Origin of the sequence: Frankia sp. ACN1ag (assembly GCF_001414035.1) — a bacterium.
GTDB lineage: Bacteria > Actinomycetota > Actinomycetes > Frankiales > Frankiaceae > Frankia > Frankia torreyi.
This window is the reverse complement of record NZ_LJPA01000005.1, coordinates 173015-228998: the sequence shown is the minus strand read 5'-3', so window position 1 is coordinate 228998 and position 55984 is coordinate 173015. Positions and strand designations below refer to the sequence as shown.

The following is a 55984-nucleotide window of genomic DNA, read 5'->3' as shown; positions in this document are numbered from 1 at the left end:
CCGACGTCCGGCTCCCCCGGGCCCATCGGGGCCGCCGAGCTCGGCCCGCTCTGATCGCCGCCCGCCGCCGGCCCGGCCTGCGGCGCGGCCCACGCCTGCTCCGCAGTCCGCCCCGCCGCGCGCGCGCCAGACCGGGCCCCATTAGCCCCATCAGCCCCGGCACCGCTCGCCGGCGACCCACCTGCCTGCGTCCCGGCTCCCGCGGTCCCCGTCGCCACGACGGTCCCGTCCGGGCCGGGCAGGGCCGCCGCGTCAACCGGACAGGGCCCTGCGGTCGAGGTGCCCTCGCCCGGGCGGCCCGTCGGGCCTGGCGCCGGCTCCGCCCCGCCGGGGTGATCCCGGCCGGCCGTGAGCTCTGGACCGGCCGAACCCTCCCAACCGGCCGGGCCTCGCCAGACGAAGGAACCGTCCGAACCGGGCGGGGCAGGCGTCTGCGCGGGGAAACCGGCCCTGTTCGTCGCCGGCAGGTGACCCACGGCCCCGGCGGCGACGCCCGCCGGCGAGGACGCCGCGCCCGCGGGCGTCGGTGGGCTGGACCTCGCTCGGCGCCCCGCGCCCAACCGCGCCGGCCGGCCCGCGCGGCCAGACCTCCCGGAACCGGGGAGCTCGCCCGCACCGCCGGGCCCGCCCGAGCCGGCCGGGCGAGCCACCGGTCCCGATCCCTCCCACGCCTCGGCGCCCATCAGGTTCTCGGCGCCGGCGGTCCGCGCGCCGGCCGGCACCGGCGCCCCCGGCGACGACTCCCCCGCTTCCGTCGTGCAGCGCGGCGGCATCGGCATCGGCATCGGCGCACGTGGGTCGGCATGGTCCGGCCCACGCCCGAGCGCGGCGGCAGCCGGCGGCGCGGCGTCGCCGGACGCCGCCGCGGTCCGGTCCGGGACGCCCGGATCCGGCACCCGCCACCAGGGGACGGCCACGGCCGCGGCAGCCGCATCGGCGGGGGCCCCGCCGGATGAGTTCGGGTCGAGTCCGGTGCCGGCCGCCGCCGGATCCAGCTCCTTACGGTCCGCCGGTGCGCCGATGGGCGCCCAGGGGGTCATCGCGTTGGCCGACCCGGGATCCCGGCCCGGGGTCGGCTCGGCGGCCGCGGCCTGACGCTGACCGCCGGGCGCCGGCCCGGAGCCGTCCGCGGCGCGGGCCGCCGCCGCACGCTCGTCGGCGCCCACCCGCCGGCCGACCCCGGCGCGCCGGCCGGCCGGCGATGCCGACGTTCCCGGGGTAACCGGCACCGGCGGCCGCGTGACCTCACCGAAGACATCGGACCGCGGGGAGCCGTCCGGCCGCAGGGAGCCGTCCGGCGGCGAGGCGGGGTCAGCTGGTGTGGGAGGGCCGTCGGGCACCGACGGGAGGGCGTCCCGGGACGGCCCGCGCGGGGCAGGCGGGACCGGCGCGGACGTTCCGGTCGGCGCGGCGAAGACACCCGGCGCCCAGCCACGCAACCGGCGCACCGCACGCGCCGTGGGGCGGCTGGGCTCGGGGGTGCGCTGGGCCGGAGCGATGAAGCTGACCGAAGGCCGCGGCGAGGGCAGCCCGGCCAGCGTCTGGCTGTCGTGGAAGTCGCCGTCGCGCAGCCGGTCACCGGCGCGCGACGAGGTGGGCGACGGGGTGAGCGTGGGCACGTGGACGAACGCCGCGGGGTCGATGGGCGGCGGGTTCCAGGCCTCGCGCAGCAGCCGGCGGGTACCCGTGGCCGGATCGTCGGTGGGCCCGATCAGTCCCCGCAGCAGATCGTCGGCGCTGGGCCGCCCGGCGGGCTCCTTCACCAGCGCCGCGGTCACCGCCGGCCGCAGCTCGGCGGGGACGTCGCCGGTGTCGGCCTCGCTGTGCACGACCCGGTAGAGCAGCGCGTCGGCGCGGCCGGTGCCGAACGGGGGCCGGCCGGTCGCCGCGTAGAGCACGGTCAGGCCCCAGGCGAAGACGTCGGCCGCGGGACCGACCTCGCCGTGCCCGGTGACCTGCTCGGGCGCCATGTAGCCGGGGCTGCCGAGCAGGACCCCGGTGCGGGTGGCGACCGTGGCGTCGACCGCCGCCGCGATGCCGAAGTCGATCACCTTGGGGCCGTCGCCGCCGAGGATGACGTTGCCGGGTTTGAGGTCACGGTGGACGATCCCGGCGCCGTGGATGGCGGTCAGCGCCTCCGCGAGGCCGGCGGCGAGCGCGACGACCTCCCGCGTGTCCATGGCGCCCCGGGTGGCGATCGTCTCGGCGAGGCTCTGCCCGGGGATGAGCTCGGTGGCCATCCACGGGTCCTCGGCGTCGGGGTCGGCGTCGACCAGCCGGGCCGTGCAGGCCCCGCCGACCGCCCTGGCCGCCTCGATCTCGCGGCGGAACCGCGAGCGGAACTCCGGCTCGGCGGCGAAATCCGACCGGATCACCTTCAGCGCGACCAACTGGCCGGTGTCGTCGTCCGCGCCGAGATACACGATGCCCATCCCGCCGGAGCCGAGCCGCGCGGTCAGCGCGAACCGGGCGACCCGCTCGGGGTCACCCGAGCGCAGCGGCCTCGGCGGCACCACGCCCTCCTTACGTCGTTCTTTCCACCATCGGCGATCGTCGGCCCACCCGCCGGACGGCTAAGGTGCCGCCCGGCGCCGGCCCGCTCCCGGCGGGGCCGAAGGTCCGGTCGCCGGCATCACCCCACCGTGCCCGCGGAACCTGTGACGCACATGTGCGCCGGTCGGGCCACGCCTCCCACGCCCTCATCAGACGACTCCGGGGGCCGGGGAAGTTCCGTCGCCGGACGCGGCGCGACCAGACGTGGCACGAATCTCCGCCGGGTGACGGGACCCTCGACGCCGCCGTTAGCGCAGCTCCGCTCCGCTGTCGGTGAAGGCNCGGGCCGGAAGTCCGACTGCTCACCACCGCCAAAGCAATGGACAAAGCGCGCCGGCAGGGGGTACCGGGCCTCGGTACCTTCGCCGGAAGCGGCGCGAGGTATGCCCCCGGAGGCGGGACGGTGCGCTGCGGTGTCACAAATCGGACTGTACCGATGGAACCGCAGCTACCCGGCCATTCGACTCCCTGGACACCCACCTATCGGTTACCCCAACCGGCCACCTCTGCCGGCGGCCCCCCCGCCCTTCGGCCGAAAACACCCCCAAACCGCGACGGAGAAGCCGGTGACGCCGCCCCGGAGGCTTCTCCGCCGCGGGATCGATCAGCTTTCGGGGATGTCCCGCCGAGCCCTCACGAGAATGACTCGATCAACGAGTTCGACCCGTTCCTCGGAGACGGCGGCCACACTCGGCGACAGGTCGCGACCGTCCTCGCCGCCGGCACCGCCGCGCACGACGATGATCCTTGCATTCCGGCCGGCGGCGGCGCCCGGGACGCCCGAACCGGTGATTCCCGCACATGCGGTCCGACCCAGTCGGCGAATGGCCCTCGTTTCTGCCATGAAACCTCCCAGATCAAAGTTGCTCGAAACATTACCCGACAACAGGAGAACGATGAACGCCCACCCGGTCGACTCCGGTGAATGTGAGGAAAACAATGATCCTCCGGCGCCGACCGCGTCCCCGCTTCCCGCCGGCAGAATTCCGCTGCCACGCTCGTGCCGGCGGTAAAACGCGAGGTCCAGGGGTGCTACGACGGGCCGGGCACCCGGCCCGCACCAGGGGTCGCAACCCGGCCGGGCAGGGCACCGACAGCACCGCGGGAGCCGTTCGGGCCCCCACCGCGGTGCGGCGCACACGCAGAGCCGTTCACAAGGGTCACCCACGAAACGGGCTTGTCCACCCCACCAGAACGCCCCAGGGCTACACCTACACCCCGCCCGCCCTAGCAGCGAACATCTTGTGCCGACGAGGCGGGTGGGCCTCCGGCATCCTGCACCGATGGCCCGTAAGGGTGATCCGTGGCCGGTCCCGCCGCCCGGCCCGGCGCCTCGCGGGCCGTTCGTCCTGCCGGGCCGGAGCCGGACGACCCGGGTCACCCCGGCCGGGGGGAGGGGCAGTGGCCGCGCTCCCCGGCGCGAACGCGCCCCGGCGCGGCCGGGCGGGGCGGGCATGGGCGACGGGACCGCGCGGAAAGTCGCCGGCCTGGATTGCCACTCGATGGTCGTGCACATGCGCGTGCCGCTGCCGAAACACGGCACGTCGATGACTCATCTGCAACAGGTGCGGCCGCGTTTCGTCGGCGGACAGGAGCGGGATCTTCATCGGGTTCTCACGCTCCGCCCGGGCCCCGGTTATGCAACCTCGCGGCCGGTTGGGCGGCGGCGAGGAGACGGCAGCCGACCGGATGCCGACCGGAAGTCGACCGGAAGGAAGCCCCGTTCTTCGGCCGCGGCGGGACGGACGGCTGAGCGAGATCGGTAACCTCGGCCGGTAAGCCGGCCATCGACCCGTCGTCCCGCACGCTGGTACTGCCGCCGACAGCGGGCTCGGAGCGAAGACGGATATACCAGCGCCGACGACGCGCGGAGTGCGCGTTTTCACCCCGTCGGAGTGCCGGAGAACTCCGCGGCGAACGCGACCCTGACGATCGGCGGCGCGCGCCGCCGATCGTCAGGAATACCCGCGCGACGCCCACCGCAGCACCGACCGCCGCGCGGGAGTTCGTTTCCCTTGTTCGGCGTCCTACCGGCCGCGAGCCGCCTTGCGTAGCTGACGCAGCTCGCGGCGCAGCCGGATCTGCGGAATCACCCCGATGAGCAGGCCGATGACGAGCCCCGCGGCGGCCGCGGCGGCAAGCGCCGCGGCAACCGACATCTGCTGGGTGGAGCCGAAGAGCCAGATGCTCACCCGCGCGTCGTTCTTGACCACAAACACGACGACGGCAATCGCGATGACCAGTACCAGCACCGTGATCGCGTAGGTGGTGTAGGCGACCCCACGCCGCCGCGGCGGCCCCTCGGCCGGCGCGCCGGGCGCCGGCGGCGTCCCCGGCGCCGCCGGACCGCCTGCTGTCCCCGCCACCCCGGGAGCCCCGGCAGCCCCGGTCGGGTAGGCGGTGCCCGCCGGGTAGGGCGCAGGCACCGTGCCCGGCGAGGTGCCGCCGACCGGCGCCGCGCCCAGCGCCGGGACCGCGGGGCCGCCGGGGGGCGGCGGCGGGCTCGTGGGGCGGGTGTGGTCGATCCTCTTGCCCGGCTCGTCGGATCCCGCCATCGTCGCCCCATCCATCATGATCGCCTGCACGGCCGTGCCCCGCGCCGTCCAGTTCCGTCCCCTGTGCCCAGGGATTCTAGGCGGGCGCGTGCCCTATGCTGAAGATGCGGACGAGGTGGCCGGGCGGCCGCGTCGGCACCGGTTCACGCCGGTGCCGCCGAGGAAAGTCCGGGCTCCACAGGGCAGGGCGGTGGGTAACACCCACCCGGGGCGACCCGCGGGACAGTGCCACAGAAAACAGACCGCCGGTGCCGGTCACGGCGCCGGTAAGGGTGAAACGGTGCGGTAAGAGCGCACCAGCGCCCAGGGTGACCTGGGCGGCTCGGTAAACCCCGCCCGGAGCAAGGTCAGAAGGCCCGCGGCCGTAACCGGTCGCGAGCCGCGCAGGCGTTCGAGGGCTGCCCGCCCGAGCCTGCGGGTAGACCGCTGGAGGCTGCCGGCAACGGCAGCCCGAGAGAGATGGCCGCCACCGGCGAGCCGCAAGGCGACCCGGCCACAGGACCCGGCTTACAGGCCACCTCGTCCGCACTACACCATCTGACCTGCGCAGACGGTGTCAGCCGAGGGCCGTGGGCCGTTCCTGGGCCGATTGCGTNCCGATCTTGCCGAGCGCGGCGCCGAGCACCGTATCGACGGCAACGCGGGTCGACTCGTCGCTGTCGGGCCACAGGTGCCCGTACGTGTCCAGAGTCTCAGTCGCGTTCTTGTGGCCGAGCCTGGCCTGAACGACCTTCACGTTGGCGCCCTGCGAGATCAACAGACTCGCGTAGTAGTGCCGGAGCTCATGGAAGTCGACCTTCCCCCGGAGCCGATCGGCCGCGGCATCGATCTTGTCCGCCGAGTCCTTCCGTCCCGCGCTCCGCTCCTTCGCCGCCCGCTCGCGCAGCGCCGCCTCTGCCCGCTTGACCGCCGGCTTCCACACGTTGTCGATGAACCGCCATCGCCGGATCAGGGTGCCGTCGTGCCCGGGGTAGAGCAGGCGGACAGCGACCCGCTTCGGTTTCGCTCCGGCCGCCCGCTCGGTGTAGACGTCGAGCTCGACGAGGTCGGGCGGGAAGAGTCGGACGTGCTCCGACAGGGCGTTGAGGACGACGTCCGGGTAGGGAATCGTCCGCTCGGATGCCTCGGTCTTCAGCGGACGGATGTACGGCTTCCCCTTGTTCGGTGTCTGGGCCTGGCGGTCGACCCGACCCTGTCGCGCCAGGAACTCGACCCGGTCCAGGGTGAGCCCGAGGATTTCCCCCTCACGCTGGCCCGTGCCGGCGCCGAGGATGAACGCGGAACGCCAGCGGGCCGGTGCCGCTTCGATGATCGCCTCCACGGCGAGCGTGGGCAGGGGGACGACCCTCGTCTTCGTGATCGGCGGAAGGTTGATCTCCACGCACGGCGTGCGGACGATGATCTCGTCCACCACGGCCGCCTTGAGGATCGTTGCCAGCAGGCCGTAGACCCGGTGCAGGGTGGTTGGTGCGAGCACCGCCGATCGCTCCGTGACCCACGCCTGAACCGCGGTCCGGCGGATACGCCCGATCGCCTTGTCCCCGAAGGGCGGGAGGACGTGGTTCCGCAGGTCCGAGTCGACGGTCGACACCGTGCTCGGCGCGTGCTGCACCTGGCCCTTCTGCCATTCCGCCACGTAGATCTTGAGTAGCTTCTTGCCCTTGTCCGGATCGACGTAGGCGCCGCGCAGCTTGTCCGCCTCGACGGTGGTCATGAACCGCTCGGCATCCACCCGGCGGGCGAACGTCGGGCCGCGCTCCCGCCCCTCGTCGTCGTCGTACACCACCTGCCAGCGATCGCCCTTGCCGTGCCGGGCCGACTTCACCCGCTCGCCGTCCGGGCCCTTGCGGGCGTTGAACCAGCGATCTTTGATGCGCGCCACGCATTCCCCCGAATCATCTGACGGTCGCCGAGTCCGGCGAGGTCATCCGTGAGGATCAGACCTTATGTCCCGCGGCCGGTAGGGACGCACCGGGACGAAGCCGGCCGGCCGGACCAGCGACGACCACGAAGAGTAGTCGCACATCGAGTCATTCTGTGAAATTCGTCACAGCATCTTCCCGCCGACCGCGAGTAGGTATCTGCCGGTACGTAAAGGTATTCACGGGTAAATGATATGCAGATGAGCTAAGATGATCTAATCCGATCTAAAATGAACTAGTCCGGTCAAGATACGATGGTGCGCCATAGGAATACCGCTACATGCCAGGACATCCCGGATGGCCCGTCACGGTCGGCTATGGAGTTGCCAACTTTTCGCTCTAATAGGTATTTCTGGTGCATGCCCAGAGGTAGCGCCCATCCTGCCTATTACGTGCTTCAGGACCGAGGCATCCCACAGAGCCGCATGGCAGCCGATCTCGGATACGGCGTCCAACACGTCTGCACCATGCTCGCCGGTCGGTCGCGGACGTCGGTGCCGTTCCGGCGGGCCGTCGCCGAGTACCTCGGCATGCCCGAAGCGGAGTTGTTCCACGACGACGTCACGCAGTGGAGAGAGAGCCTGGCCGCGGTACTCGCCGCCGCGCCGCCGGCTGCCCGCCGGCACGCGGCCCGAGTGTCCGCCCTGCTCGACGTCGAGCAGGGCGCGGCCTGATGGCTCGCCGAGGCGCCGCGTCGGCATCAGCGGGACGCAAGGCCGCGCCGAGGACGGGCCCGTTCCTGACCGTCGACGAGGTAGCCGAGCGTCTGCGGACGACGGCACAGGCGCTCTACATGATGCGGCACCGCGGCGGGGGACCGCCCGCGGTGCAGATCGGACGGAAGCTGCTGTACGCGGAGTCTGATCTTGCTGCCTACATCGAACGGATGTACGCCGAGCAGGACGGCACCGCGTGATCGCCCCGAACGACAGAGGCCGCCCTGGCGGGGGCGGCCTCCAGAGTCAGCATCCGGGCGACGGCGCGGCTCACGGCCAGGGTAACCCGCCCGAGCGGCTCGACATCGTCGGGCATCGGCCGGTCGCCCGCCTCTGGCGCTCCAAGCTCACCGAGGCTCAGGCCGCGTGCGCGCAGCGCCGCGCCCGGGTCCTCGCGCATCCCGACCTCGCCGCGCGGTTGTGCGCGCCGCCGCTGGGCTACCGGTCGCCCGAAGGGTGGAACGGCTTCGTGCCGCCCCGTCTGTGTGGCGAGCAGCTCAACGCGAGCGTGGTCCGCCGGGCGCTGGTCGACCTCGCCACCGAAGCCATGCGCCGCGCCGCGGTGCCCGAAGGAGTCGCCGATGGCGACGCGCTGGGAGGTTGAGCGCGCCGTGGTGGGCTCCGAACTCCCGCCGCCGGCTCGACACGTGATGCACGCCCTGTGCGTGGTCACTGAAGCCGGCACGCCGGTCATCCCGGCCGCCTACACCCCGTCCCTGACCGCGCTGGCCACCATGACCGGGCTCGACCGGTCGACCATCCGCCGCCAGCTCAACCGGCTGGAGCGGGACGGGTGGGTGATCCGGCGCCGGCCGGACGTCGCCGATGCCCGGTCGAAGAAGTCGCGGACGCAGTACGTGTTGACCATCCCGGTTGGTCTCTCACTGAGACCACCGGCTAGGGGCACGGTGCCCCCAACCAAGGGAGCAGCTAGGGGCACGGTGCCCCCAGAGCTAGGGGCAGAGAACACCATGACTAGGGGCACAGTGCCCCCCAATCAGAACTCTCAGAACAGGTCAGAACAGATCGATCCGGCGAGCCTCGAACAGAGGCGGGCCGCGCGGGTCGACGAGACGGTCATCAACACCATCCGGGAACGGACCGGGGTCACGGTCGGGCCGGTCTGGGCCGGCACGGTGCGCGCGTCGATCCTCGCCGGCCGGACGGTGGCGAACCCGGCCGCATACATCGCCCGCGCCATCCGCGACGAGCAGGACCCGCGCGGGCGGTTTCTGCCGCCGAGCAGCAACGGGCACGCACCCGCGAACCTGCGGGACATGTGCCGGCTGCACACGCAACAGCAGCCGTGCCCGGTGTGCGCCGATCTGGCGCGCGACGCCGGGATGGAGGCGTCATGACCGCCTCGGCCGGACCCCATCGCCACCACTGCCCACGCTGCGGCCGGCCGGCCACCCGGAAGCGACTCGTCGAGACCGCCGACGGTCTGCGGTGCGTCCGGTGCCGGGACCGCATGCCGCGGTCACGACGGCAGCCACGGACCGCAGCGTGACCGCCGGGCGCTCGGCGCGCGGACCGCCGCCGGCCGAGCAGGACCGGACATCAACCACGACGGAAGGAAAGATCATGACTCAGGTCACCTACACCGACGGCCTGGCGGACGGGTCCCTGGTCGACATGGACGGCTGGGGCGTCATCGACTTCCGCGGCCTGCCGCTCAACCGAGTCAGCGGCACCCTGTACCGCGCGCTCAAGGGCGCGTTCGGGCGGGCCGCCACCCTCGGCGCACCCGCCGAGGAGTGCCGGCGCAGCTTCCCGGACTGGACTCCGGCGGATGCCGTGGTGCCGTTCTGGGCGAACCTCGGCGAGCTGCTGGCCGCCTACCTGCGGGACGCCAGCGACGACGAGGAGGGTCCGGGCTCCCTCTTCACGACCGCGCCCGTGGCTGCGCTCGGCGGCCGGCCGCTGTGGGTCCAGCCCAACGGAACCGGCTACACCGCGTTCTTCCCCGAGGACTACTGACCTGACCGGGTGGGCGCCGTGGTGACCGCCACGGCGCCGCCTACCGGCACATCCACCAGCAAGGAGTGTGACATGAGCAGTCCACGGTTCCGCCCGTTCGACCGGGTGCGGCTCCCGATCGACGCCGGCCTGTCCTGGCCGGGCGTCGTCCGCCGCCGCACTGACGCCGAATTCTGCGGTGCGCTGGAGGTGGCCGACGCGTGCCCTGTCGGTGGCGATCGCTGCCCCGGCCCCTGGTACGACGTGATCGGGATCGACCCGTCCGGGACGTCGTACGACGCCGGCGCCTTCGCCGAGCACGAGCTGGAGGCCGACACCGATCCGGTGTCTGGTCACCCCGGCGCGGGAGCCCTGGCCACCACCTGACCGTCCGCCGGGCGCGGCCGTCACCGCGCCCGGCCTGACCATCTGGAGGCCACGTGACCTTCGACTTCACGCCCGACGAGTCCGCCATCCTCGCCCGCCTGGACCGTGGCGAGTCCGTGGTCATCCGCCTGCCGGGCTTCAAACAGCCCTACGGGCCGTTCCTGCGGCACCTGAGGGACGTCGACCGCCTTGAGCGCATCGGGCGCGGCAATCCGTGGGGGAACCCGTACGCCCTACCGAAGCGGCACACCGACGACGAACGGGCCGCCGTGATCGAGGCGTACGAGCGGTACCTACTCGACGACCGCCCCGACCTGGTGTCACGCCTGCCGGAGCTGGCCGGCAAGGCGCTCGGGTGCTGGTGCCACCCGAAGGCCTGCCACGGCGACGTGCTCGCCCGGCTGGTCGCCGAGCTGGTGACGTCGTGACCGACCTTCCGACCTGCGGCGAACCCGTCCGGCCGGTCGCCGATGTCGTGGCCGCCCGCGCGGCCGCCACGGTCGCCCGGCACGCCCGCAACGACGACGACCGGCGGGAGCTGCTCGACGCGCTCGGCCTGCCCGACGAGGACGACGACGGGGGCCTGGCCCACGTTGTGAACGAGGGGGGCGGGTCGGTCGACAACGTGGACCAGGGCGACGTCGTCGAGCAGGACCCGCGCGCGCTCGGATACCGCGCGCTGGTGGCCGCTGTGCTGGCCGCTGACGGCCTCGGAATCGAGGGGGGTGGGTCTGGTGGGTAGGCGGGTGCCGTCGTCAGAGCGGCTGGTGGTGGAGCAACTGCGGCATGGCGAGATGGACCGGTGCCCGCGGTGCCGAGGCGGGATCGGTGCGCGGCCTCGGCCGACCGTGATGGCCGTGACGCGCAGGCTGCTGGTGTGCGCCCGGTGTTTCGTGGCCGAGCGGTGGGACGCGCAGCTCATCCCCATCCGTGACTGGCCGGTGCAGCGCCGCGCGTGGCTGCGGCCCGAGGCGCCGTGGGTCAACCTCGCGGCCAGCGTCGAGGCGGTGGTGGGTCCCGGTGGGTGGCAGGGATCGGGCGTCCGGGTGGCCGGGTCGGGTGGGCCGGCCGGTGGGTGACGGATGGTGATGGTCGACCGATCGTGGCGTCGATGCATCGACGCCACTTGTCACCGATCGCAACGAGCGAAGATCAGCGCTCATCACGATCTGTGTGTGGTGGCCGGGTGGTCCCGGTGGCCGTCGCCGCCCGTCGGTACGGATGGTGACGGGATGGGCGCAGGGGTAGGGGGGAGGGCTCACCACATGGGGCCTGGACCTCCCGTGACCCACTCCATGGTTCTTCGGGGCGCGGTACCTCAGCGTAGTGTTTTCCGGCCAAATCGTTACCGAGAGTGCCGACACCCAGAGTGGCGCGCGGCCACTCTCGACGCATACCGCCTATCTCAAGATCCTTTCGGGCTGCGGCCGCCACCCTTGATCGTTTATCGTCGCTCTCCGTCATGATCGTGATTGTCACCCAAGGTAACAAAATTCGATCTTCCGAAAGGTGTCATCTCTTGATCGTTTGGGCTACACGGGCCCGGAGGGGGACGCCCGGTGGTTGTGGGGTCACGGGCGGTCCCGCCCGCCCGTGGCGACCCTGCCCCCCGGTCCCCGCACCGCCCGCGGCCGCCGCCGACCGGTCGCCGTGACCGAACGCAACCGGCCCCACCTCACCCATCGTGACGATCGTCGATCGTCGCCGAACGCACCACGAAAGGATCATCATGGCCATGCCAACACCGGAGAGCCTCCGAGACGCTGCGGGCGTCGTGGACGCGATGCTTGGAGGGTTCCTAGCCGACGACGAGGCCGGGGTGGGCGCGATCGTCGAGGGCCTGGACCACGACGCCGCGCGGGACGCGCTGTGCCTGCTGGCCGGGCGGATGGTGGCGGTCGGCACGCTGCTCTGTGGCTCGCGGGAGGCGTTCGCCGCGGTGGTGGCGCAGTGGGACCCGCCGGGCCCTGCCGACCTGCCGTAGCATCGATCACGGCACGTCAACGGGACGGGCGGGTACGCCACCGGCACCCGCCCGCCGTCGACCGGCCGCCGGTGCAACTCCGGGCAGCGACCTCCCCGAGGCGCGCCCGTCGAGACCGGCCTGGCCCGCCGATCCCCGTAGGCACGCCCTTTCCTGGAGACCACCGTGTCCGAGCACATCCCCACCCTCACCGAGCTACGCGAGTCGATCAGCGACGACGCCGAGCTCTACGACGCCGCCTGTCGCGCCCGTGACCTTCACGTCGCCGCGATGGAGCAGGTTCACCGCGACGCCAACGGCGAGGCACTGACCGCCTCGGCGCAACGCCGCTGGGACGTCCACGACGGCGCGTTGCGCGCGCTGGACGGCTTCGTCCGCGAACGGCAGCGCCAGGCCCTCGCCGAGGTCGTGGCCCGCCGCACGGGCACCCGCAGCATCGAAACCGCGTTCGGCGCCTACGGTGGCGCGACGGCCGACGTCGACCCGGTGCGCGGCGAGGCCCGCGCCGTCGTCGACCACGCCCGCCGGCTACTCGAGGACCGGACCGCGGCCCGGCACCTTCGTGACGAGCAGCGCGAGTACGTCGAGCGGTCGTTGCGCACCACGAACGGCGACACCGACGGCACCAGCATCGCCCGGCTGATCGCGGCTACCGAGCGGCCGGCGTACCGCAGCGCGTTCATGAAGTACGCCGCCGGCGGGTTCGCGTTCACCGCCGAGGAGACCGCGGCCATCGCCGAGGTCCGGTCGCTGTCCATCGGCACGCCGTCCGCCGGCGGCCTGGCCGTGCCGGCGCTGATTGACCCGACGATCGTGTGGACCGCACAGGGCAGCAGCAACCCGATTCTCGGCCGCGCCCGGGTGGAGACCATCACGGGCAACAAGTGGCTCGGGATCAGCAGCGCGGGGATGACCTGGACGTTCGCGACCGAGGGCGCCGAGGTGGCCGACAACTCCCCGTCGATCGCGCAGCCCGAGATCGACACCCACAAGGCGCAAGGGTTCATCAAGTACTCGATCGAGGTCGAGCAGGACTGGCCCGGGTTCGCCGCGGCGATGTCCGAAACGTTCACCCGCGGCTATGACGAGCTGCTCGCGCAGGTCTTCGTGACCGGCACGACCGGGTCGAACCAGCCGGACGGCATCGTCTCCCAGCTCACCGCCACGACCACGTCGCAGGTCACCCTGACGACCGCCGGCACGCTCGGCAAGGTCGACGTCTACCGCATGTGGGCCGCCCTGCCCGAGCGGGCCCGGATGGCACCGGCAGCCACCTGGATGTCGAGCACCGACGTGCAGAACAAGGTCCGCGCGCTCGGCGACAACCCCGGCGACGCCTTCACCGTGAACCTCACCGCCGACGGCATCCCCGCGCTGTTCGGCCGGCCATATCCCATTAACGACTACTTTCCGGCGTTCCCCACCGGGACCACCACGTCAGCGATCGCCGTCGTCGGGGACTTCTCCCAATACCTGATCGCGATGCGTGCGGGCATGAGCGTCGAGCAGGTCCCGCTGACGCTCGGGTCGAACCGGCGTCCGGACGGCAACCGCGGCCTGTACGGCTGGACCCGCGTCGGTGCCGGAGTCGTCGACCCCGGCGGCTTCCGGATGCTCGTCAACAAGACGAGCTAACCCGGGTGGCGTCAGGTGATGCAAATGCATCACCTGACGCCACTACGGTAATCACCCATACACGGGGTGCCATCCACACCCCGCGCTTTCCGGCGTGGAGTGTGGATATGGCCAGTTCATCAACGAGTCTCGCGTTCCGCCTTTTCGGCGTCGATGTCACCGCGTCGCGAACGTTGCGTGACGTCGGTGACGAGGCCGACCGGACCGGCCGGCGGCTGAATGACGTCTCTGATTCCGGCCGCGGTTTCCCGGAGCTGAACGCCCGTCTCGCGGGCATGGCCGAGGGAATGCGCAGCGCCGCCGAGCGTTCGGCCGGCCTCGCCGTGACCATGGGTACGACCGCGGTCAAGCTGCTCGCCGGCGCCCAGGCCGCCGCGCAGATCGGCTCGACGCTCGCGCAGGCCGGCGCCGGCGCGGGTGTGCTGGCACCGGCGCTGCTCACCGGCGCCCAGGCCCTCGGCACGCTGAAGCTCGTCAGCGATGAGGCGGGCCGCCAGCTCAAGCAGCTACAGCCCCAGTTCGACGGCATCAAGAAGGCCGCAGAGGGTGCGTTCGGCCCTCAGTTCAACGTCGCGGTGAAGACGTTCGCGTCCAACCTGCCCGTCGTGCGGGAGGGTGTGCGGCAGACGGCGAAGGTGTTCGGGGATCTGTCGGTCACCGCGGCCAAGGTGTTCTCCGGTCCGGCGTTCCGTAAGGACCTTGCCGACATCATGACCGCCAACGCAGCCGCGACCGCGAACCTCGGGTTCGCCGGACTCGACATGGCCGAGGCGTTCTTCGACGTCGCGGTGGCAGCGAAGGCCGTGTGGGTCGGGCTGACGCGGAACCTGAACGTCGGGGCCGACAGCATCGCGCAGTGGGTCGCGGCAAAAAGGGCGTCGGGAGAACTCACCGCGGCCATTCAGAACGGCGCGAACACCATCGGGAACATCGTCACATCCCTGTGGAACTTCGGGGTCGGAGTGAAGGCGTTGTTCTCCGCCATCTCCGCGGACGGGGTGAACCTCTCCGACAACCTTCTGACCATGTCGCAGCGGTTCCGGGACTGGGCCACCAGCGCCCAGGTGACCGGCACCGTCACCGCGCTGTTCCAGGGGCTCCGCACGGCCGCGAGCCTGGCCAGGACCGCCATCAGCGACGCTGCCACCGAGGTGGCTACCGGCTTCGCCAACGGCGAGGTCGCGCCCGGGTTGACCGGTCTCGCCGGCGGCTTCCAGGAGCTCGGCGTGCGCGCCCGCGCCCTGGTCGACCTCGCCCGCAACGACCTGTGGCCGACGCTGGTCAGCGTCGCCCAGGTCGTCAACGATCAGTTGCTTCCCGCGTTCCAGGGCATCAGCTCGACGGTCTTCCAGGTCACCACCGGCGCCCTGGCCTCCCTGCTGCGCATCGCTCGCGACGACCTCGTGCCGGTCTTCCGCGACCAGGTCGCGCCGATCCTGCGCGAGGATGTCGTACCCGCCGTGCAGGCGCTCGGCAACTGGATCACAACCACGCTGCTGCCCGCGGTCGAAAGCCTCGCCGCCGCCCTGGCCGGCCGCCTCGGCCAGGCCCTGTCCGGCGTGCTCGACGCGCTACGGCAGAACGAGCCGCAACTGAAGGTCTTCGGCCAGGCCCTGCTCGACATCGCCACCGTGATCGTGAAGGTCGTCGAGTTCGCCCTGAAGAACAACCTCGGCGGGGCAATGATCGCCGTCGGGCTGGCCATCCGGGCCACCATCGACATCATCGGCGCGTACGTCACCGCCTCGCTGCGCCTGGCCGCCGTCGCCCTGGAGGTCGCCGGCACCGTTATCACCGCGTTCCGCGGCATCTTCGACGGCGTCCTGACCTCGGTGACCGGGATCATCTCCACCATGGCCCGACTCCCCGGGCCGCTGGGCGCACCCTGGCGTTCCGCGCAGGACGCCGTCACCGGCTTCCGCACCCGAGTCGACGCCGACCTGACCACCGCCGAGAACCGCGTCAACACCGCCAAGAGCAACATCAACAACTGGCTTGCCGGGATCAACGACAAGACCGTGACGATCACCGTCAAGGAACGGCGAGAACTGGATTACTACTCGAACACCTCGCCCAACGCGCCGGGCCTGACCTACTACGCCTCGGGCGGGCGGCCGCGGCCCGGGGAGTGGTCCGTGGTCGGCGAGAACGGCCCGGAGCTCGTCCGCTGGGCCGCGTCCGCGCAGGTCTTCTCCAACGCCGCCAGCGCCCGCATGCTCAGCGCCGGGCGGACCCTGCCCACCTACAACCCCGCCCCCCAGCTTTCCGACCGTTACGGCGCCGGCGCGACCATCGTCAACGTCACGGTCAACGCGCCGGTGTCCGGCAGCGTCACCACGGAGCGGGACCTTGCCGAGTCGATCGCCGGCCGCGTCCGCGACACCATCGCCACCAGAATCAGCGGCAGCAACGGACGGCGGTCTGGTCTGTGACCGACATCGAGGAGTGGATGGTCCGGGTCGTGGAGGCCATCAGCGAGCCGGTGGCGTACGCCGTGTTCCGCACGCCCGACCCCGACGAACGCGCGCATCTCGCCCGCATCCTGCCCGCCGGTCAGGGATGGGTCATCCGCTTCGACGCGACCCCGGACGGGGCGGTCGTCGTCGTTGACGTCGACCTGGGCGACGCCGGCCGCGGCGGCGTCGTGCCGTTCGCCCGCGTCGCCATCGGCGACGAACCGGGCGACATCCCGCGGGAGTGGCTGCCCGACGGCCTACGCGCCCAGCTCGACGCCGAGTGCGCCGCCGCCGCCGCGGATCTACCCGACGTGCCCGACACCGCCGCCGAACTGCTGGGGTAGCTCAGACCCCGCCGCCGGCCGCAGCCGGAGCACCCTCAAACACCAGCATGACCGTGCCCGCATGCAGCGACGCCTCGACGAGACGGACGCCGGCCGGCAGGAACCGCGCCAACGCCGACGTCAGGTCGGCCGCCCGGATGCCCTGATCGGCAAGCACCGTCGCCTGCCCGATCAGCGGACTGTGGTGGACGGACGCCCCCGGCTGCGGCGGGAACTGCGCACCGGCACCCGGCTCGGCCTGGCCCTGCTCGTCGTCCACCTCGACGTCGTCGATGACGTCGGTAGGTTCGTCGGTCATAGCGGTCGGCTCCCTCCGGCCGTAGCCCCGTCCCGGTTGGCAGACCGGACGGGGCTTTTCATGTCCACGCGACCGGGACGGCGCGCGACGGTTCGGGCACGGTAGCGCGTCTACGGACCCGGGTACAGATGTGCAGTCCCGGACCCGGGTACTCGCCTGAGCATCCGCACCGTGAACCCCGTCGACGAGCCAGCGCGACCGAGTGAGCTGGTCACCTTCACGGAGATCCGCGAAGCGCTCGGCGTCGGCAAGAGCCGGGCCCACACGATCACGACGCACTTCGCGTTCCCGCGTCCGTGGTTCACCGACCGAGACGGCCGCATCCGTCTGTGGCGCCGCGCCGACGTCGAGCGATGGTTGGACGCCAACCGACCCGGTTGGCGGGAGACCACGCCGTAGCCTCCGTTTTGCTCGCAGCCAGTGACCGTGTCCGACTAGCGTCCGATGGGGTATCGGGTCAACACGGGGCGTGAGCATGGACGAGAACCTGGTCATCCGCCGTCCACGGACGGATCATCGACTCGGGAGGCGGGCGACCTTCCGGGTAGTAGGTGGTCCATGGGCGACGGCATCGGTATCAACCGGCGGCATCTGGTCCTTCTCGCGGGCATCGGGCTCGTGCCCGCGGCGGACCTCGTGAGCGCGCGGCACTTCTCCGATCATGCGTCCGTGGTGATCGACAACCTGTATGCGGAGTACCCGCGCCGGGACCTCGCCGCAACGGCCCGGACCGCCGGCGCGCACCTTCGTAGCCTCGCCGCGGTCGGTGGCCAGCGGATGCGGTCCCAGGTGGCGCGAGAGGTCATGATGTTGCAGGGTCGGGCCGGCGCGCTGCGGGCCCGCGCCCTGGTGGACGCCGGCGACACCGAGGCCGCGTGGCGCGTGCTGGGCACGGCGATCGCCCGCGCGTCCCGCGCCGGGGACCGGCGGACCGTGGCGTTCGGGTTCGCCACGAAGAGCGCCGCCGACCTCGCGGACGGCCGGCCAGGCGACGCCCTACGCATCGCCGAGCGGGGGTTGCACGTCAGCGGCGACGACCCGCGGCTGTACCTCGCGGCCGCCCGCGCACACGCCGCCCGGCTCGACGTCGACGCCGCGGACGCCGACATCCGGATCGCAGAACGGCTCCTCGACGAGCAGGACGCCCCGATGATCGGCGGGCCGATGCCCGGGGTCACGTCCCGGCTGGAGTGGAGCCGCGCCGCGGTCGACGTCTACGCCCGCGGCGGCCGCAGCGACCGCGCCCGCGAGGTCCTGGAGACCACCGTGGCCGCCGTGCCCGCGAGCCTGACCGAGGACACCCGCCAGGCGCTCGGCGCATCCTTCGCCCTGGTGCAGGCGCGCGCCGAACCCGACGCCGGCGCCGACATCCTGCACCGGACGCTGACCGCCTCGGCCGCCATGGGCCGCCCGGCGCGCACGGTCACGGCACGGGTCGACGCGTTCCTGGCCGCCGTGCCAGACCAGCGTCACCCCGCCGTGCGCGAGCTGGTCGACCTCCGGCGCTCCCTGGACGTCTGACCCGCGCACAGCGCCGTGTGAGGGCCTGGCCGGCGCCGGAGTCCCGGGGTGGTGAGAACACCCCGGGGCCCGGTTTTCACCAGCGGTTCCCCGACCGGCCGCGACGGGTCCGACGAGGCAGAGCCCCCGGGTGGGTGCCCGGGGGCTCTGCCCCCGGCGGACTGGTCAGTCCCCGCCGGCGCCGGCGCGCAGCTCGGCGATGAGCGCCAGGACCAGCTTTCCGACCGCGATGCCGCCGGCGCGGTAGCTGTCCGGGCGGCCGCCGGCCGAGGCCATCACCGCCCGCAACGGCTCCTCGTCGCCGCTGGCGAGGTACGCCGCCAGGGCGTCGACCACGTCGCCGGCGCCGGCAGCGAACGCCGCGTGGTCGTCGTCGAGCAGGAAGGCGAGGGCAGCGTCGGCGCGGCGGACCGCGGCGACGAGGTCGTCAGCGTCGCCCGTCATCGGCTCGCCCCCGCATCGGCGAGCCGGATCTCTCGGTCCCGCGCGGCGACGAGGTCGCGCCGCTCGGCCGCCGCCAGATCGACCGCGGCGAGCCAGCGCAGACCGCGCGCCGCCTCGACGAGGTCGCCCTGGCGCAGCGCCCGGATGACCTCGCCGGGCCGGCCGGCGGACTGCACCGCGGCCGCCACGTACGCGCCGCCGACCGTGTCGCCAGCGATCCGGGCGACAGCCGCGCGGGCGTTGGCCAGCTCGGTCCGGGTCGGGGTGAGCAGGTGTGTCGGGATGCCGCCGGTCATCGGGCCACCTCCGTCGTGGCCGCGTCCAGCTCGACGAACCGGGCGCGGCTGGCGCGGCCGTCGGCGACGAGCATGCGCAGCGCGGCCGCGGCCATCACCGGGTCGCCACCGTCGAGCATGTCCACGACCACCTCGGCGTTGATCGAGCCGCTTGCCTGCGCCGCCCGCCGGAGGTCGTCGAGGCTGTCGTACCGGGCGTAGCGCCGCCCAGCACGTGCCAGCTCGGCAGCGTCGGGTTCCAGCTCGGACATGGGGATCATGCGGTCGTTCATCGTCCGGCCTCCAGCGCGACCAGGGACGCCCGGGAGACGCCGGTGCCGAGGCGGACGAGCTTGCCCGAGCTCGGCGCGGCGTAGCGGCGTGTGGTGGCCACGGACAAACCGAGGCGGACGGCCGCGTCCATGAAGGACACGACCTCGTCCATGGTGGCGTCGGGGGTGACGGGCTCCTCGTCGGGGGTGACGGGAGCGAGGAACACGACCGCGTTGGGCACCGAGAGCGGGGTGACCGGCTCCTCGGCGGGGGTGACGCCGGCCGGCACCGGGTGGGCGACCGCCGGCGGGAACAGGTCGCTGATGATCTGTGCGCGGGTGATCGGTCGGCCGGCTCCGAGCGCGTGGGCCAGGGCGATCCGGACGGCCGCGCGCTGGGTGGGCGTGAGGGTCGCCGGCGGCTGTGCGCCGGCGGGAAGCAGGGTCGTGGGCATGCTCGTACTCCCTGACGAAGGGTGAGGGTTCCCGGGCGGGCGGACGTCACCGCCGGGCGAGGTCTGTGGGGTGGTGCTCAGGCCGCGCGGCGCCGCGCGGCGAGGACCGCTCGGCAGGCCGCCGCGCCGGCCGCGTTGACCTCCGGCCGGAGCTGCGGCGCCGGCGGGGCCGAGGTCGCCGGAGTGCCTGCGGGGACGCCGGACGGGGCGTGGAGACCGCTCCACAGGCCGAGCCACGCGGACCACCACCGGGCGGGCCGGAGTGGCTGGTGCGCGCGGTACGCCGCGCCGACGAGAGCGGGCACGCCATGGCGGGACAGCGCCGCGCGGACGTCGGCGACCTGCTCGCCGGTCAGCGAGAACGACGCCCGCAGACCACGGGACGTCAGGGCGTCCGCCAGCGGTCGGAGGTCTTCGGGCAGCTTCCGGATGCGCTTCGGGCGGGGCGCGGCCTGCGCCGCCTCGACCGAAGGGAGAGGCGGGGTAAACACCGGGGATCGGCGGTCATCCTGACCGGCCTGCCCGGTCACCGCGTCGGGTTCCGCCGGCGGCCGCACGAGTCGGTACCGGCTGGACCGCCGGCCGCCGCCGACCTCGGTGACGATGACGCCGGCCGCCTCAAGGGCGCGCAGCGCGCGGCGGGCGGTCCGGATCGAGACCTCGGCGCGCTCCGCGAGCGTGGCCACGGCAGGCCAGGCACCCGACCAGGAATCCCGGTCGACGAAGACGACCAGGGCGACGAGGACCGCGCGGCAGGCACGGACGGACACGCCGGGCGCCGGCGCCAAGGGCACCGCGCGAGCGTGGGTGAACAGGGCGCGCACTGCGCCCCGTGGGATGCTGGGAACCACGGTTCGACTCCTGTTACAGCAGGATCGGATCGAGGGCCCGTTCCGGTGTTGGTAGCACCGGGCGGGCCCGCCCCTTGGTGGGGTTTCCCCACCTTAGCACGGGTGGTGGGGTAACCCCACTAGACTGGGCCCATGAGTTCTGCCGACCCGCGCCCTGTATGGACGACTCGCGACCTCGCCGAGCGCCTCGGCGTTGGCGCCGAGCAGGGCCGCCGGATCGCCAATCGCGCCGACTTCCCGCCGCCGCTCTTCATGCACGGCGTGACGCGTTTCTGGGGCATCGACGATGTCGAGCAGTGGATCACCGAGCACCGGCCAGACAAGCCCGCCGAGTAGCTCGGCGTGACGAACGGCCCCGGACGCATCCGCGCGTCCGGGGCCGTTGCCATGTCGATCTCTGGGCCGTTTCTGGGCCGTTTCACTCGTCAAAGACCGCAAGGATCAGAAAGACGAGGAAAGATCAAACCTCCTGGTCAGAGCCATGATCGGCGGGCCGCCGCAGGCCAGGAAACCCGCGGGACCTGTACCCGGCTTACAGGCCACCTCGTCCGCACTACCAGCACGTTCTCGCGGATCACGCGATCTACCAGGAACTTTGGTCTTTCGCGATCTCCCCCCTGTCTCCCGGCTGCGCGGGTTCGGCCCTGCGAGGCCGTGGGACGCCGCGCCCGAGGTCAGTGAGTCTCCCGCCGCCGGGAGCACGCCGCCGGGAGCACGCCGCCGGGAGCACGCCGCCGGCCGGATGACCTGCTACTGGCCGCCCTCGCTCCGACACCGGTGACACCCGAGGTTGCTTCCACCTCGGCGCACTTCAGCCGCGTAGCTGTCGGTCCACCACGAAGACCACGAAGCGGTAACCCGGAGCGAACTACCGTGGTGTAGTTCGCCACCAATCCAAGTGCCAGCGACGATGCCCGGGTAGGTTCGAGTGGAGGTCGATGGATGCCACGACCGCGGCACCCGATCAAGGAGCTGGAGGCACTCCTCCGAAACGGGGAAGCCCAAGGTTGGAAAGTCACCAAGGGTAGCGGGTACTTCCGGATGTTCTGTACGTGCGGCGATGGTCACTACAAGTGGGTGCACCTAACACCGTCGAACCCGCGATACGAACGGAACCTACGGAGCTACCTGAGGAGCAGGACCTGCTGGAAGGAGGGCGGACTATGAAGTATGAAGGCCTCGTCGAGCTCACGGTGACCGGTCCCATCGGCGACTTCGAGACTCGCACCGACCAGCTCATGGATGCCCTGCTCACTCTGGAAGACCTCATCGACCCCGACATCGGCGGCAACCTCACCGAGGGCCGGATGGACATCACCATGACCATCGAGGCTGACACCATCCCTGATGCGGCCTACAAGAGCCTCTGCGCAGTGCGGACCGCGATTCACGCCGTTGGCGGGGCCACTCCGGGCTGGGAACGCCTGATCCAGAAGATGACCGCAGAGGCTCGACAGCCCGCCGACGCCTAGAGACCCGCGGCCCTTCACTGCACGCAGGCGGCGGCCATCACGCAACTCCAGGAGATGCTCGACCGGGTACGCGGCGAGCCGGTGTCCCGGACTCGGGCGCAGGTGATCGCCCGACCTGAAGGGCGTCCCGGACCCGCTGATCAGCCGTCCGTCCGCCGAGGACCCGCGGCGGCGCCCGTGGGCCGACGTCGAGGAGTGGCTGGACGGGCATCGTGGCGATGCCCTACACGGGCAGGTCGCGATCCGACAGCTCATCGATGGCGGTGGGCCACGAGCGGAGGGGTCCGATGCCGGTGAGGCCGTTGCGCGCCATCGATCCCCGGGCGGTGGGGCCGTACCGGCTGCCCGCGCGCCTGGGCAGCGGCGGCCTGGGAATGGTCTACCTCGGCGAGGACGCCGACCCGGAGGCGGAGACTCCGTGGCTTGCGACCGAGTACATCGAGGGCCCGACCCTGACGGCCGAGGTGGCACGCAGCGGCCCGCTGTCGACCGCGGCGCTGCAGACGCTCGCGGTGGAGCTGGCGACGGCCCTGGTCGCCATCCACGGCGCCGGCGTGGTGCATCGCGACCTCAAGCCCGGCAACGTGATGCTGGCCGACGACGGCGCCAAAGTGATCGACTTCGGGATCGCCACCGGGGTGCCGGGACCGTCACGGTCACCGGCGTGGTCCTCGGCAGCGTCGGCTACATGGCGCCCGAACTGCTCACCACGACCGGTTCGCCCGGACCGGCCGCCGACATCTCCTGGCCCCTGACCCTGTCGGAGGTCACTGGCACCGGCGACGGCGGCAAAGTCGGTGGGAGCCGGAGCATCCTTCCCGCCCCGCCTTCGAACAGCAATGTCGACGGCCGCGATGGCGAGCCAAGACTGCCATCTCCGCACGCAAGGCCACAAAAGAGCTACACACAGTGAACTACAGTCGTGTAGTTGCCCATGTAGCGCTGCGGCCGGCCCGGGAACCTAGGTAAGTTCATGCGGAGGTGGCGGGATGCCACGATCGAGGCACCCGATCAAGGAGCTGGAGGCGTTCCTCCGACAGGCGGAGAGTCAGAGCTGGAGAGTCGAGAAGGGCAAAAAGTACTTCAAGATCTACTGCCCGTGTGGAGAGCACAAGCACACCGTGCATCTCACTCCATCCGACCCGCGCTACGAGAAGAACCTCCGCGGACACCTGAAGAGCCGAACATGCTGGGAGGAGGCCCCGTGATGAAGTACCAGATGCTGATCGAGCTGCAGGTAGTCGGCCCGCTGGACGACCTTGACGAGGTTTCTGACCGGCTGGCCGACGCGCTGTACGAACTTCATGACGTGATCGACCCCGATCTCAGCACCAACCTGAAGACGGGCCGTCTCGACGTCACGATGATCGTGGATGTCGCGACTCTCGAAGAAGCCCTACGCAAGACGCTCGCGGCGACACGCGCGGCCGTCCACGCGACCGGTGGCTCGACCCCGGACTGGGACCAGATGTTCCGCGAGGTTGGAACGCAGGCCCGCGAACTCACCGACGCCTAGCCGGCCGGGGATCGTCGACCGGCCGGGGCTCCGCCCTCCCCGGCCAGCCAGCCGCCCGGGCCGAGATCCACGGGTCAGGGTCGGTGGATATCAAGTGGTCTACCACCCCGACGACGACTGAATATGGCCCGAAGCCCCTCGCACGCCGTCGAGTAGACGGCCAAGGCGGCAGCCTCGGCGGTCGGTCCGCCGCAGCGGGACTACTGCGTACCGCAAAGGGGACGCCCCGTAAGCTTGCATGCACGATGCGGCGAAGGGGGCGTTCGGTCGGATGAGCGGAAAGCCTGGTAAGGCGATTCCCGGGGCCGTCATCGCGGTCCAGTCCGCGCTGACCCGCGAGTTCGAGGGGCTCATCGACACAGCCGACGTCACCCACCCGGACCCAGGCGAGCGCCGCCGGAAATTCCTGTCCCGGGCGCTCGCCGCGCTGGTCGCCCGGGACCGGGCCGCGTGCGACACGGCCGACGCCGCCGAGCTGGTCATCGACGGGCGGGATGATTTCGGTATCGACGCCATCGCCGTGGCCGCGGGTGAGCCGAGGCTCTGGTTGATCCAGTCGAAGTGGAGCGACCGCGGCGAGGCCGGCCTGAACTCCGGCGAGGCCCTCAAGACCCTCGAAGGGCTCCGCCTGATCGACCAGCACGAGTTCGACCGCTTCAACGAGCGGCTCCCGGCGCTGGCCGAGCGCATACGTGCCGTGCTCGGCGACGCCAACCGGCGCATCACCTTGAGCGTGGTCCTGATGGGCAGTCAACAGCCCTCCCAGGAAGTGCGGCGGAAGTTCGACGACGCCGTGAAGAGCTTCAACGAGTAGGCCGGGGAGATCGCCCACTGGCACGCCGAGCACGGCAGCCTGCTGTTCAGCAAGAACATCCGTACCAGCCTCGGCATCACAAAGATCAACAGTGGAATCATCGAGACGCTGCTCAAGACCCCCGAGAACTTCTGGTACTACAACAACGGCGTCACCGTGCTCTGCGACGGCCTCACCCTCAACCCCTTCAGTCTGAGTGCGCCGAACGGCGCGGCCAGGCTGACGATCGACGGGGCGAGCGTGGTCAACGGAGCGCAGACCGTCGTCGCCATCAGCGAGGCGGTGAAGAAGAACCCGGCGGCCGCCGGAGCGCGCGTCGGCGTCCGCGTCATCGTCGTGCGGGAGGATGCCGCCGACCTCGCCACCACCATCACCCAGACGACGAACACGCAGAACGACGTCGAACTGCGCGACTTCGTCGCCCTGGATCCGGTGCAGACCGACATCCGGGACGACTTCGCCCTCACCCTCGACAAGACCTATGTCATCAAGCGAGGGGAGATCGACCCGCCGCCCGAGGGCGGCTGTTCCGTCGTGCACGCCTCCATCGCCCTCGCCTGCGCATATCCCGATGTCGAACTGGCGGTGCGGGCGAAGAAGGACACCGCCCTGCTGTGGGAGCGCGACCCGAAGGGCGCCTACACCCTGCTGTTCGGCGGCCGCCGCCCGTCGGCACTGCGGATCTGGCGATGCGTCCAGACCCTGCGCGCGGTGCAGCAAAGCCTCCTCGACAGCCGCGACGACCGCCGCGGCCGTGCGCAGGCGGTCGCGGAGCACGGTGACCTGCTGATCGCGCACATCGTCTTCGCCAAGATCACCCTGGACGGGGTCGATGATCCTGACGTCGACTGGTCCGCCCGGCTCGCCGACGTGCCGGAGCTGGTCCGGCAGACGATCGGTTGGCTCGTCCTGCACATCGACGTCCACTTCAGCCAGACCGCCTTCATCGGCAGCACGCTGACTAGCACCGAGCGGTGCAAGACCCTGGTCGAGCTGGTGCTTCGCAACATCGCAAGCCCCCAGCCGGAGCCGACTCTGCCCGACGCCTACAGCCCGCCGAAGGCGGAACGGCGTAGCCGCCGGCCGAACTCGGTGGGGGTCCTGGTCGACGCGAACAGGATCGGAAACGGCGCACGGCTGGTGTTCTCCACCGCGAGCAAGGCCGAGGAGCGCGCGATCGGAAGCTGGTTGGCGGCCAATCCGCGGCGGGCCGAGGCGACGTGGACACCCAGTCGCTCGAGGCCGTTGGTCTGGGCGGCGGACGGCCACCAATACGCGCCGTCCGGCCTGGTCATGGAAATGTGGCGGCAGGCGGGATGGAAGCGCTCCCCCGTCTCCGTGCAGGGGCCGGCGCGGTGGTCGCTGCCGGGTGAGGGCTCGCTCGCCGAGCTGGCCGAGGCGGTGCTGCGCGCGAACGAACCCGACTGACGCATCGCCGCGCCGAGCGCACCCGCGAACGCATGACGTCGCTGCGCGGGTGCGCCGGACTCGTCAGAGGGGAAGTTCCCCGACCGCGGGTGCGTCGTCGGCCGACGCGGAGCCGTCGGGTTCCGCGGAACCGTCGCTGCGCGGACCGGCGGCGAGGGACTCGGCGATGGCGGCGAACTCGGCCAGCGCGGCTTCGAGATCCTCGACGATCTCCCGGGCGATGACGTCGGGAGGCAGCAGGCTGTCAGCGTCGTCGAGGCTCGGGTCGCGTAGCCAGGTGATGTCGAGGTTCGCCTTGTCCCGGGCGACCAGCTCGTCGTAGGTGAACGGACGGAACCGCTCGGACTCGACCCGGGTCTTCCGCGGTTCCCCAGGCCGGTAGCAGGCGACGAAGTCGTCAAGGTGCTCTCGGCGCAGCGGGTTCTGCTTGAGTGTGAAATGCTGGCCGACCCGCAGGTCGTAGACCCACATCGTCGTCGTCCACGGCGTGCCCGGCCGGGCTCGGCGCTTGTCGAAGAACAGCACGTTCGCTTTGACCCCGCCGGCGTAGAAGATGCCAGTGGGCAGGCGCAACAGGGTGTGGACGTCGTAGTCAAGCAGCAGCCGGCGGCGGACAGTCTCCCCCGCGCCGCCTTCGAACAGGACATTGTCGGGGACGACGACGGCCGCCCGACCGTTCACGTCCAGCGACGTCGCGATGTGCTGCACGAAGTTGAGCTGCTTGTTCGTCGTCGTCGTCCAGAAATCCGTTCGACTGTAGGCAATGTCGTCCCGGCCGGCGCGGCCATCTTCCCCGATCACCGTGATCGACGACTTTTTCCCGAACGGCGGGTTGGCGAGGATGACCGTCGGGNTGCCCCCGTACCGCCCGGCAAGCGCGTCCCCGACGTCGATGAGCGTGTTGCCGTTGGGCTGGCCGATGCCATGCAGGATCATGTTCATCGCGGCGAGCCGGGCGGTACCGTCGACCAGCTCCGTGCCCTTGATCGCCCCCCGGCTGAAGGCGCTGCGCTGCTCCGGTGTCATCTCGGCGCCGTGATGGCGCTGGATGTAGTCGGCGGCGGCCAGGAGGAAGCCGCCGGTGCCACACGCCGGGTCGTAGACGGTGTCGCCGGGCAGTGGCTGGAGGCAGTCGACCATGGCCGCGGTCAGCGCCCGCGGGGTGAAGTACTGCCCCGCGCCGGACTTGATGTCCTCGGCGCTTTTAGCCAGCAGCTCCTCGTAGGCATCACCCTTGACGTCGACACCGGTCGAAGACCACTGCTCCTTTTCGATCAGATCCACGATGAGCCGCTTCAGCTTGGCCGGATCCTGAATGCGGTTCTGCGCCTTCCGGAAGATCACCCCGAGCATGCCCGATTCCTTGGCAAGCTCCTCCAGTGTATGCCGGTACTCGACCTCCAGATCGTCGCCGTCGTAGTCGAGCAGCCTCTGCCACCGCTCCGCGACCGACTTCAGTGCGACGTCCGGATTCAACCGGCGATTNGCCCGCTCATGCGCCATCTTCAAGAACAACAGATAGGTAAGCTGCTCCACATAGTCGANGGTGGAGACGCCATCGTCTCGCAGCACATCGCAGTAGTTCCACAGCTTCGCGACCAGCCGCCGCGCCTGCGCGCTCACCCCAGCACGTCCTTGTCTTTGTTGATGACAACGTCCTTACCGCTGCCGAGGTCATCGAGCGGCAGCATCGGGACGGACATGGCGGCTTCAGCGGAGGCCCACTCCCCCGCCGGCCGGGACGCGGCCCCGGTAGCCGCGGCCGGCTTCCGATCCTTCGTAGGCAGTCTCGGCGCTCGTCGCCGCGGCACTTTCGCCGCGCCGGCTCGCTCTGCCCGGATCCGCTCCAACAGCACCGACGCTGACTCATCCGCCGGATCCTGCGCCACCAATCGCCCCGCAAACGCCTCCGCGAGCAGCGTCTTCCGCAGTTGTCCAGCGCGGGAATCCAGAAGGGTCATCTGCTCCATCAACCGAGCTGTGCAGCCCTCCACATCAGCCAGCTCGTCAGCGATTTCGATTTGACGATTAAGACTGGGGAAAGGAATTTCAACGTTCCCGAGAATTTTTTGATTCACCTTATATATGCCGGCAGTCGTCCGAGCAGCCGACTCTATCTGATTTCGAACGAGGCGCGATGACCATACCAGAGAGAAATAGCGAGAGTCGATCTTATTTACATCAAGCCTGAGGCGAATCATCGTGTCAGGGTAGGCAACAAAGTCAGGCTCGTCAGCCACAAGACCACCACGCCCGACGAGTGACAGGGTCCCGTTTCCCCGGGACAACAGAAAGTCTCCTTTCCTAATTCGAAATGGAGCAGCTTCCGTCTCGCTCCACGCGCCAATCTTCCGCTGGGAGATATCCACCCCTCTACCGCGAAGCGCATTCAGCCTTAGCACTGGAACGCCCACATGCGCGGTCGGGACCGAACGCCCATTTGCCGGTGGCTCCGCGAGAATATCGCCCAGGCGAACGGTCCTTTTCACGTCCGCATGCGCCATCCGACTAACACTCTCCTGCAGGAGCGGGGTCAATTTCCTCGCGCGCCCTAGGAAATCTACTCCAACGTGTAGACTAAGGAGCAGGTAATCGAGAGCAGCGACGATGCGACGCTGCTCAGACAGGGACGGCACCGGAATCCTCATCGCCCTGAGTCGTTCTTGCGGAAGATGTTTGATCGTACTGCCGGTGGTCANTTCGACGAGCTGACCAGAATGCGCCAGGAACTGAAGGTAGTATGACACAAAATGCGGTTCTACTCTACCGAGAGGGCGAACGCGATGAAGCGCCTTTTGGAAGGCCATGTAAGTACCACCGCCAGGCCACACAGCACAGCGACCCACCTCTCCACCTTCACAAACGAGCAGGTCACCCCGCTGCAGTGCGTAAAGGTCATGCTCGGACGGGTCCAACTCCATCTCAAGGACGTCATCCAGAGAGAAAGAACCCCACCGAACATTAACATTCCGCAGATACGGAACACGGCCTCGCCCGCGATTCTTTCCGCGATCTAGCATTTTTCCAAGTGACGTGTCGGCGATCTCGCCGAGCGTTGCCCATTCCCAGCCGGGGGGGAGGCCGGTCATGCGGTGAGGGCGGTGCGGAGGGAGGCGAGGACGGTTTCGGCGCGGGCGTCGCCGAAGGTGGCAAGGAAGCCGTCGGTGCCGCCGTTCTGGGTGAAGGGCGACTCGTCGAGGTCGCTGTCGTTGAAGGTCGCCGAACTCACCACGATGTTCTTGATCCTTTCCAGCCACCACGTCTGATCGGGGGTGAACGTGACGCCGGCCTGCTGCTGCGCGGCCAGCCAGGCGGTGAACCGCTCATCGACGACCGTCCGGTGGGGTCGCGGCTGGGCGTCGAGGCCCAGCTCGTAGCGGATCAGTCCGATCAGGTCCAACGGTCCGTAACTTACCCCCGGGTCCTCCGGTGCGAGCCCGAGGACCTGGTAGGAATGCCACAGGGTGACCGCGGACCACAGGTGCGGTGGCCGGGCGATCCGCGCGGCCAGCTCGCTGAGCTGCGCGTAGACCGGCCGTGGGCCGCCGCCGTGCTCGTAGGCTGCCTCGATCAGGGCGATCTCGTCGTGGTTCGTCTCCAGAAACGCCCGCCAGGAGGTCACCTGGTCGCGGGCGATCTCGGCCCGGTCCACCCCGCCGGCGGAGAGCAGGACATCCTGATTCACCTCGTCGATGGTGATCTCGTGGGCGCGGCGGATCGCGAGGAGCCGGGCGCGCAGGGCCGGGTTGGCCGCCAGCGGACGGACCGCCGCCACGATCAGTTTGCGCATCTCCGCGGGGCCGCCCTTCTCTGCATCGGCGAGCCTGTCAGGGTCGGCGGCCTGCACCAGGCTGCCGACCACGGACTTCAGCGGCATCTTCGCGAGGTTCTCCAACTCGCTGCGTTCTTCGGCGCTGAGCCGGGTATCGAGGCGGGCGAGGCGGGAGGCGAGCGTCGCTGTCTCGTCGGCGGTGATCTCCAGGCTGCCGGCCTTGCGCAGCAGCGCCTCCAGGCTGATCTGCCGTTCGGTGTGCCGGGCCAGCGGGGCCGCGTCGACCCGCTTCGTGTCGACGACGCCGACCGCGTCGACGAGCACGAACCGGTCCTTCGTCAGCGCATCCGGGGTGACGCTCTGGAACTCGGCCGGGTCGATGGTGCGCGCACCGCGGCCCTTCATCTGTTCGAAGGCGACCGGGCTTTTCGGGTTGCGCAGGAACAGCAGGCATTCCAGCGGGCGCACGTCCGTCCCGGTGGAGATCATGTCGACGGTGACGGCGACGCGCAGCTCCGCCGAGTTCCGGAATGACGCGAGCAGCTCGTCGGTGTTGCGCACCGAATAGGTGATCTTCGCGGCGAAGTCGTTGCCGCGGTCGAAGACCTCGCGGATCCGGCGGACGATCTCGTCGGCGTGGTTGTCGTCGCGGGCGAACACGAGCGTCTTCGGGACCTCGGTGCGCCCCGGGAAGATCTCGGTGAACAGCCGGTCCCGGAACGTCGCCAGCACCAGGTCGAGGTTGCCCTCGCTGATGACGGTCCGGCCGAGCTGGCTGGGGCTGTAGCTGAAGTCGTCGTCCAGCTCCTCGTACCGCTGCTCGCGGGTCCGCCGGTCGCGGCGCGGCACGGTGATGCCGGCCTCAATGGTGTCGCCCTGCTCGCCGTGCTTCGTGCGGATGCGGTACACGTCGAAGTCGACGTTCACCCCGTCCGCGACGGCCTGCTGGTTGCTGTATTCGCTGACCACGTTCCGCTGGAAGTAGCCCAGGGTCTGCTTCGTCGGTGTCGCGGTGAGCCCGGCCTGGAAGGCGTCGAAGTACTCCAGCACCGCCCGCCACTTCCCGTAGATCGATCGGTGACACTCGTCGATGATGATCAGATCGAACGTTTCCGGCGGCAGGGCGACGCTGTAGGTGACGGCGGCCGGCTCCGCCTCCTCGTCCTCCGCTGCCCCCGGGCCGCCGTCGAGCTCCGGGTCGTCGGTCTCGGCGTCCGGCACGCTGCGGCCCGACAGCACCGCGTACAGCCGCTGCACCGTCGAGATGACGACCTGGGTGGAGTCGGCCAGCCCGGAGCCGGCGAGGATCTCGGCGTTGTAAAGGTCGGTGAACCGGCGGCCGTCGTCCGGAATCGTGTAACCGCCGAATTCGGTGCGGGCCTGCCGGCCCAGGTTGTTGCGGTCCACTAGGAACAGCACGCGCCGCGCCCGCGCATGGCGCAGCAGCCGGGCGCTCGCGGTCACCGCCGCGTAGGTCTTGCCGGCGCCGGTCGCCATCTGGATGAGCCCCCGCGGCCGGCCGGCGGCGAGCGAACGCTCCAGCCCGGTCACTGCGTCCACCTGCGCTGAGCGCAGGGAGCCGGTCTCCAGCGGGAATCCAGTCGGCAACGCGGCAAGCCGCGCCCGCAGGGTCGGATGGTCGAGATCCTCGTCGGCCTCCCGCATCCAGCGGGCCAGCGTCGCCGGCTGGTGGAAGGAGAACACCCGCCGGGACCTTGGGTTGGGGTCGAGAACGTTGGTGAACTGGGTCTCGACCGCCGTCGACTCGTAGCGGAAGGGCAGCGGGGATCGCCAGGCGGCCATCTGCTGCTGCTTCGTCAGTGTGCCGGCGTAGCGGGCCGACTGGCCCTCGACCTGCGTCAGCGTCGTGCCCTCCCGCTTAGCCTCGATCACACCAACGAGCGCCTTACCGACGTACAGCAGGTAATCCGCCGGGCCCGAGGCGGTGCGTCCCTCCCGCACCGCCACCCCCTCGGCGGCGAACAGGTTCAGCGCCGAGACGTCCTGGACGACCCAGCCGGCCGCCCGCAGCATGCGATCCACCTCTGCCCGGACCTGGACCTCCGTGCGCGGCTCACGGGCGGCCACCCGGGCCCGCTCGATGAGCGCCTCCCGCTGGCCCGCGCTCGTCGACCGCACGTCCATCCCGGGCAGCCCGATGCCCGCCTCCACGGACAGCACCTCGCGGACCGTCATAGCGTCGGCGTCGGACGGTTCGATCCCTGTGCTGGCCGGCGTCAGGGACGTCTGCCGAGAGGAGTCCGTCATCAGCGCTGAGATGCGCCGGTGAAGCTCGGCGACGGTCGCGTGCAGCGCCTGTGCCTCCGACCGGGCGCGCTCGGCGGCCTGCTCGGCCTCGGTTCGCGCCGCCTGCTCGGCCGCCAGTTCATCCAGGCGTCCGTCGAGGCGGACCTTCGTCTGGGCGAGCCGGTCCCGATAGGCCGCCAGCTCCTCACGCAACTGGCGCAACTCGTCCGCATCAACAGCGGACGACGCCGCAGTGGCCGACTCCGGCGGGGCGGGCGGGACGAAGGCGATGACGCTGCGGTCGGCGGTAAGAAAGCGGTGGAACCACACGCCGAGCTCGAAGCAGTGGCCCACCATGGCGAGCGCTACTCGCACCTCGCCAAAGTAGCCGTGCACTGCTTCGTTGCCGGCGCGACGGACCGCGTCGAACGCCCGTTTGATGCGCGGTTCCAGCAGGCCCGCCCTGGCCAGCGCGGCGAGCCGGTCCACCTGGCGATCCCCCCGGACCGGAGTCGCGGTCCCGGCGACCATCCGCGCCGCCAGTGTCTCGGCGAACTGACGTGCCTTCATCAGGGACGTGTTCGGATCGGGGTAGATGTAGGACTCCGCACTCACCCCGAACAGGACGAGCAGCGGCTCGTGCTCGAGCAGGAACCCGAAGTTCTGGGACGCCCGAGCCAGCCCCACGATCTGTGCGTGCAACGCGCCGTCCACCACGCCCCCACGTGTCCGAGCCGCGAAACCGGTCCCGGAACGGGGCCAGCCGCCTACCATAACGTACATCCGTCGCATCAACGGACAAGTTTCGTCACGCACCGTTTGCTCACCGATATATGGTGATCCTGTTACGGTAGGTCGCGATGTCCATTGACCGTTGGCGCCCAGACGTCGAGTCGTCCTCGGATCCGGTCGGACCGGAGAGGGCCGCCGGCCCGAGCCGCGCCGAGGCAAAGGCGCAGTTGCTGGATCGACGAGCGGCCTCCGCCGCCGACCCCGGCCGCGACACCGAGAGCGACCAGGTCGATTCCCCCGAGAAATCCGGCGCAGAGCAGCCGCGCACCCGGCAATCCGCGGGGGACAACGGCCCGGCACGGCCCTCCGGCGAGCAAGCTGAGACGCGGCCGCCTGACAGCCGAGCGGGCGGAACAGAGACGTCCCAGGACAACCAGCCATCGCGGGTGACGGACCGTCGACCGCCCGCAGGCACGTCGCCGGGCCCCTCCGCCCTCGAACGCAAACTCGACCTGCTGGACCGTGCCGCAGGCCGGGCCGAGGGGGAGACTCAAGCTGCCGAGGCCCGAGCCAAGGACGGGTCGGCGGAACCGGAGCGGCTCGGTTGGCGGCTGTCCAGGATCTGGCGGGACAGCCGGCCGACCATCGACGGCCGCGCCTTCTACGAGAAATCCGATGAGAGGATGTGGAAATTTGCTACCTCCGCCGAACCCGCCCCAGGCCGCTACACGGCCGACCTGCACGGCAACCCGACCGCATTCCGAGTAGGAAGCCATGATCTCGATGCCCGCCAGCTTGCCGCTCTCATCCGCAAGGACGAGAAGTGGAACGGCCGACCCATCCGCCTCATGTCCTGCGAGACCGGCAAAGGGGACGACCCTATCGCCCAGGAACTCGCCGACCAGCTCGGCGTTACGGTCGCCGCACCTACGGAGCTCGTCAGCTCCGACGAGCACGGCAGGGTGTGGACCACCTCGCGGCGCCGCAACGAGTTTGGGATGATGGTGGATACCGTCCCTCACGATGGCGTCTGGATCGAATTCGACCCGAGAACCAAAGGCGGTGACCATGCCCCTAATTCGGGGTGATATCAAAATGGCAAAGGTGTTCGACGGGGCGACCGAAGGAATACCATTTGTCGCCGACCGTCCGCCTCTGCCGCCCGGTTCCGAGCGGGAGAAAGTTCTGGCGTATCTAGAGAAAGGAATGCCTATTGTANGAACCGTCGGCTTCGATGTCGACCTGCTTGATCCCGAACGCGGACAGCGCGTTCCGATGTTCCTTCTCACGGACGGCACGTGGGTGTGGGACGCATCCATCGCCTACTACCTGAAGGAGCATGACCTGCCGCCGGAGTCAGCGTTCCTGGACTACCTGCGCAGCCGGGATTTCCGCTACGAAGCGCCGACGGACGAGCGGGTCGACGCGGCGCTGGCGGCGATACAGGCGGCATGATTCAGTCGCCGTCCGGCCGGCCTGCTCATCGAGTCAACCACCGAACCGGACAGGCTCATCCGGCGTCTTATCGCACGGCTGGCCGCCCAGCCGTGCAAAGTCCTGGCTTATCTGCGACAGACGGCCATAATTATTCGGACCGCCAACCTCGACATCACGGAAAAGATGCCTCAGATCCTGGGTGGCTTCAAGGCGGCGAATGTATTCGATGGCATGACGGATGGCGTGCCCTTCATCGCTGCCCGCCCGCCGCTGCCCCCCGGTTCCGAGCGAGAGAAGCTACTGGCCTACCTCAAGCAGGGTGAACTCATCCTTCGCGCCGCCGGCCTCAGCGTCGACCAACTCGACCCGACGCGCGGCCAACAGGTTCCGATCATCGTTTTTACGGACGGGGTGTGGGTGTGGGACGCATCCGTCGCCTACTATCTCACGGAGCACGATCTGCCACCGGAGCCGGCCTTCCTGGACTACCTGCGCGGCCGGGACTTCCGCTATGAAGCGCCGGCCGAGGAACGGGTCGACGCAGCTTTGGCGGCAATACAGGCGGAATGAGTCCACCGGTCGGCGCCGACGAGAGAACGGAGTACGGCAGTAGCGGACACAATTCGAAACAAGTACCGCCTCAGTGGCGGCGGTCCGTCGAGTCGATTGCCGCTCCTACTCGCCGTAGGTGGTCAGGTTCGTGGAGTGGTGGGTGTCGTTGAAGCCGCGCAGCACGGCGGGGCCGTCGGAGTACCAGTCGATCGTGGTCAGCGAGACCAGGTCCAGGTGCAGGCGGTACAGGACGGTCGGCTCGGCGGCCAGTGCGAGCTGGGTCAATCCCTTGATCGGCGTGACGTGCGAGACGACGAGGATCCGCTTGCCGGGCTGCTCGGCGAGCAGCCGGTCGCGGGCCCGGGCCACCCGGGTCACCGTCGAGATCAGGCTCTCCCCGCCGGGCGGCGGCACGTTCGGATCGGCGAGCCAGGCGTTGAGCTCGTCAGGGAAGCGCTCGCGCACCTCGCCGAAGGTCATCCCCTCCCAGGCGCCGAAGCTGGTCTCCCGCAGGTCGTCGTCGACGACATAGTCGCGGCCCAGCGCCTCGGCGGTCTGCCGGGCCCGCTTCAGCGGCGAGCTGACGATCAGGTCGAACGGTTCGTCGCGCAGCCGGTCGGCGACCGCGGCGGCCTGGCTCATCCCCAGGTCGGTCAGCGACGCCTCCACCGTCCCGCTGAACCGCTTGTCCACCGACAGCGGGGTCTGGCCGTGGCGCAGCAGCACCGTCGTCGTCGGTGGGGCGGGCGGAGCCATCCAGCCGGAAAGCCGGTGGGTGGTGGGGGCGCGGTGCGGCGCCGGATCCGGTGACTGTGGGACCGACGGCTCCCAGCTCCGCCCGGCCGCGGCGGCGTCCATCGCCTCGTTGGCGAGGCGATCGGCGTCGGCGTTGCGGGCGCGGGGCACCCACTGGTAGCGCACGGCGGGGAAGGTGCGGGCGAGCGCGGTCGCCTCGTCGGCCAGGGGGCGCATCGCCGGGTGCTTGATCTTCCAGCGGCCGCTCATCTGCTCGACGACGAGCTTGGAGTCCAGCCGGGCTTCCACCTCGGCGTCCGGGGCGATCTCGGCGGCGGCCCGCAGCCCGGCGATGAGGCCCGAGTACTCGGCGACGTTGTTCGTGGCATGCCCGATCGACGCGGCCCGCTCGGCGAGCACCGTCCCGTCCGCGGCGTCACGGACCACGGCGCCGTAGCCGGCCGGGCCCGGATTGCCCCGGGATCCGCCGTCGGCCTCGACGACCAGCCTGCGCACCGTGCTCATCTGCCACTCCCCTCGCCCTGCCCGAACCGACCTGCCGCTACAGCCCCGACTCGGGGGTACGGACCAGGATGCGCCGACATTCCTCGCACCGCACGACCTCGTCGACGGGGGCCGCGGCGACCGCCCGCAGGTCGCCGCCGGAGAGTTCAAGATGGCAGCCCTGGCAGCGCCGACGCAGCAACGGCGCCGCGCCGACCCCGCCGGAGGACGCCCGGATCCGCTCGTACAACGTCACCAGCGCCTCGGGCAGCCGGGGCGCGAGGGCCTCCCGGTCCTGCCGCAGCCGGGCGGTCTCGGTGTCGATCTCGGCGTACGCCTTGTCGCGGGCGATGGTCGCGGCGTCGATTTCCGCCTGCAGGTCGGCGCGGCGCTGGCTGAGGGCCGCGAGCTGTCCCTCCAGGCCCTCGACGGCCTCCATCTTCTCCAGCGCGTCATCCTCGAGAACGCCCTGGCGGCGGGCCAGGGAGGCGAGCTCCGCCTGAAGGTTCTCCAGCTCCCGGGAGTTCGTCACCGCCCCGGACTCCAGCCGCTGGGAATCGCGGGCGGAGCGGGTCCGGACGAGCTCGATCTCCGTCTCCAGCTTGCGCTGGGCGCGGGTGACGTCCCCCAGCTCGGTGCGCACCCCGACGACCTCGTCGTCGAGGGTGCCCAGGGCCGCGGTGCGTTCGGTGATGACGGCGAGTTCGGGCAGCCCGCGGCGGCGGGCGGCCAGCCGGTCGAGGCCGGCGTCGAGGGCCTGCAGGTCGAGCAGGCGGAGCTGGATTGCTGGGTCGGCCTTCATGGACTCCTCACCGGTATGTCCTTCATCGGCGTCGGCCGCGATCGACGACGCCCTTGCCGGTACCGCGCCGCCCGGCCCGCGAGCCGGAGCGGTCGGCGGGACCGTGACGAACCCGGCCCGGCGAGCCGGGCATCCGCCTGCGACGCCGACTACCGGGACGGAACGTGCAACCGCCAGGGATCGGTCACGATAGCGGACACCGATGTGCTCACCGTACGTCCCCGGGTCCGCAGACCGGCCTCCAGACGCGCGGCGGCCTGCGTGAGCCACGGCCATTCGCTCGCCCAGTGGGCGACGTCGACGACGGCGATCGGATGCTCCCCCACCGTGTCGAGCACGTGGTGATGCCGCCCGTCCGCGGTGACCAGGACGTCCGCGCCCGCGGCCCGCGCCGCGCCGGCCAGTTCCCCGCCGGAGCCGCCGCAGACCGCGACCCGGCGCACGAGCCGATCCGCGGCCCCGGTCGCCCGAACCCCACCGGCCGTCGCGGGCAGCGCCCGGGCGACGCGGGCGCAGAAGCGGTCCAGCGGCTCGGGCTCGGGCAGCTCGCCGATGCGCCCCAGCCCCCGACACACCGTCGGCCCCGCCCCCGCGCCATCCCCGGCCGGCTGCGCGTCAGCCGGGTGCACGTCAGCCGAGTGCACGTCAGCCGAGTGCACCGGGTCCAGCGGGCCGACCCGGCGCAGCCCGAGGGCCGCGGCCAGCGCGTCGCTGACCCCCGGGTCGGCGACGTCGGCGTTGGTGTGCGCCGTGTACAGCGCGACCCCGGCGCGGATGAGGGTGGCGACGACCCGCCCGCCGGGTCCGGTCTCGGCCACCCCGTGGGTCCCGCGCAGGAACAGGGGATGGTGGGTGACGAGCAACTGGACTCCGCCCGCCGCCTCGACGGCCACCTCGACGGTGGGATCGACGGCGAACAGCACCGCGGAGACGGGAGCCTCGGGGTCACCGACCGCCAGGCCCACCGCGTCCCATGACTGCGCCCAGGCCGGCGGGAACGCCTGCTCCAGCACGGCCACGCAGTCACTGACCGTCGCCACCCTAGTGCTCACCACGGTGACCCTACCCGCACGGTCGCGGGCGTCCACCAGCCGGTCACGGCGGCCGCCGAGGTACCGAGGTCCCNCACGCGACGCACCGTTCGCCCCGTAACGTCACCTCTGGCAACGCGCCTGCGCAGGGGTGGCGAGCCACGAGGAAGGGGAACTCGGCATGGCGGACGTTTCGGTGCGATTCCAGGTCGCGGGGGATTCGGAGATCGTGCTGAACCTCTCGACCCCCCAGGCCGTCCGCCTCGTTGAGGCCATCATGCGCAAGGTCGCCGATGCGATGGCCGCCTCCCCGGCGGGTGGTGCCGGGTTGGGCGGTCCCGGGACCGGCGGCGCCGGGCTGGGCGGTCCGGCGATGGGCGCGCCGGACCGATCGGCCGTCGGTTCCGGCTGGCCGGACATCAATCCCGGGCAGAACTCCTTCCCGCCCGAGCGGTGACCCCACCCGGGCGGTGACCCCAGCCGGGCGGTGACCCCAGCCGGGCGGTGGACCCGGCGGACCCGCCGAAGCGTCTGACCGCACCCGAGCGGTGGACCCGCCGGTGGTCGGCCGCTCTGCCGGACACCGGCGACGCCGCAGCCACGGCCGGCTCCGGCCGTCCGCGCACGGTGGCAAGCACCCGAACCGGAACTCCGTGCGGCCGCTATGCGGATAAAACGGGTCGTATATGACGGACCGGCACTCCCGGCACTTGCTTCCGTAAAAGCCGACACAACAAAGCCGCAACACGATACAACTCCGCACAGCCATTCCTCACCGAAGGGAAAACGATCACGCATGGCGGGGGACGTACCGGTCGACGAACGCGCCCTGATCACCCCGGCCGACGCGGCGGCCAGCCGTTCGCTGTGGGCCGCTCCCGCGAGGGCTGACGCGACCGATCCGGCCACGGGCGGCAACGCGGCGACCGACGACGGCACGCCCGCCCCGCCCGCCGCCGCCGGCGCCGGTGGCGAACGGACCCTGCACCGCTACGGCCGGGTCCAGGTGCTCGGCCGGCCGCGGGACGACGCGCCCGGCGGGCCGGGGCTGCTCGCGGCCCGCGCCGGCGCGGGCCTGCTGCCCCCGGCCGACGGCAGCGTCGTGTCGACCACGGGCGTCTCCCCCGGCCTGAACCGGGCCGAGACGCTGGGTCTGGATGCCTTCCGGCTGCGCGCCAGCGCCGCCTACCGCCGGCTGAAGCAGAATCGCCCGCGCGACGGCCATCCGTGGGACATGGACCGGCCCTGCACCGACGTTCCGCCCCCGCGGGGGTCCTTCGGGCCGGACCCGGACCGCCCGACACCACGCGCCTTCGCCAACGGTCAGTCGCTCCTGCAGAGCCCGCTGATGACGCTGACCGCCACAGGCGCCGCCGCCGACGGCGGCCCCGCCACGGGCCCCGCGGCCGGCGCCGCCGGCTCTCCGACCAGCTCGAAGCTGGAGGGCTCCGTCGCCATCGGCCTGATCCTCGTCGAGGGGCCCACCGCGGACCTGCAGTTCGCGGCGGCCGAGCGGACCAAGGTCGTGGCCGAGGTGCAGAACGGGCTGTCCTGGTACGCCACCACGAACCCGGCGGCCGGTCTCACGTTCTCCTACGACATCCAGCTCGTACGCCTGTCCGTGCCGGCGGACCCGAAGGCGGCCGATCTGGAGGCCCTGTGGCGGGATCCGGCGATGAGCCGGCTTGGCCACGCGGCCACCTTCGACGGCGTCTACGACTACGTCGACGCGCTGCGCGCCCGGCTCGGCACCCGGTGGGCCTACTGCGCCTTCTTCACCAAGTACCCGCTGGGCTACTTCGCCTACTCGTCGGTCGGCGGCCCCCGGATCGTCATGTCGTACGCCAACGACGGCTGGGGCCCCGACAACATCGACCGCGTCTTCACCCACGAGACCGGGCACATCTTCGGCGCCCCGGACGAGTACGGCGGCGCGGGCTGCGACTGCGGCGGTGCGTGGGGGGCGTTCGGCGTCCCGAACGGCAACTGCGACGCCTGCGCGCCGGCGCCGGCGGACTGCCTGATGCGTTCCAACAGCTTCGCGCTGTGCCGCTACACCCCCGGCCAGATCGGGTGGGGCCACGGCGTCGGCGGCAACCCGGCGATGGTCCAGTCGAAGGGGCTCGGCCGCGCCGGCAACTTCGACGTCGTCGTGCCGTCGGCGTTCGCGGGGATCACCCACGTGTGGCGGGACAACGACGCCGCCGGCTTCCCCTGGCGCGATCCGTGGCAGACCGCGCAGTCCCTCGGCCGCGTCGACGCACTCACCATGGTCCAGAGCACCCTGGCCAACCCCGGGCCGCTGGAGGTCGCCGTCCGGGTCGGCTCGGCGCTGTACTTCCTGTGGCGCGACAGCACCGGGGCGTTCGCCTGGCACGACCCCAAGCAGCTCACCCAGGGCGTCGGCGGGGTACCGTCGCTCGTCCAGAGCCGACTGGGGACGAAGGGCAACTTCGAGCTGCTCATCCCGGCCGCGGACGTCGGGATCCTGCACCTGTGGCGCAACCACGACGTCTACGGCTACCCCTGGAGCGCGCCGCGGCTGTTCGGCGCGAACCTGGGCCGGGTCGACGCGGTCAGCCTCATCCACGGCACCCTCGGCGGCGGCGCGGGCATGCTCGAGGCCGTCGCCCGGGTCGGCAGCCGGCTGGTGCACCTGACCCGGGACAACTCGGCGGTGTGGCGGACCGGCCCCGTCTTCGGCGAGGGGGTCGCGGGCAACCCGTCGCTGATCCAGAGCTCCTTCGCCGACGGGGCGCGCAACTTCGAGGTGGTCGTCCCCGCCGCCGGCGGCGGGCTCATCCACTACTACCGCAACAACGGCGCGCCCACGCCGTTCTGGAGCGGGCCGCGCCCGTTCGCCGCCACCCTGGGCAACGTCGACGCCGTCTCGATGATCCAGAGCAACTTCGACGGCCACCTGGAGGTCCTCGCCCGCGTCGGCGACGAGCTGCACATGGTGTGGCGCACATCCGGAGCCGGGGCGACCTGGTCGACCCCGCGCCGCGTGTTCTAGCCGACCACGGAACCGGGCGGCGGGTCGGGGGGTGAGGCGCCGGGGGCGTCCCAGGGAAGTCCCTCGGCGGGTCGGTCCTTGGCGCTGCGGCGCGCCAGCCAACCGTCGACGAACAGGGCCTCCGCGGGGCTGAGGGTCTCCCGCAGCGCCGGGGGCACCCCGTCGACGAAGACGCCGCGCACGCCGGCGCAGGCCCCCAGCTCCGCCGCTCGCGACGCCGGCACCGCCAGCAGTGCCAGTCGCGGCGGCAGCTGCGAGGTCACCGGTCCGAACTCGGCGAGCGTGGCCAGCGGACCATCGGCGCGGCCCGCTCCTTCGAGGACGACCAGGAGCTCAGGTTCGGTTCCCCACACCGGTCCATTCTCGCCCGAATGGCGACCGAAGGAGGACCCCGGGCCCGGTGGCGCCACCCCGGGCGGACCACCCGCGGCGCCGACACGCCCTCGTTCGGCGAGAATCACAGGGGTCGGCCGATGGACACCGCGGCCGGCGCGGGACAAGGTTGGATCGAACGGCCGGCTTCGGCACGCGGATCCGCCGCGGTGCGTCACCCCGGCGGCGAAGGCCGACCGGCCGCGGCCGACCGGCGGCGGCCGGCTCGGGCGTGGGCAGGATCCGGGTGGGCCAGAAGGGGAGGGCACCGGCGATGAGCGCGCGACTCCCGCTGTTCCCGCTCGGGACCGTCCTGCTTCCCGGGCTCGTGCTGCCCCTGGAGATCTTCGAGGAACGCTACCGGGCGCTGGTCCGGGAGCTGCTCGCCCAGCCCGCCGACGAGGCGCGCAGTTTCGGGGTCGTGGCCATCCGGCGGGGCCGCGAGACGGGGCCGGCGCTGCCGGCGATCCACGAGGTCGGCTGCACGGCCGTGCTGCGCCGGGTGCAGGAGCATCCGGACGGCCGGTTCTCCCTGATCACCGTCGGCGGGCAGCGGTTCCGCATCGGCGCGGTGGATCAGCGCAGCGCGCCGTATCTGGTGGGGGACGTGGAGTTCCTGCCCGACGAGGTCGGTGACGCCGAGTCCGCCCGCGAGTCCGTCGCGCCGGTGCAGCGGCTGATGCGCGCCTACGCCGAGCGGCTGGCCGCCACCGGCACGGTGCAGATCTCCCTGCCGGACCTGCCCGACGATCCCGTCGCACTGTCCTACGTGATCGCCGCGGCGGCCGTCACCGATCTCACCGAGCGCCAGGGCCTGCTCGCGGCGGCCGACGCAGCCACCCGACTGCGCGTCGAGCGGGCGCTGCTACACCGGGAGGTCGGCCTGCTCCAGAAGATCACCACGATCGGCTCCAGCGAGCTGCGCCGGGTGGATCCGAGCCCCAACTGAGACAGGCCCGGCCAGGGTCAGCCGGATACCCGGGGGGCGTCGGGTCCGCTAGGGGCCGGCTCGCCCGCGGCGTCCGCCGGACGCTGCGGGCCCTCCGCGCCCTTGGTGCTGGCGGCCCCGGACTCGGTGCCAGGACCGGAGAAGGGCGCGGGCGGACGCGCGCCGCGTGGGCTCCGACGGGGGCGGGAGGTCGCCCACAGGCCGATCGCGAAGACGCCCAGGGCGACCACCGGCATGACCAGGTAGAGCCCGTGCGCGCGGACCCGCAGGTCGACCAGGTCCACCAGGATCGGCGAGGCGTTGCTCGGCAGGCTGTGCAGCAGGTCCGGAGAGCGGCGAAGATGACCGATCCAGCCGACGATCAGCGCGCCGCCGAGGCCCCCCACGGCAAGCCCCAGCGGCACCAGGAAGCCGGCGTCCCGGGCCCGCCAGAACGCCACCAGGCCGCCGACGAGCCCGGCGACCCCGCAGATCAGCGCGAAGCGGGCGTCGATGTCGCTCTGGACCGCGAACGCCGACTCGTTGCCGTGCAGCGCGCCGGGGACGTCGAGATGCGGCGCGACGGCGGCCCACAGCAGGCCGAGAGGGAACCCGGCGACCGCCATCGCCGCCGCGCAGATCAGGCCGGCGATCAGGTCCGGGCGGACACCGAACGGCAGTGGCCGCCGCGAGCGGGCCGGCAGCGGGGAGGTCTCAGACGGCTCGGCTCCCGGGCTGTCCGTCGGGACCCCCCGGAACTCCGCTGAACTCTCCGTCACGTCGCCCGTCCCGCCAAGAGGTGTCCGTCTCCTCGTCCACATCACCTACGGCGGCGTCGTCGGCCACCGCGGACGGTTGACACTATCGTGCTGGGCGGTCGTCCCGGCCACACTGGTGTGACAGTGGTCCCGGGCGACGCGATCCTGGACGGTTACGCTCTGGTCAGGAGGTTCCGACGCGGCGCAGCGTCACCGCCGCGACGGCCAGCGCCGCGATCCCCACGGCGGCGCAGACGGCGAGGTCGAGGACCACCTTCGACCAGTCCACGCCCGGTTGGAAGGCGGCCGCGAGGGCGTCCACGGCGTAGCTGCTGGGCAGCACGTCCCGCGCGACCCGGCCGATCTCGGGCAGCCGGTCGGCCGGGATGACCCCGAGAAACAGCACGATGCTCATCCCGAGCTGACCGGCGATGGTCGCCAGCTCCGGGCGCGGGGCGAGCAGACCGACCACGGCCCCCAGGCCCGCCAGGCACACCCCGGAGAGCACGACGACGGGCAGGAGCAGCCACAGTCCCGTGATCGGCAGGTTGTAGAGCAGGGCGCCGAGTACGGCCGTGATGACCGTGCCGGGCGCGGCGAACGTCGCGTAGGAGGCGGCCGTGCCCAGCACGACCGCCGCCGGCGGGATCGGCAGGGTCAGGTAGTAGTCGAGCGCGCCGGCCGCCCGCAGGGCACCGAAGCGCTGGGCGAGCAGGTTCAGCGCGACGAACGCGACCACCAGCACGGTGGAACCCGCGACGACCTGGCCGGCGGCGGTGGTGTTGTCGACGTCGAGGATGCCGCGCAGCAGGACCAGGATCCCGATCGACTGGAACGACGCCACGAACAGCAACGGGATGCGGCCGACCTTCGACCGGGCGAGCTGCCCGCGGTAGACCGCGCCGAACGCCGTGCCGAACCGGGTGGCCAGCGGCATCTTCGGCGGCCCGAGCCGCGCCGGCATCGGGATCGGCAACGGCAGCGGCACCGTGGACGGCCCCGACGTCGACTCCAGAGACGACTCCAGGGACAGCCCCGACGTCGACTCCAGAGACGGCTCCAGGGACGGCTCCGACGACGGTTCCAGGGACGGCGCCGGCTGCAGTGCCGCGAGAATCGCCGGCGCGTCGCGCGCGTCNGGGACGATGGTCATCGGGGCCACGCCTGCTGGCCCGGACGACGCACGTGCACAGTCATGTCCGCTCCAGGTCTCGGGACGCCCCGCCGAGGGTGAGGTAGACGTCCTCCAGGGATGGGGTGGCGAGGCTGAAATCGTCCAGCGCGGCGAGGGCCGCGCCGGTGGTCAGCCGGCCGAGGGCCTCGCGGGCGGTCGCCGGGTCCAGGCGGACCGTCCAGCGCCGGCCGTTGGTCGTCGCGAGGCCGGCCAGCATGGCGACGGTGGGGTCGTCGGCGGGGGGTTCGTGGCGCCAGGCGAGGTCGAGCCGGACGTCGCCGGACACCGACGCCTTGAGCTGGCCGGGCGTGTCGCAGGCGATCACCCGCCCGGACTCCAGAACGGCGACCCGGTCGAGCACCGACTCCGCCTCCAGCACGTTGTGCGTGATCAGCACGACGGTGGTGCCGGCCGCGTCACGGCGGCGCTGTAACGCCCCCCACACCGCGCGCCGGGCGACCGGGTCGAGCCCGGTGGTCGGCTCGTCGAGGACGAGGACCGGCCGATCGCCGACCAGCGCCGTGGCCACGCAGGCCAGCCGCCGCTGCCCGCCGGACAGCCGGGCCAGCGGCCGGTCCGCCACCGCGGTGAGGCCGAGCTCGTCGAGGATGGCGTCGCGGACCTCCCGCACGGCCGCGCGGGGAACGCCGCGCATCCGCGCGGTGGTGGCCACCGCGGTGGCGACGGGCAGCTCCGCCAGCGCAAGATCGTCCTGACCGAGATAGCCGGCCAGCCGGGCGGGCAGGTCCGGGGCTGCGCGGACATCGCGGCCGAACATCGTGATCGTGCCGGCGTCGGGGCGCAGCAGCCCCATCAGTTGGCGGACCAGCGTGGTCTTCCCGGCGCCGTTCGGGCCGAGCACCCCGAACACCTCGCCCTGCCGGACGTCGAGATCGATCCGGTCGTTGGCGAGGACGGAGTGCCCGCCCACCCCGTGTCGTCGGGTGAGCCCGCGGACGGCGTAGCTCAGCACGTCACCCATTCTCGCAGCCGGCTGCGGGCGATGGCCCCGGGCCGTCGTCGGGACGAGTCACACTGCGCTGCTCATCCACACCACGACGTCAAGCATGCGCAGCGGGGTGACCGGCGGGCCGCTCGACGGCACCAGTGCGGCGAGCCGGCGGAACTCCTCGGCGTTCTCCCGAAGGTCGTACTGCATGGCCCGGACGAGCAACCCCATGTACTGCCGCCAGCTTCGACCGTCGCGCGGGGACGGCGGGACGCAGTCCTCGTGCTGGTAGAAGATCCGAACCTTGGAGTCGAACAGGGGGACGAGCGCGGGCCGCTTGCGGTGCAGCACCTTGGCGATCAGCGAGCCCTTGACGTCCCGATCGGAGACGTCGGGGTCGTCGAGCGGGTCGTAGAGAGCGGCGACCAGGTCGAGGGTCACCTCGTCGGCCTCNATCAGCTCGATGCCGGGCGGCAGCTTGTCCAGCGCCCGTTGCAACAGCGGCGTGAGCGCGGTCAGGGTGTGCATCCGGTCGACGTCGACGTGCACGCCGAGCAGGCTGGGCGCCAGCAGGTCGCCCGTGCACAGCAGATCCGGGTCGTCGTTGGTGACCAGTCCGTCGTAGTAGGGGTAGGCGTAACGCAGCCCGCGCTTGCGGGGACCCAGGTACTCCTCCACCAGGCTCTCCGCGTCGAAAACCTCCCGGGTGCCTTTCGCCAACTTCACCCCTGGGCTCCTTATCGTCCTGTAGTCGTCGCTGTCGTCGTCATCGTCACTGCAGTCGTCATCGTCACTGTCGTTGCCATCGTCGCCGTGGTTGCCATCGTCGCCGTGTCGTCCGGGGTGCTTGCCCGCGACACCGCGACCGGCGTCGTCCGAGCCCGGCAACCCGCGCTGACGAGGGCGTTGTGCCTCATCCTCCCTTGTGGCCGCCGCGACCGGTACGGGGGTCGACGCCGGCGGCGGCCGGCAGGCCCGCGCCTCGTCCACCGGATGGCAGTGACCCGGCCAGATGATGAGGGACGGCGCGCCCCAGGTCAGCGGCGATCCGGCGACAATGGGAGGAATCTCACGCTGGGCGGCCCGGCGCCGGGTGGCGCGGGATCGACGACCCGGACCCGGGGATCGGCCGCGAGCTGCGACAATCGCCCGGCCGGCGCCCGGACCACGGCGGCGAACAGGCACGCGCACCCGGCCCGTAGCTGCGCCTCGGCCTGGCGGTCCCGCTCCTCCGCGCCGGCCTCGCCGGCTCCCGCCTCGGCCGCGGCCCGCGTCTGCGCCTGCGTCGCCGCCGAGGCGAAGGCGGCGTGGACGTCGGCGACCGGGTCGCGCACGGTGGCCTGCTCGACCTCCCCGCCGGTCCCGGCAGTGAAGAACACCTGCACGGCCCGGTACGCGCCGAGAACCCCGAGCATCTCGTCGGGGGTGACCGGGGCGGCGAGGCTCGCGACGGCGTAGAGGTCCGCGGCGGGGGCTGCGGCGGTCAGGGACGCGAGGTTCTGCCGGCTCGCCCCGAGGTACTCGGCGACCGAGTCGTGCGCACCTGGGCCGATCGTGACCGTCGGCGTCAGGGGCTGCGCCGCCGGCGGGGAGCCGGTCGGCGCGTCGGCGGGCGCCGTCGCGTTGGACGGCCGATCCCGGTCGACGCTCTGCAGCATCGCCGCCGCCGCGCTCACCACGATCAGCACGACGAGCCCGAGAACGAGCACCCGCGCCCCCCGGTCCACCACGCCACCGGGCGCGACGCCGACCACGTCGAGCAGGGCCGGCGAGCCCTCGGCCCCGGCGTCGGCCGGCCCGTCCCGGCCCACCCGCCCGCGCCGGGCCCGTTCGGCCAGCCGGCGGGCCCGGCAGGCCTCGCGATCGGCGGTGCCGGCGAGGCGGGACCGGGCGGTGTCGAGGATGCGGAACACGGGCGGCAGCGCGGCGTCGTCGAGCCGGTCGAGCGGGTTCACCGCGGGCCGGGCCGTCACCGGCCGTGCCTCGACGGTCGCGTGGAGGACCGCCGTGGTCAGCCCGCCTGAGGCCGGCCCTCCTGAGGCCGGCATGGCGACAGGCTCGGCCTCGGCGGGCACGAGCGGCGGAACCTCGGGGGTCGGCAGTACGTCGGGGGTCGGCAGGGACGGCTTGCCGATCGCCACCGGTTCGGTCATGCCTGCTCCCGCAGCCGTTCCACCGCCTCCGCCAGGTCGGCCGGGTCCGGGCTGGTGAACTCGACGGGGCCGCCGTGACCGGGATGGTCGAACGACAGGCGGGCCGCGTGCAGCCATTGCCGGGTCAGGCCGAGACGCTCGGCGAGGGNGGGATCGGCGCCGTAGGCGAGGTCGCCGACGCAGGGATGGCGCAGGGCCGACATGTGCACCCGGATCTGGTGGGTCCGGCCGGTCTCCAGGCGTATCGACAGCAGCGAGGCCGAGCGGAACGCCTCCACCAGGTCGTAGTGGGTCACGCTGGGTTTGCCGTCCGCGACGACGGCGAACAGGCCCGGCCGGCGCGGATGGCGGTCGGTCGGTGCGTCGACGGTGCCGCTGAGCGGGTCGGGATGGCCCTGCACGACGGCGCGGTAGCGCTTGTCCACCTGGCGCTCCCGGAAGGCCCGCTTCAACAGCGTGTAGGCACGCTCGCTCTTGGCGACGACCATGGCCCCGGAGGTGCCGACGTCGAGGCGGTGCACGACCCCCTGCCGCTCCGCGGCGCCCGAGGTGGAGATGCGGTAGCCGGCCGCGGCCAACGCCCCGATCACGGTCGGCCCGGTGAAACCGGGGGCCGGATGGGCGGCCACGCCGGGCGGCTTGTCGACCACCACGATGTCGTCGTCATCGTGCAGGATGCCGAGACCTGCCACCGGGGTGGGCTCCACGGTGACCGGGCGCGGTGGCGCGGGCAGCCGCACCTCCAGCCAGGCGCCGCCGCGGACCCGGTCGGATCGGCCGCGGACCCGACCGTCGAGGCTGGCCTGGCCGTCGTCGACGAGGGTGGCGGCCGCGGTCCGCGACAGCCCGAACATCCGCGCGATCGCGGCGTCCAGGCGGATGCCGTCGAGCCCGTCCGGGACCGGCAGCGAACGCAGGTCTCCTCCGGCACCCAGGTCTTCCCCGGCGCTCACGTCTCCCCCGGCGCGGGTCACTGGCCGCCCGGCCCGGTGCCGCCTCGGCCGGCGGCATCGGCGGGCGGGTCGGCCCGCAGCGCGCCGCCGTCCCCGACGACCGGGTCGGGATCGCCGTAGTGGGTGCCGTCCAGCCCGATGCCCCGCAGCGACAGCACGACGGCGAGGATGCCGCCGCAGACGATCGCCGAGTCGGCGGCGTTGAAGATCGGCCAGTGGTGCAGGTAGACGAAGTCGACAACGTGGCCGCGCAGCGGGCCGGGGGCACGGAAGATCCGGTCGGTCAGGTTGCCCAGCGCGCCGCCGAGCAGTGCGCCGAGCACGATCGCCCAGCCCACCGACCGCAGCCGGCGGGCGGTGAAGACCACCACCGAGATCACGGCCAGGGCGACGAGGCTGAGCACGACCGTCGCCCCGCCCGCGAGGCTGAACGCGGCCCCGGAGTTGCGGNTGAGCCGCAGGTCGAGGACGCCGGGAATGATGTTGACCGGACCACGGTCGGACAGCGTGGCCACCGCGATGTGCTTGGTCACGATGTCGAGCAGCAGGATCACCGCGGCCGCCGCCGTCAGCGTGGCCACCGGACGCCGGGCTGGGCCCCCGGCGCCGCCCGCGGCGGCCGACCCACGGTCGGCGGGATCTTCGGACACACTGCTCCCGATGGTCGTCTCCGCCCCCACCCGATCCACTCTACGGGCCAGCCCACACGGGGCGCCCCGATGGATCCCCACTGGGCACCGGCCGAGCGCCCGAGCGGTCGACTAGACTCCATCTGGTAGCGGCACGGCATCGACGGGGACGAGTAGCGGCGGGCGCAGCCCGAGCGAGCCGGGGTTGGTGGAAGCCCGGTGGCCAGCGCGTTGCGAAGATCACCCCCGAGCCGCCGGCAGAACGGGACCCCGCGGGCGCGAGCCGGCGGAGCCCCCAGTAGACCCGGCCGCCGCGAGCTTTGACGAGAGGCCGTCCCACGGCCCGCTCCGCCTCCGGCGGAGCGGTCGAGCGGGGCGCGCAAGGAGGGTGGTACCGCGGTACCCCCGGTCCCGGGCGGGACGCGGCGGCGGGCAGGCCCGCCGGCCGTCGCCACGCGCGGCCGGTGAGGCGTCGTCCCTCCGTTGGTCCGACGCCAGCCACGACCGAGGAAGACCGGGTCCGCCACGATGACCACCGCCCCGCGTACCCCCACCTTCGCCCCGCTGCCCGCGCAGGTGGACCTACCCGCCTTCGAACGCGAGACGCTCGCCCGCTGGCGCGACGCGAAGGTCTTCCACCGCTCGCTGGAGTCCACGGCGGACCGCCCGCTGTGGGTCTTCTACGAGGGGCCGCCGACCGCGAACGGCAAACCGGGCGCCCACCACGTCGAGGCGCGGGTCTTCAAGGACCTGTTCCCCCGCTACCGGACGATGAAGGGCTTCCACGTCCCCCGCCGCGCCGGCTGGGACTGCCACGGGCTGCCCGTCGAGCTCGCGGTGGAGAAGGAGCTCGGCTTCACCAGCAAGAACGACATCGAGGCCTACGGCATCGCCGAGTTCAACGCCCGCTGCCGCGAGTCGGTGCTGCGCCACGTCGCCGACTTCTCCGCGATGACGGAGCGGATGGGCTACTGGGTCGACCTCGACAGCGCCTACCGCACGATGGACACCAGCTACATCGAGAGCGTCTGGTGGTCGCTGAAGCAGATCTTCGACAAGGGTCTGCTTGTCGAGGACTTCCGCGTCACCCCGTACTGCCCGCGCGACGAGACGCCGCTGAGCGACCACGAGGTCTCCCAGGGCTACGCCGACGTGGACGACCCCTCGGTCTACGTCCGTTTCCCCCTGGTCGCCGACGACCTCGGGCTCGCCGAGCGCGGCGCGGAGCTGCTGGTCTGGACGACGACGCCGTGGACACTGGTGTCGAACACCGCCGTCGCCGCCCACCCGGACGTCGACTACGCCCTGGTCCGCGCCGCCGGCGGGGAGCTGTTCGTCGTCGCCGAGCCGCTGGTCGCCGCCGCCGTCGGCGAGGACGCCGAGGTCGTCGAGCGCTTCCGCGGCACGGCGCTCGCCGGCGCCCGCTACGCCCGCCCGTTCGAGCTGCTGGCCGCCGAGCGGTTCGCCGCCGGCACCGGCACGCCGCACTCGGTCGTGCTCGCCGAGTACGTCACCACCACCGACGGCACCGGCCTGGTGCACCAGTCGCCGGCGTTCGGCGCGGAGGACCTCGCGGTCTGCCGGGCCGCCGGCCTGCCCGTGGTCAACCCGATCGGCACCGACGGCCGGTTCCTCGCCGACACCCCGCTGGTCGGCGGCGTGTTCTTCAAGGACGCCGACGCGGCGCTGACCGCCGACCTGCGCGAGCGGGGCCGGCTGTGGCGGGCCCAGACGTACACCCACAGCTACCCGCACTGCTGGCGCTGCCACACCCCGCTGATCTACTACCCGCTGCCGTCCTGGTACATCCGCACCACGGCGATCCGCGACCAGCTCCTGGCCCAGAACGCGGCGACGGACTGGCACCCGGAGCGGATCAAGAACGGCCGCTACGGCGAGTGGCTACGCGGCAACGTCGACTGGGCGCTGTCCCGCAACCGCTACTGGGGCACGCCGCTGCCGGTCTGGCGCTGCGACGACGACCCTGACCACCTGGTGTGCGTCGGTTCGATCGCGGAGCTGTCCGAGCTCGCCGGGCGCGATCTCGCCGCTCTCGACCCGCACCGGCCGTTCGTCGACGAGGTCACCATCGCCTGCCCGACCTGCGGCGCGACCGCGCACCGGGTGCCCGAGGTGATCGACGTCTGGTACGACAGCGGCGCGATGCCGTTCGCCCAGTGGGGCGCGCCGCACCAGGGCGCCGAGCAGTTCGCCCGCCAGTACCCGGCGCAGTACATCTGCGAGGCGATCGACCAGACCCGGGGCTGGTTCTACACCCTGATGGCGATCGGGACCCTGGTGTTCGACCGCTCCTCCTACGAGACGGTGCTGTGCCTCGGGCTGCTGCTCGACGCCGAGGGCCGCAAGATGAGCAAGCACGTGGGCAACGTCCTCGACCCGTTCGAGCTGTTCGAGCGGCACGGCGCGGACGCGGTCCGCTGGCTGATGCTCGCCGGCGGCTCCCCGTGGGCGGACCGCCGGGTCGGCCACGAGGCGATCGAGGACATCGTCCGCAAGGTCCTGCTGACCTACTGGAACACCGCCTCCTTCTTCGCGCTGTACGCGGGCGCGGCCGACTGGCGTCCCGGTGAGGGCCCGGCCGCGGCGGCGCCGGCCGAGCGGCACGTGCTGGACCGCTGGGCGCTGTCCGAGCTCGCGGCCACGGTGGACGAGGTGGACGAGGCGCTCGCCCGCTTCGACTCACTGCGCGCCGGGCGGCGGATCGCCCGGTTCATCGACGACCTGTCCAACTGGTACGTCCGCCGCTCCCGCCGACGGTTCTGGGCCGGCGACCCGGATGCCCTGGACACCCTGTACACCTGCCTGGACGCGCTGACCCGGGTGATGGCCCCGTTCACGCCGTTCCTGACCGACTGGCTGTGGGTCCGGCTGTTCGCCGACGCGTCGGCGAAAGCGCCCGACTCGGTGCACCTGGCCGCCTGGCCCGAGCTGCCGGCCGGCCTGCACTCCCCGCGGCTGTCCACGCAGATGGACCTCGTGCGGCGCATCGTCGAACTCGGCCGTGCCGCGCGGGCCGGCAGCGGGGTGCGCACCCGCCAGCCGCTGCCGCGAGCCGTCGTCGGCGCCGCCGCCTTCGGCGAGCTGTCCGCCGAGCTGCGCGCCCAGATCGCCGAGGAGCTCAACGTCACCGTCGTCGAGGCGGCGACCTCGGACGTCGTGGACATCACCGTGAAGCCGAACTTCCGCGCCCTGGGCCGGCGTTTCGGCAAGAACACCAAGGCGGTCGCGGCCGCCATCGCCGCCGCCGGGACGCCGGTGGACGGCCGGCTGACCGTCACCGTCGACGGCGAACCCGTCGAGCTGTCGGGCGACGAACTGATCATCACGGAGACGCCGCGGCAGGGCTGGGCCGTCACCGCCGAGTCCGGCCTGTCGGTCGCGCTCGACCTGGAGATCACCCCGGAGCTGGCCCGGGCCGGGCTCGCCCGCGACGTGGTGCGGGTGCTGCAGGACGCGCGCAAGGCCGCCGGCCTGGAGATCACCGACCGGGTGGATGTGCGCTGGTCGGCGACCCGCGAGGACACCGCGCTCGCCCTGCGCGCCCACCGCGCCACCGTGGCCGAGGAGGTGCTCGCGGTCTCCTTCACCGAGGTCACGGGTGGTGAGGCGGGTCTGCGATCGGCGGCGGAGCTGGGACTGGTGTTCAGCCTGGCGCGCCACACTCCCGCGGCCGTTTAGGCACGCGGCCGGTCAGGCACGCGGCCGGTCGAACATGGGCGGGTGGCCGGCGTCGATCCCCGGCGCCGGCGGGCGCCGCGGCGCTCAGGAAGGCGTTCGGCGCAGCGCGCCGAGCGGAAGCAGCGCCGCGGCGATGAGTGTCAGGATCAGGGAGGCGTAGGCGAAGCCGCTGCCGGCGACGATGCCGGCGATCGCCAGAACCGCACAGAGTGCGAGCAGCGCACCACAGAGCGTTAGCATGGCGCGTCCCGACGAGGCGGGGATACCGGCGGCAGGCCAGGGCACCGGGCGTCACCGCGGCCGAAGGCCGGGTCGCTCTCGGCGCTGGCGGGGCGGGCCGGCGGGTCTGGCGGCACCGCGGCGGCCACGGCGGTGCTCGCCGACACCGGACTGACAGGCCAGGCCGCACGCGGCGTGATCACGGACGACGCGGCCATGGCAGAGACGATCTCGACGGGGCGCGGTGCCGCGACGCGACGGATCAGAACTCCTGCATGCCGGGCGCGTCGCGCCGGCTGGGGTCCAGATCCGGGCGGCCGCCGTGGCCGTTGTCCCGGGCGATGGCACCGGCGGGCATGGGCGGACCGGGCGGGAACGTCGGCTGGTGGCCGGGGCTCTGCTGGCCGCCGTTCGGGCCCATTCCCACCGCCGGGGGCGGCGTCGGACCACCGGGGTTCAGGCCGGGACGAGGGGTGTTGCCCGCGCCGACTGCCGGCGGCTGGGTCGGCATGCCGTCCAGGTCCCGCAACTGCATCTCCAGGTAGGCGCGCAGCCGGGTGCGGTACTCGCGCTCGAATGCCCGCAACTGCTCGACCTGGCCCTCCAGGCGGCGCTTGTCGTCCTCCAGGCCGCCGAGCTGCTCGGCGACGTGGGCGCGGGCCTCGCCGATGATGCGGTCGGCGTCGGAGCGGGCCTCGCGGCGAGCCCGCTCGGACTCGGCGCGCGCCTCGCGCAGCGCCTCGTCGGCGGTGCGCTGGGCCAGCACGAGCGTGCGGGCAACCCGCTGCTCGATCTCGGCCTCCGAGGCCTGGCCGGAACCGGTGCGAGCCGGCACGCCGCCGCCGCCCGAGCCGACGGCGGGGATCACCGTGGTCGGTGCGCCACCCTGCGGGGCGCCAGGCGGGGGCACCTGCTGCTGTTGCTGCTGTGCGCGTTCCCGGGCGGCCTGAGCAGCCTGCGCGGCCTGCGCCTGGACCTGGGCGAGCTGGCGGCGGGTCTCCTCGACCTGGCGACGCAGCCCCTGGTTCTCCTCGAGGATCTGCGCGGGGACCCCAGGGCCGCCGCCACCGGAGCGGCGGGCCTCGTCGAGCTGCCGGCGCAGATCGCTGTTCTCGTCGAGCAGCCGGGTCAGCTCCGCCTCGACCTCGTCGAGGAAGGTGTCGACCTCATCCTCGTTGTAGCCGGTGCGGAACCTCGTCGGACTGAAGACCTTGTTCTGTACGTCCTGTGGTGTCAGAGCCACGTCGCCTCCTCGTGCGGCATCGCCGCTCCCCGAAGAGAGGGCGGTCTGCGGGCAGTCTGCCGCGCCCGCGTTCGCGGTGTGCACACAACCCCGTCACAGCCTCTGGGCATAGCTCCGCAGCACCAAGATCACCAAGAAGAGCACCAGATACCCGAGGTCAAGCGATACGCTACCCACCCTCAATGGGGGCAGGACACGCCGGATGAACCGCAACGGGGGGTCAGTCACCGTGTACACGGATTCGAAGATCAACAACAGTGGGCCGGTCGGACGGAACGATCGACCGAGGACGAGAACGAGGTCGGNGATCCACCGCGCTATCAGGAACAGGAAGTAGACCAGCAGCACCCATGAGATCAAGTCGCCTAGTGTGCTGATGGTGCTCTCTCCTGGGAACCTTGGGGACCTGGGGACGCGTCAGTGGTCCGCGTTCCCCGTCATGACTGGTTGTAGAACCCACCCTCACGGATGCGTCGCTTGTCCGTCTCGGTGACCTCGACGTTGTGCGGCGAGAGCAGGAAGACCTTGTTGGTCACCTTCTCGATGTCGCCACGCAGCCCGAAGATCAGCCCGGCGGCGAAGTCGACCAACCGCTTGGCGTCGACATCGTCCATGTCGGTGAGGTTCATGATAACGGGGGTACCGTCCCTGAACTCCTCGCCGATCTGCCGCGCCTCATTGTAGCTACGTGGCTGAAGCGTCGTGATCCGGTAGGGGTGTGCCTCCTCGACGGGCATCACCCGCCGCATCGGCACAGGTCCGGCAGGGCGCAGTGGTTCGACCGGTGGACGTCGCGGCATGGCGACCGGCTCCTCCCGTGCGTCGATCCGACGGACCGTGCGATCCATCGGGANCGGTTCGTGCATGGCACGCCGATCGTCATGACCGACCGCACGACCGTCGTCGTAGTCGTCGTCGTCGAGATAGTCCTCGTCCTCCTCGGCCAGACCGAGGTAGACCATCGCCCTGCGCCCGAGCCCCATGGGCGCGACTCTAAGGGACACCAGGCCGTTCACCGAACAAAGCGGTCCCGATCCGAAGGTGTGTCGCGCCCTCGGCCACCGCGGCCTCAAGATCGCCCGACATGCCGGCGCTGATGACGGTGGCCTGAGGGTGGTCCACGACCAGCCGTTCGGCAACGGCCCGCAGCCGCTCAAATGCGGGACGTGCTGGTTCGCCACGAGGAGCAACCGCCATGACGCCACGCAGTGTCAGCCCGGGCGCCCCGTCGACGAGATCAGCCAGCGCCGGGAGCTCCGCCGGATCGGCGCCGCCCCGGCCCGAATCGGCGACCACGGACCCCACCCGCCTCCCGAAATCACTCCGCAAGTCCAACGATACCTGCAGACAGATCGACAGCGGGCGGCCCCGCTCAACTGCGAGCCGGGACAGGACGCCTACCAGGCCCGATCGGTCCACCGACTGAACCCAGTCCGCCCAACGCAGGACGGATCGGGCCTTGTTGCGCTGGAGTTGGCCGACGAAGTGCCAGGTGAGATCCGATCCACCCGGCGTCCCGCCCGACGCCACGCCCGCCCCGCCGGGCCCGCCTCCGCCGCCGACCGTCGGATCGCCACGCGACTGTTCGAGCTGACGCGTGACCATAGTCACCTTCGGGCCAGCCTCCTGCTCGCGGTTCTCGGCGAACTGGCGCGCCCCGAGTGTGCGCAGCATCACGACATCCTCGGCCGGATAGGTCTTACTCACCGCGATGAGGGTTAACCCGGCCGGATCGCGGCCGGCCGCGCGGGCCGCGGCGGCGATCCGCTCCTCGATCACGGCCAGCCGGCGGGCCAGCTCCGCCCGGCGCACCGGGTCGACGCCCGCCGCCGCGGCCGGATCGGCCCCGGTGAACGGATCCGGACGCCCGATCACGCGGCCGGCCCGAGCCACGCCACCCCGGCGAACCGACCGGTACGGCCGTCCCGGCGGTAGGAGTAGAGCTCCGGGTCCTCCGCGGTGCAGCGGGCGGCGACGGCGATGTCGGTCACACCCGCTGCGACGAGCTGATGGTGGATGCCGGCCCGCAGGTCGATCGCGGCGGTCCCCCGCCGCGTCGCCGCCGCGCTGCCCGGCACCCGCCGCTCGACCTCCCGGCGCAGCTCCGCCGGCACCTCGTAGCAGCCCGCGCAGACACACGGGCCGACGGTGACCATGAGCCGATCCGCCGGGACACCGAGCCGGTCGAACGCCGCCAGCGTCGCGTCGATCACACCGTCGGC

The 55984-nt window shown here is 71.8% G+C and carries 52 protein-coding genes, 1 other RNA gene and 12 pseudogenes (2 of these 65 cut by a window edge); 28 read left to right on the top strand and 37 right to left on the bottom strand.

The genetic code is table 11. From position 1 onward, the window contains the following. Together UK82_RS06350 and UK82_RS06345 are read right to left on the bottom strand one after the other, a co-directional pair. A protein-coding gene (locus tag UK82_RS06350; protein ID WP_161849096.1) for a serine/threonine-protein kinase crosses the window boundary here: on the bottom strand, positions 1 to 2513 show its 5' portion. The gene continues 832 nt to the left of window position 1, outside the view; only the first 2513 of its 3345 coding nucleotides appear in the window; it begins with the start codon at positions 2511 to 2513; its stop codon lies off the left edge, out of view. Positions 2514 to 4580: 2067 nt separating this feature from the next. Beyond that, complete coding sequence (locus tag UK82_RS06345) at positions 4581 to 5108, bottom strand: lipopolysaccharide assembly protein LapA domain-containing protein (protein ID WP_044883692.1); 528 nt, start codon at positions 5106 to 5108, stop codon at positions 4581 to 4583. A 111-nt stretch (positions 5109 to 5219) separates the two neighbouring features. Between UK82_RS06345 and rnpB the strand changes: the two genes are divergently transcribed. After that, positions 5220 to 5634, top strand: an RNA gene (gene rnpB, locus UK82_RS06605) — RNase P RNA component class A. 70 nt (positions 5635 to 5704) lie between these two features. On the opposite strand, the gene UK82_RS42390 is transcribed toward rnpB, so the two are convergent. Beyond that, positions 5705 to 6822 (bottom strand): tyrosine-type recombinase/integrase (locus UK82_RS42390; RefSeq protein WP_396230471.1); only part of this gene is annotated, 1118 nt, incomplete at its 3' end. A gap of 633 nt (positions 6823 to 7455) precedes the next feature. Here UK82_RS42390 and UK82_RS06335 point away from each other — a divergent pair. From UK82_RS06335 to UK82_RS06275, 13 genes are all read left to right on the top strand, one after another. Beyond that, the gene (locus tag UK82_RS06335; protein ID WP_055406611.1) at positions 7456 to 7704 is read left to right on the top strand and encodes a hypothetical protein; all 249 of its coding nucleotides are present in this window, start codon (positions 7456 to 7458) and stop codon (positions 7702 to 7704) included. Next, a complete protein-coding gene (locus UK82_RS06330) occupies positions 7704 to 7946 on the top strand; it encodes a helix-turn-helix domain-containing protein (RefSeq protein ID WP_055406610.1) in 243 nt (80 codons plus the stop codon). The genes UK82_RS06335 and UK82_RS06330 overlap by 1 nt, the downstream gene beginning before the upstream one ends. Further along, the gene (locus UK82_RS06325; RefSeq protein ID WP_055406609.1) at positions 7943 to 8350 is read left to right on the top strand and encodes a hypothetical protein; all 408 of its coding nucleotides are present in this window, start codon (positions 7943 to 7945) and stop codon (positions 8348 to 8350) included. The genes UK82_RS06330 and UK82_RS06325 overlap by 4 nt, the downstream gene beginning before the upstream one ends. Next, complete coding sequence (locus tag UK82_RS32445) at positions 8328 to 9104, top strand: MarR family transcriptional regulator (RefSeq protein ID WP_152989815.1); 777 nt, start codon at positions 8328 to 8330, stop codon at positions 9102 to 9104. Before UK82_RS06325 ends, UK82_RS32445 begins: the two co-directional genes overlap by 23 nt. Before the next feature lie 226 nt (positions 9105 to 9330). Continuing rightward, positions 9331 to 9726 (top strand): hypothetical protein, encoded by a 396-nt coding sequence (locus tag UK82_RS06315; RefSeq protein ID WP_152989814.1) that lies wholly within the window; start codon positions 9331 to 9333, stop codon positions 9724 to 9726. 72 nt (positions 9727 to 9798) lie between these two features. Further along, a complete protein-coding gene (locus UK82_RS06310) occupies positions 9799 to 10092 on the top strand; it encodes a hypothetical protein (RefSeq protein WP_152989813.1) in 294 nt (97 codons plus the stop codon). A gap of 53 nt (positions 10093 to 10145) precedes the next feature. Next, positions 10146 to 10520: a DUF4326 domain-containing protein gene (locus UK82_RS06305; RefSeq protein WP_201784158.1), complete on the top strand. Its 375-nt coding sequence runs from the start codon at positions 10146 to 10148 to the stop codon at positions 10518 to 10520. Next, a complete protein-coding gene (locus UK82_RS06300) occupies positions 10517 to 10834 on the top strand; it encodes a hypothetical protein (protein WP_055406605.1) in 318 nt (105 codons plus the stop codon). The genes UK82_RS06305 and UK82_RS06300 overlap by 4 nt, the downstream gene beginning before the upstream one ends. A gap of 115 nt (positions 10835 to 10949) precedes the next feature. Beyond that, positions 10950 to 11171, top strand: coding sequence for a hypothetical protein (locus UK82_RS06295; RefSeq protein WP_152989812.1), 222 nt, complete (start codon positions 10950 to 10952; stop codon positions 11169 to 11171). A 656-nt stretch (positions 11172 to 11827) separates the two neighbouring features. After that, positions 11828 to 12076, top strand: a complete 249-nt coding sequence (locus tag UK82_RS06290; protein ID WP_152989811.1) for a hypothetical protein — start codon at positions 11828 to 11830, stop codon at positions 12074 to 12076. Between the two features lie 165 nt (positions 12077 to 12241). Beyond that, positions 12242 to 13711, top strand: coding sequence for a phage major capsid protein (locus UK82_RS06285; RefSeq protein WP_055406602.1), 1470 nt, complete (start codon positions 12242 to 12244; stop codon positions 13709 to 13711). Between the two features lie 107 nt (positions 13712 to 13818). Further along, entirely contained in the window at positions 13819 to 16143 is a 2325-nt protein-coding gene (locus UK82_RS06280; RefSeq protein ID WP_152989810.1) for a hypothetical protein, read from the top strand. Beyond that, entirely contained in the window at positions 16140 to 16511 is a 372-nt protein-coding gene (locus UK82_RS06275; protein WP_055406600.1) for a hypothetical protein, read from the top strand. Before UK82_RS06280 ends, UK82_RS06275 begins: the two co-directional genes overlap by 4 nt. Position 16512: 1 nt before the next feature. On the opposite strand, the gene UK82_RS06270 is transcribed toward UK82_RS06275, so the two are convergent. Then, complete coding sequence (locus tag UK82_RS06270; protein WP_055406599.1) at positions 16513 to 16809, bottom strand: hypothetical protein; 297 nt, start codon at positions 16807 to 16809, stop codon at positions 16513 to 16515. 171 nt (positions 16810 to 16980) lie between these two features. Between UK82_RS06270 and UK82_RS06265 the strand changes: the two genes are divergently transcribed. After that, positions 16981 to 17208 carry a hypothetical protein gene (locus UK82_RS06265; protein ID WP_236705568.1) on the top strand — a complete coding sequence of 76 codons (228 nt, stop codon included), beginning with the start codon at positions 16981 to 16983 and terminating at the stop codon, positions 17206 to 17208. Between the two features lie 159 nt (positions 17209 to 17367). Continuing rightward, a complete protein-coding gene (locus UK82_RS06260; RefSeq protein ID WP_055406597.1) occupies positions 17368 to 18330 on the top strand; it encodes a hypothetical protein in 963 nt (320 codons plus the stop codon). Between the two features lie 165 nt (positions 18331 to 18495). Here UK82_RS06260 and UK82_RS06255 read toward each other — a convergent pair whose 3' ends face one another. The 5 genes from UK82_RS06255 to UK82_RS06235 all read right to left on the bottom strand — a co-directional run bounded on the left by UK82_RS06255 (position 18496) and on the right by UK82_RS06235 (position 20627). Beyond that, on the bottom strand, positions 18496 to 18774 hold the full coding sequence (locus tag UK82_RS06255; protein ID WP_055406596.1) for a hypothetical protein: 279 nt from the start codon (positions 18772 to 18774) through the stop codon (positions 18496 to 18498). Further along, positions 18771 to 19070 (bottom strand): hypothetical protein, encoded by a 300-nt coding sequence (locus tag UK82_RS06250; RefSeq protein WP_055406595.1) that lies wholly within the window; start codon positions 19068 to 19070, stop codon positions 18771 to 18773. Before UK82_RS06250 ends, UK82_RS06255 begins: the two co-directional genes overlap by 4 nt. After that, on the bottom strand, positions 19067 to 19330 hold the full coding sequence (locus UK82_RS06245) for a hypothetical protein (RefSeq protein ID WP_152989809.1): 264 nt from the start codon (positions 19328 to 19330) through the stop codon (positions 19067 to 19069). The genes UK82_RS06250 and UK82_RS06245 overlap by 4 nt, the downstream gene beginning before the upstream one ends. 8 nt (positions 19331 to 19338) lie before the next feature. Continuing rightward, entirely contained in the window at positions 19339 to 19776 is a 438-nt protein-coding gene (locus UK82_RS06240) for a hypothetical protein (protein ID WP_055406593.1), read from the bottom strand. A gap of 77 nt (positions 19777 to 19853) precedes the next feature. Further along, a complete protein-coding gene (locus UK82_RS06235) occupies positions 19854 to 20627 on the bottom strand; it encodes a helix-turn-helix domain-containing protein (protein WP_161849095.1) in 774 nt (257 codons plus the stop codon). Between the two features lie 132 nt (positions 20628 to 20759). Here UK82_RS06235 and UK82_RS06230 point away from each other — a divergent pair, with 132 nt between their 5' ends. From UK82_RS06230 to UK82_RS30670, 6 genes are all read left to right on the top strand, one after another. After that, the gene (locus UK82_RS06230) at positions 20760 to 20963 is read left to right on the top strand and encodes an AlpA family transcriptional regulator (RefSeq protein WP_055406591.1); all 204 of its coding nucleotides are present in this window, start codon (positions 20760 to 20762) and stop codon (positions 20961 to 20963) included. Between the two features lie 827 nt (positions 20964 to 21790). Next, the gene (locus UK82_RS06225) at positions 21791 to 22099 is read left to right on the top strand and encodes a hypothetical protein (RefSeq protein ID WP_044883631.1); all 309 of its coding nucleotides are present in this window, start codon (positions 21791 to 21793) and stop codon (positions 22097 to 22099) included. Positions 22100 to 22386: 287 nt separating this feature from the next. Next, complete coding sequence (locus UK82_RS06220; protein ID WP_236705567.1) at positions 22387 to 22854, top strand: protein kinase domain-containing protein; 468 nt, start codon at positions 22387 to 22389, stop codon at positions 22852 to 22854. Positions 22855 to 23318: 464 nt separating this feature from the next. Beyond that, complete coding sequence (locus tag UK82_RS06215; protein ID WP_128423257.1) at positions 23319 to 23615, top strand: hypothetical protein; 297 nt, start codon at positions 23319 to 23321, stop codon at positions 23613 to 23615. Between the two features lie 271 nt (positions 23616 to 23886). Next, on the top strand, positions 23887 to 24429 hold the full coding sequence (locus tag UK82_RS31025) for a hypothetical protein (protein ID WP_055406589.1): 543 nt from the start codon (positions 23887 to 23889) through the stop codon (positions 24427 to 24429). Between the two features lie 9 nt (positions 24430 to 24438). Next, positions 24439 to 25857, top strand: a complete 1419-nt coding sequence (locus UK82_RS30670; RefSeq protein WP_083507076.1) for an AIPR family protein — start codon at positions 24439 to 24441, stop codon at positions 25855 to 25857. A 63-nt stretch (positions 25858 to 25920) separates the two neighbouring features. Here the strand turns inward: UK82_RS30670 and UK82_RS36150 are convergent. From UK82_RS36150 to UK82_RS06190, 6 genes and pseudogenes are all read right to left on the bottom strand, one after another. Next, positions 25921 to 26710: pseudogene (locus UK82_RS36150) on the bottom strand (class I SAM-dependent DNA methyltransferase); the annotation flags it as partial. A gap of 1 nt (position 26711) precedes the next feature. After that, positions 26712 to 27342: pseudogene (locus tag UK82_RS36145) on the bottom strand (class I SAM-dependent DNA methyltransferase); the annotation flags it as partial. Between the two features lies 1 nt (position 27343). Next, positions 27344 to 27401, bottom strand: a pseudogene (locus tag UK82_RS42385) (hypothetical protein); the annotation flags it as partial. A 75-nt stretch (positions 27402 to 27476) separates the two neighbouring features. Beyond that, a complete protein-coding gene (locus UK82_RS36140; protein WP_236705583.1) occupies positions 27477 to 28361 on the bottom strand; it encodes a restriction endonuclease subunit S in 885 nt (294 codons plus the stop codon). Positions 28362 to 28556: 195 nt separating this feature from the next. After that, a pseudogene (locus tag UK82_RS42380) lies at positions 28557 to 28946 on the bottom strand (restriction endonuclease subunit S); the annotation flags it as partial. Continuing rightward, positions 28943 to 32578, bottom strand: a complete 3636-nt coding sequence (locus UK82_RS06190) for a DEAD/DEAH box helicase family protein (protein ID WP_161849094.1) — start codon at positions 32576 to 32578, stop codon at positions 28943 to 28945. The gene UK82_RS06190 and the pseudogene UK82_RS42380, both read right to left, overlap by 4 nt. A 158-nt stretch (positions 32579 to 32736) precedes the next feature. Between UK82_RS06190 and UK82_RS06185 the strand changes: the two genes are divergently transcribed. Together UK82_RS06185 and UK82_RS06175 are read left to right on the top strand one after the other, a co-directional pair. Beyond that, the gene (locus tag UK82_RS06185; protein WP_055406585.1) at positions 32737 to 33696 is read left to right on the top strand and encodes a hypothetical protein; all 960 of its coding nucleotides are present in this window, start codon (positions 32737 to 32739) and stop codon (positions 33694 to 33696) included. Positions 33697 to 34228: 532 nt separating this feature from the next. Next, positions 34229 to 34615 (top strand): hypothetical protein, encoded by a 387-nt coding sequence (locus UK82_RS06175; protein ID WP_055406584.1) that lies wholly within the window; start codon positions 34229 to 34231, stop codon positions 34613 to 34615. 105 nt (positions 34616 to 34720) lie between these two features. Here the strand turns inward: UK82_RS06175 and UK82_RS06170 are convergent, their stop codons facing one another. The 3 genes from UK82_RS06170 to UK82_RS06160 all read right to left on the bottom strand — a co-directional run bounded on the left by UK82_RS06170 (position 34721) and on the right by UK82_RS06160 (position 37693). Continuing rightward, positions 34721 to 35857: a bifunctional RNase H/acid phosphatase gene (locus UK82_RS06170; RefSeq protein ID WP_055406583.1), complete on the bottom strand. Its 1137-nt coding sequence runs from the start codon at positions 35855 to 35857 to the stop codon at positions 34721 to 34723. 37 nt (positions 35858 to 35894) lie between these two features. Continuing rightward, the gene (locus UK82_RS06165; protein WP_044883622.1) at positions 35895 to 36638 is read right to left on the bottom strand and encodes a zinc ribbon domain-containing protein; all 744 of its coding nucleotides are present in this window, start codon (positions 36636 to 36638) and stop codon (positions 35895 to 35897) included. 149 nt (positions 36639 to 36787) lie between these two features. Then, positions 36788 to 37693 carry a Nif3-like dinuclear metal center hexameric protein gene (locus UK82_RS06160; RefSeq protein ID WP_173667243.1) on the bottom strand — a complete coding sequence of 302 codons (906 nt, stop codon included), beginning with the start codon at positions 37691 to 37693 and terminating at the stop codon, positions 36788 to 36790. Positions 37694 to 37850: 157 nt separating this feature from the next. Between UK82_RS06160 and UK82_RS06155 the strand changes: the two genes are divergently transcribed. Both UK82_RS06155 and UK82_RS06150 read left to right on the top strand, forming a co-directional pair. Next, complete coding sequence (locus tag UK82_RS06155) at positions 37851 to 38126, top strand: hypothetical protein (RefSeq protein ID WP_044883620.1); 276 nt, start codon at positions 37851 to 37853, stop codon at positions 38124 to 38126. A gap of 339 nt (positions 38127 to 38465) precedes the next feature. Then, the gene (locus UK82_RS06150) at positions 38466 to 40685 is read left to right on the top strand and encodes a hypothetical protein (RefSeq protein WP_055406582.1); all 2220 of its coding nucleotides are present in this window, start codon (positions 38466 to 38468) and stop codon (positions 40683 to 40685) included. Here the strand turns inward: UK82_RS06150 and UK82_RS06145 are convergent. Next, positions 40682 to 41038 (bottom strand): hypothetical protein, encoded by a 357-nt coding sequence (locus UK82_RS06145; RefSeq protein ID WP_044883618.1) that lies wholly within the window; start codon positions 41036 to 41038, stop codon positions 40682 to 40684. The genes UK82_RS06150 and UK82_RS06145 overlap by 4 nt on opposite strands. A gap of 293 nt (positions 41039 to 41331) precedes the next feature. Here UK82_RS06145 and UK82_RS06140 point away from each other — a divergent pair, with 293 nt between their 5' ends. Continuing rightward, positions 41332 to 42006 carry an LON peptidase substrate-binding domain-containing protein gene (locus tag UK82_RS06140; RefSeq protein WP_044883617.1) on the top strand — a complete coding sequence of 225 codons (675 nt, stop codon included), beginning with the start codon at positions 41332 to 41334 and terminating at the stop codon, positions 42004 to 42006. A 17-nt stretch (positions 42007 to 42023) separates the two neighbouring features. On the opposite strand, the gene UK82_RS06135 is transcribed toward UK82_RS06140, so the two are convergent. The 10 genes and pseudogenes from UK82_RS06135 to UK82_RS42375 form a co-directional block, all read right to left on the bottom strand. Then, positions 42024 to 42764 (bottom strand): hypothetical protein, encoded by a 741-nt coding sequence (locus UK82_RS06135; protein ID WP_044883616.1) that lies wholly within the window; start codon positions 42762 to 42764, stop codon positions 42024 to 42026. A gap of 163 nt (positions 42765 to 42927) precedes the next feature. Further along, positions 42928 to 43680, bottom strand: coding sequence for an ABC transporter permease (locus UK82_RS06130; RefSeq protein ID WP_396230470.1), 753 nt, complete (start codon positions 43678 to 43680; stop codon positions 42928 to 42930). A 256-nt stretch (positions 43681 to 43936) separates the two neighbouring features. Next, positions 43937 to 44899 (bottom strand): ABC transporter ATP-binding protein, encoded by a 963-nt coding sequence (locus UK82_RS06125; protein WP_044883615.1) that lies wholly within the window; start codon positions 44897 to 44899, stop codon positions 43937 to 43939. Between the two features lie 48 nt (positions 44900 to 44947). Beyond that, positions 44948 to 45319 (bottom strand): annotated as a pseudogene (locus UK82_RS36135) (DUF6308 family protein); the annotation flags it as partial. Between the two features lies 1 nt (position 45320). Further along, positions 45321 to 45592 (bottom strand): DUF6308 family protein (locus tag UK82_RS36130; protein WP_313949788.1); only part of this gene is annotated, 272 nt, incomplete at its 3' end. A gap of 311 nt (positions 45593 to 45903) precedes the next feature. Then, positions 45904 to 47019 (bottom strand): hypothetical protein, encoded by a 1116-nt coding sequence (locus UK82_RS06115; RefSeq protein ID WP_236705566.1) that lies wholly within the window; start codon positions 47017 to 47019, stop codon positions 45904 to 45906. Next, positions 47016 to 47167: pseudogene (locus tag UK82_RS36125) on the bottom strand (RNA pseudouridine synthase); the annotation flags it as partial. The pseudogene UK82_RS36125 and the gene UK82_RS06115, both read right to left, overlap by 4 nt. 1 nt (position 47168) lies before the next feature. Then, the coding region (locus tag UK82_RS06110) for an RluA family pseudouridine synthase (protein WP_236705565.1) at positions 47169 to 47972 on the bottom strand (804 nt) is incomplete at its 3' end. 17 nt (positions 47973 to 47989) lie between these two features. After that, a pseudogene (locus tag UK82_RS36120) lies at positions 47990 to 48422 on the bottom strand (signal peptidase II); the annotation flags it as partial. 1 nt (position 48423) lies between these two features. Beyond that, positions 48424 to 48526 (bottom strand): annotated as a pseudogene (locus UK82_RS42375) (signal peptidase II); the annotation flags it as partial. A 603-nt stretch (positions 48527 to 49129) separates the two neighbouring features. On the opposite strand from UK82_RS42375, the gene ileS reads away from it, so the two are divergent. Further along, positions 49130 to 52300 (top strand): isoleucine--tRNA ligase, encoded by a 3171-nt coding sequence (ileS, locus tag UK82_RS06100; protein WP_055406580.1) that lies wholly within the window; start codon positions 49130 to 49132, stop codon positions 52298 to 52300. An 84-nt stretch (positions 52301 to 52384) separates the two neighbouring features. Here ileS and UK82_RS33955 read toward each other — a convergent pair whose 3' ends face one another. The 8 genes and pseudogenes from UK82_RS33955 to pgeF all read right to left on the bottom strand — a co-directional run. Then, positions 52385 to 52540, bottom strand: a complete 156-nt coding sequence (locus UK82_RS33955) for a hypothetical protein (protein WP_173667241.1) — start codon at positions 52538 to 52540, stop codon at positions 52385 to 52387. A 241-nt stretch (positions 52541 to 52781) separates the two neighbouring features. Continuing rightward, complete coding sequence (locus tag UK82_RS06095; protein ID WP_044883612.1) at positions 52782 to 53762, bottom strand: DivIVA domain-containing protein; 981 nt, start codon at positions 53760 to 53762, stop codon at positions 52782 to 52784. Positions 53763 to 53855: 93 nt separating this feature from the next. Next, positions 53856 to 54067, bottom strand: a pseudogene (locus tag UK82_RS06090) (YggT family protein); the annotation flags it as partial. A gap of 1 nt (position 54068) precedes the next feature. Further along, a pseudogene (locus UK82_RS42370) lies at positions 54069 to 54122 on the bottom strand (YggT family protein); the annotation flags it as partial. Positions 54123 to 54199: 77 nt separating this feature from the next. Beyond that, positions 54200 to 54615: pseudogene (locus tag UK82_RS06085) on the bottom strand (cell division protein SepF); the annotation flags it as partial. A gap of 1 nt (position 54616) precedes the next feature. Further along, positions 54617 to 54745: pseudogene (locus tag UK82_RS36110) on the bottom strand (cell division protein SepF); the annotation flags it as partial. 10 nt (positions 54746 to 54755) lie between these two features. Then, positions 54756 to 55637 (bottom strand): YggS family pyridoxal phosphate enzyme, encoded by an 882-nt coding sequence (locus UK82_RS06080; RefSeq protein ID WP_044883683.1) that lies wholly within the window; start codon positions 55635 to 55637, stop codon positions 54756 to 54758. Next, positions 55634 to 55984: the 3' portion of a peptidoglycan editing factor PgeF gene (gene pgeF, locus UK82_RS06075; protein WP_044883609.1), read on the bottom strand. Its footprint extends 333 nt past the window's final position; the window shows 351 of its 684 coding nt (coding positions 334-684); the start codon falls outside the window, past its right edge; its stop codon occupies positions 55634 to 55636. The genes UK82_RS06080 and pgeF overlap by 4 nt, the downstream gene beginning before the upstream one ends.

What these genes read in the sequence shown, in the direction of transcription:
- UK82_RS06345 (WP_044883692.1), bottom strand. Translation starts at nt 5,108, where the DNA reads ATGGCGGGATCCGACGAGCCGGGCAAGAGGATCGACCACACCCGCCCC.
- UK82_RS06335 (WP_055406611.1), top strand. Translation starts at nt 7,456, where the DNA reads ATGGCAGCCGATCTCGGATACGGCGTCCAACACGTCTGCACCATGCTC.
- UK82_RS06330 (WP_055406610.1), top strand. Translation starts at nt 7,704, where the DNA reads ATGGCTCGCCGAGGCGCCGCGTCGGCATCAGCGGGACGCAAGGCCGCG.
- UK82_RS32445 (WP_152989815.1), top strand. Translation starts at nt 8,328, where the DNA reads ATGGCGACGCGCTGGGAGGTTGAGCGCGCCGTGGTGGGCTCCGAACTC.
- UK82_RS06315 (WP_152989814.1), top strand. Translation starts at nt 9,331, where the DNA reads ATGACTCAGGTCACCTACACCGACGGCCTGGCGGACGGGTCCCTGGTC.
- UK82_RS06310 (WP_152989813.1), top strand. Translation starts at nt 9,799, where the DNA reads ATGAGCAGTCCACGGTTCCGCCCGTTCGACCGGGTGCGGCTCCCGATC.
- UK82_RS06290 (WP_152989811.1), top strand. Translation starts at nt 11,828, where the DNA reads ATGCCAACACCGGAGAGCCTCCGAGACGCTGCGGGCGTCGTGGACGCG.
- UK82_RS06280 (WP_152989810.1), top strand. Translation starts at nt 13,819, where the DNA reads ATGGCCAGTTCATCAACGAGTCTCGCGTTCCGCCTTTTCGGCGTCGAT.
- UK82_RS06270 (WP_055406599.1), bottom strand. Translation starts at nt 16,809, where the DNA reads ATGACCGACGAACCTACCGACGTCATCGACGACGTCGAGGTGGACGAC.
- UK82_RS06260 (WP_055406597.1), top strand. Translation starts at nt 17,368, where the DNA reads ATGGGCGACGGCATCGGTATCAACCGGCGGCATCTGGTCCTTCTCGCG.
- UK82_RS06255 (WP_055406596.1), bottom strand. Translation starts at nt 18,774, where the DNA reads ATGACGGGCGACGCTGACGACCTCGTCGCCGCGGTCCGCCGCGCCGAC.
- UK82_RS06250 (WP_055406595.1), bottom strand. Translation starts at nt 19,070, where the DNA reads ATGACCGGCGGCATCCCGACACACCTGCTCACCCCGACCCGGACCGAG.
- UK82_RS06245 (WP_152989809.1), bottom strand. Translation starts at nt 19,330, where the DNA reads ATGATCCCCATGTCCGAGCTGGAACCCGACGCTGCCGAGCTGGCACGT.
- UK82_RS06240 (WP_055406593.1), bottom strand. Translation starts at nt 19,776, where the DNA reads ATGCCCACGACCCTGCTTCCCGCCGGCGCACAGCCGCCGGCGACCCTC.
- UK82_RS06230 (WP_055406591.1), top strand. Translation starts at nt 20,760, where the DNA reads ATGAGTTCTGCCGACCCGCGCCCTGTATGGACGACTCGCGACCTCGCC.
- UK82_RS06225 (WP_044883631.1), top strand. Translation starts at nt 21,791, where the DNA reads ATGAAGTATGAAGGCCTCGTCGAGCTCACGGTGACCGGTCCCATCGGC.
- UK82_RS06220 (WP_236705567.1), top strand. Translation starts at nt 22,387, where the DNA reads ATGCCGGTGAGGCCGTTGCGCGCCATCGATCCCCGGGCGGTGGGGCCG.
- UK82_RS06215 (WP_128423257.1), top strand. Translation starts at nt 23,319, where the DNA reads ATGCTGATCGAGCTGCAGGTAGTCGGCCCGCTGGACGACCTTGACGAG.
- UK82_RS31025 (WP_055406589.1), top strand. Translation starts at nt 23,887, where the DNA reads ATGAGCGGAAAGCCTGGTAAGGCGATTCCCGGGGCCGTCATCGCGGTC.
- UK82_RS36140 (WP_236705583.1), bottom strand. Translation starts at nt 28,361, where the DNA reads ATGGCGCATGCGGACGTGAAAAGGACCGTTCGCCTGGGCGATATTCTC.
- UK82_RS06185 (WP_055406585.1), top strand. Translation starts at nt 32,737, where the DNA reads ATGTCCATTGACCGTTGGCGCCCAGACGTCGAGTCGTCCTCGGATCCG.
- UK82_RS06175 (WP_055406584.1), top strand. Translation starts at nt 34,229, where the DNA reads ATGCCTCAGATCCTGGGTGGCTTCAAGGCGGCGAATGTATTCGATGGC.
- UK82_RS06170 (WP_055406583.1), bottom strand. Translation starts at nt 35,857, where the DNA reads ATGAGCACGGTGCGCAGGCTGGTCGTCGAGGCCGACGGCGGATCCCGG.
- UK82_RS06165 (WP_044883622.1), bottom strand. Translation starts at nt 36,638, where the DNA reads ATGAAGGCCGACCCAGCAATCCAGCTCCGCCTGCTCGACCTGCAGGCC.
- UK82_RS06155 (WP_044883620.1), top strand. Translation starts at nt 37,851, where the DNA reads ATGGCGGACGTTTCGGTGCGATTCCAGGTCGCGGGGGATTCGGAGATC.
- UK82_RS06150 (WP_055406582.1), top strand. Translation starts at nt 38,466, where the DNA reads ATGGCGGGGGACGTACCGGTCGACGAACGCGCCCTGATCACCCCGGCC.
- UK82_RS06140 (WP_044883617.1), top strand. Translation starts at nt 41,332, where the DNA reads ATGAGCGCGCGACTCCCGCTGTTCCCGCTCGGGACCGTCCTGCTTCCC.
- UK82_RS06130 (WP_396230470.1), bottom strand. Translation starts at nt 43,680, where the DNA reads ATGCCGCTGGCCACCCGGTTCGGCACGGCGTTCGGCGCGGTCTACCGC.
- UK82_RS06125 (WP_044883615.1), bottom strand. Translation starts at nt 44,899, where the DNA reads ATGGGTGACGTGCTGAGCTACGCCGTCCGCGGGCTCACCCGACGACAC.
- UK82_RS06115 (WP_236705566.1), bottom strand. Translation starts at nt 47,019, where the DNA reads ATGACCGAACCGGTGGCGATCGGCAAGCCGTCCCTGCCGACCCCCGAC.
- ileS (WP_055406580.1), top strand. Translation starts at nt 49,130, where the DNA reads ATGACCACCGCCCCGCGTACCCCCACCTTCGCCCCGCTGCCCGCGCAG.
- UK82_RS33955 (WP_173667241.1), bottom strand. Translation starts at nt 52,540, where the DNA reads ATGCTAACGCTCTGTGGTGCGCTGCTCGCACTCTGTGCGGTTCTGGCG.